This window comes from Marinisporobacter balticus (genome assembly GCF_004345705.1).
In the GTDB taxonomy this organism is placed as follows: Bacteria; Bacillota; Clostridia; order Peptostreptococcales; family Thermotaleaceae; genus Marinisporobacter; species Marinisporobacter balticus.
In genome coordinates this window covers 1-57,671 of record NZ_SLWV01000001.1, presented here as the reverse complement: position 1 = coordinate 57,671, position 57,671 = coordinate 1, and the positions used below count along the sequence as shown (strand labels likewise).

Here is a 57,671-nt window from a genome sequence, read left to right as displayed (position 1 = left end):
AGAAATATGACATATCAAATAAAACTAGAAGCTTTTGAAGGACCATTTGATCTATTGTTTCACTTGATTGAGAAAGCAAAAGTAGATATATACAATATCCCTATTGCAGAGATCGCAGAACAATATGTTCAGTATATTGAAGATATAAAAAAATTTGATTTAGAAATTACGAGTGAATTTTTAGTTATGGCAGCTACACTCATAGAAATTAAATCAAAAATGCTCCTTCCAAATAAAAAAGAAGAACAACTAGAAATGGATATAGTAGAGGAAGATCCTAGAGAAGCTTTAGTAAAGCGGTTGATTGAATATAAAAAATATAAAAATGCAGCAACTGAATTTAAAAATCGTGAAGAAATATATACAAAATTTTTTTATAAGCAACCAGAGCAATTTGACCAATTTGTTAGGAGTGATACACAAGAATTAGGAGAATTAGAAATGAAAGATCTTTTAGATGCTTTCAATCGTATGCTAAAGAAAAGAAAGAAAATAAATCAAAACAGAATCCATATTAAAGAAATAAAAAGAGAAGAGATTACTTTAGAGGACAAAATTAAGCAAGTTAAAAACTTGATTTATCAAAAGAATTCATTAGAATTTGAAAAGTTTTTCATAAATTCTTTTGATAAAAGCGAAATTGTTGTAACCTTTTTAGCAATTTTAGAATTAATGAAATTAAAATTTATTGTTGTAGAACAAAATGGAACATTTGGAAATATGGTGGTGACAAGAAATATTGAAAATGATGAGAGGTAGAAAGAATGGAAGAAAAAGAGGTTAAGTCAATTATAGAAGCGATGTTATTTGTATGGGGAGACCCACTAAATATTAAATCTATTGCGGATATATTAAATTTACCTTCTGCGTTTATTCGAAAGTCTTTAATGGATCTTAAAAAAGAGTATGAAATAGAAGATAGAGGCATTCAAATAATAGAAGTAAACAATAGCTTTCAACTATGTACAAATAATAAGCATTTTGAATATATTCAAAATTTATGTAAACCCGTTCAAAATAAAGGATTAACACAAGCAGCTTTAGAAGTACTTGTAATTATAGCATATAATCAGCCGATTACAAGACCGGGCATTGAATCGATTCGAGGGGTAAAGAGTGATAAAGCAATAAATACGCTTATTGAAAAAGAACTAATCATAGAAAAGGGAAGATTAGAGAGAACAGGTCGACCCATTCTATATGGAACTACGGACACATTCTTAAAATCTTTTGGACTAAACAGTTTAGAGGAATTGCCTAAAATAGAGGATTTTGAAACATTAGATTTCACCGATGAATAATTTATCGGTGTTATTTTTTTTGAAATCATTATATAATGTGTATTTTTTGTATTAAATGGAAAAAATACACTAAGTGTTTGGTAATGAGAGGCGGTGTTCTAAATTTACATATATATTAGTATGATGCTTATTATAGTTTTTAGTATACTATTTTTTGTACCTATAACCATTAGTATAAAAATTTTGAAAGATGGTACGAATGATAAAGTCATTTTAAAGATTAAAACATTATTTGGTTTATTTAACTATAAAATAGAAATCCCTTTTGTAGATTTAGACATGAAAAAGAATGGTATTCCTTTCTTAAAATTAAATACGGAAGTTAAAAAAAATGAAGATGAGCTAATAGAAGAAAATAAGACAATGGTTACCTTTGAAGAAATAAAAAAAATTGTAAAGAAGGCAAAATATTTTTTGAAGTATTATACTAGCCCTATTAAATATGTTCTTGAAAAAATGAAAATTTCTGATTTTTTATGGACAACAGAATTTGGAATAGAAAATGCTGCAGTTACAGGGCTATTATCAGGAATACTATGGGCAGCTAAGAGCCAGCTGATTACAATTATGAGAAATAATATAACATGTAGTAAAGTGACTTTAAAGGTGATTCCTAAGTTTAATAAAGAAAGCTTTAAAACAACTATTCATTGTATAATAAACACTAAAATAGGCTATATTATTATTGCAACAATAAAATTTGGCTATACATTTATAAGAAAAAGGTGGTGAATAGGATGGCAAATCATCCAATAGAAGCACTAATGAAAACCACAATGGAAAGCTTAAAAGATATGATCGATGTAAATACAATTGTAGGAAATCCGGTTGAAGCACCTGATGGAACCGTTATTATTCCTATATCAAAAGTATCTTTTGGTTTTGCTTCTGGTGGCGGAGAATATAAGGCGAAAATGAAATCTGAAGAAGACGATGCAGATACGAGTGAGAAACTTCCATTTGGCGGTGGTACTGGCGCAGGAGTTTCTGTACAACCAGTTGCTTTTATGGTTGTAGGCAATGGAGAAATGAAATTATTATCAGTAGATCAGAATGCAAATATGCTAGATAACATAATCAATTCTATACCTAAACTATTAGATAAAGCGCAAGGAATGTGCAATAAAAATAATAAAAATCAAGGCAAAAAGAACTCTGAAGAAAAGAAAACAGAAGAAGAGTAGGGAGAAATAAATATTTACTCCTTACTTTTATTTCTAGGGAGTTTATTTTGGGGTTTTTAATAGTATTTCTAGCTATATTTACAAAATACTAAAATTAACCATAATTGTAAACGGAGTGATAGCTTTGAAACAAAGAAAAATTTACAGTACGATGATACTGATTGTAGTCGTTCTTTCTTTTAATAGCTTTATATGTTTTAGTGAAACCGCTCAAATTTCTGCGAGTAGTGCAATTGTAATGGATGTAAAAACAGGAAGAGTGCTTTATAAAAAAAATATTAATGAAAAAAAACCTATGGCAAGTACTACGAAGATTATGACAGCTTTATTAGCTTTAGAAAAAATGGATTTAAATAAAATTGTAAAAATCCCAAATAACGCAGTGGGCATAGAAGGATCATCTATTTATTTAAAGAAAGATGAAAAAATGAAAATGAAAGATTTAGTTTATGGGTTAATGTTGCGGTCTGGGAATGATTCAGCCGTTGCCATTGCCACAACAATATCTGGGTCTGTAGAAAACTTTGCACAACTTATGAATAAGCGATCGAAGGAAATTGGTGCTAAAAATACAAACTTTATGAATCCAAATGGACTTCATCACAAAGAACATTATACGACTGCATATGATTTGGCACTCATTACGAGAGAAGCGCTACTGAATAAAAATTTCCATAAAATTGTTAAAACAAAGTTATGGGTTGCTGATCGAGATGGATACAAACATTTTTACAATAAAAATAAAATCCTTACCCAATATGATGGAGGAGACGGTGTTAAGACTGGATATACAAAAGCAGCCGGGAGATGTCTTGTTACATCTGCAACAAGAAATGGTATGCAGTTAATATGTGTTGTACTAAATGCACCGAATTGGTTTAATGATTCTTATGGTTTACTTGATGATGCTTTTGGAAAATATACAGCTTATCATGCAATAAAAAAAGATGATGTAGTCAAGAGGATTCCAATAAAAAACGGAAAAAAAATTAAAACGTGTGTTGTTTCTAAAGAAGATGTGATTGTACCCTTAACCTGTGAAGAAAAGAAACAAGTGCGGACACGATTAAATATAGAGGAATCACTAGAAGCACCTATAAAAAGAGGACAAAAAATAGGAAAAGCAAAAGTTTATCTCAACGGAAATTTATTATATACTACAGATTTAGTTACAAGAGAAGATATCGGTGTAAAAAGTTTTAAAGATAAAGTAGTCGATTTTATTCACAGGAAAAAATGAGTTGTGATAAAATGTTTAAATTTAATAGTGGGCTATGTGTAACATATTTCAAACCTAAAAAATATCCTATAATATAGGATATTTTTTTATGATTGCAAATATGGAGGGATGCATATTGTCAACGGAAAGATTAGAATGTATAGATGCAGGTAGTGAATATTGTCCATGTTATTTAGCACAAACAAATGAATGCATTACATGTTCGCATCTGCAAGGAGAAGACTTTTGTGATTGTAATTGGCGTGGGGTATGTATTTATCAAGAATTTTATTGGTGTAGCAACAAAAAAAAGGATCAGAGAGAAGTAATTAAAGGCAAAATTATTGAAAAAAAAATGGTCCATGAAGAAATCATGATTTTGAAAATTGCAGTTACAAAAACACTTGCACGGCAATTAAAGCATCCAGGTGCATATGTATTTCTTAGAGATTGGCAAAGCCCTCATTTTTTTGATGTGCCAATGTCTATTATGGACGCGGATGAGCAGAAAGGAGAAATTTATATAGCGGTACAAATCATAGGTGCAAAAACAAAAGCACTATTAGCATGTGAGGATAAAATTTTAGTAAAGGGCCCTTACTGGAATGGGGTGTTAGGACTTAAAAACCTTAAATCTACAAAAAAAGAAAAGGTCTTACTTGTTTCAAGGGGAATTGCTTTGGCACCATCAGTTCTTGCACTAAAACATTTATTAAAAAACAAAAATAAAATAACTTTTGTGATAGATCCTGGTAAACTTCACGCAGTTTTTATAAAAAACTATATAAAAGATTTAAATATTGAAACAGTAGAATTAAATCTAAAAGAAGAAAAAGGGCTAAAGCATCTTGAAAAGATCATAAAGACAGGAAATTATGATCTTGTGTATAGTGCAGGTTCAGATAGATTTCATAAAAGAGTTGAAAACCAAATCAATCAATTAGACGAAAAAGTGAAATTTGTCATAACAAATAATAGTAAAATGTGTTGTGGAGAGGGCGTTTGTGGCGCATGCTCTTGCAAAACGAAGAATGGAACGATCGTAAAAATGTGCAAAACCCAATTAGAGGTAAGAGAAGCTTTAGAAGGGGGGAAGGTGAATGGTTAAAGTAGTAGTGATCGGAGGCGGTTGGGCAGGTGTTGCAGCAGCTGTTACTGCAAAAAAAGCAGGTGCCCATGTTACTATATTAGAGAGAATGGATATTCTGCTTGGACTTGGCAATGTAGGGGGTATTATGAGAAATAATGGACGCTACACTGCCGCAGAAGAATGTAGCTTGTTAGGAGCAAAAGAATTGTTTGATATTGCTGATCGCGCATCAAGACATATAAATATTGATTTTCCAGGACATAAACATGCAAGCCTGTATGATGTGTGTAAGATAGAACCTATGACTAGGAAACTTTTAAAAGAAATGAATATAAATATTTTACTGAAAGCGAGAGCTGTAAATGTAAAATTAACAGAGAGAACCCTTACAGGGATTGAATTACAAGATGGACAAATGATTGAGGGGGATGTTTTTATTGAAACTACTGGATCAACAGGGCCTATGGGAAACTGCTTAAAATATGGCAATGGTTGTTCAATGTGTATATTAAGATGCCCTTCCTTTGGCCCTCGGGTAAGCATTAGCAAAAAGGCAGGTGTAGAAGACCTTATAGGAAAAAGGAAAGATGGGTCATATGGAGCCTTTAGTGGCTCATGCAAATTAAATAAAGATTCTTTAAGCCAAGAGCTGATTCATACATTAAATGAAAAGGGTGTCGTCCTATTACCTGTCCCAAAAGAAGAGATCAATACTAAAAAATTAGACATGAAAGTTTGCCAACAATATGCATTGAAGGAATATGCGGAAAATTTAGTCTTACTAGATACAGGCCATGCAAAACTGATGGCTCCGTTCTATCCATTAGATAAACTCAGAAAATTTAAGGGATTAGAAAATGCAAGATATGAAGATCCTTACGCTGGAGGTATTGGCAATTCAATCCGTTACTTATCCATTGCACCTAGAGATAATACCATGAAAGTTGATACCGTAGATAATATGCTGTGTGCAGGTGAAAAAGCAGGACTTTTTGTGGGGCATACAGAAGCTATTATCACGGGAAGTCTAGCAGGACATAATAGTGTTCGATTAGTAAAAGGAATGCCTCTTTTAGAATTACCAGTAAATTTATGTGTTGGGGACTTGATTGCATATGAACATAAGGAATCACAAACAGAAGAAGGTGTAAAAACAAGATATACTTTCGCAGGAGCGGACTATTTTAAAAGAATGAGAGAATTAAATTTATATACTACAGACACAAAGGTATTAAAGAAAAAAATTGAAAGATTAAATTTATTAAATATATTTGAAGAAAAGTTAGTATAAAATAAAGACTCTTTTCTGCAAAGAATTTATAAAAATTCAAACAGAAAGGAGTTTTATTATTTCCTGAAAATTAGGATTATTCCTAGTGTCACCTGAACTTGAAAGAGAGAATAAAGGCGAAGTACTTTAAGTTTATATAAGGGAATAGAGGCAATTAAACCTTGGAAGAGTTTTTTAGGGGATATAAGCAGTAGTGCAAGAGCATGCAGAAAGTAATGGATACTCTGTAGTTAGAGAATTTGGAGGGCATGGAGTTGGAATTGCTATTCATGAAGAACCCTTTGTATATCATTTTGGAAAAAGAGGAACAGGTATGATCTTAGTACCAGGTATGGTATTTACTATTGAACCTATGATCAATGAGGGAAGTCATGAAATATTTATAGATAGAGATAATGGATGGACAGCATTTACAGCTGATGGGTCACTTTCAGCACAATGGGAACATACAATTCTTGTAACTGAAGATGGGATAGAGATCATATTATTTTCAAGCTATTGAGGCTTTTACAAAATAAATACGCTTAAACGATGTAAAAAAATGTAAGATTTTTGTTTTTTTAAAGGTTATTGTAATAACTTCTCATAAAATAGAGATTTACAATAATATAGAATTTATTAATGATGATATTTCGGATCATATATAAAACGTGCAACAAGAAGAATGTAAGGATATATAATATATGGACAAGATTACATAAAATAAAAAAGGAAAAAACATATATAAGAAAATGTTGTGACATATAAATTTTTATTATGATGCATTTTCGAGATTTTTCAGTTATGTTGCATTAAAGAAAACTATATGGTATAATTTTCCCAAAAGGGGAGCTTGTACGGCAGGCTGAGAGGAAGTTTATGCTTCGACCCATAACTTGATTCGGATAATGCCGGTGTAGGAAAATATTTAATTTATACTATTTGCTTATATATTTTATGAGTATAGATGGGATATGCCTTATTCGGTGTAGCCCATTTTTTCTGCATCAAGGAACATATCTTCGATAAGCGAAGGGGGAGCGCCCTGCGCTTATATGGCAAAAGTACAACTAAATAGCGAGGGAACTTGTGTTTCAAGGTGAGAGGAAGCTTTTGAGCTTCGACCGATAAATATGGCTTATGTCATATAGGAAATTGCTATTTAGTTGCGCTAAAATTATACCTCGATAATAGTATTTATTTCCTATTCGACATATTTGGAAATAAATATTATTAGGGAGGTATTTTATTATGGAGAAAAACTCAAAACTATTAAAAAAACTTATGTTGGCAATGATAGTGGCAATGGGAGTTGTAATTTCGCCAATTCTTCGTATTGAAGGAATGTGTCCTATGGCGCATTTTATTAACATCGTATGTGCTGTTATCCTTGGACCTTGGTATTCACTGCTTTGTGCAACACTGATTGGTGTGATAAGAATGCTGTTCATGGGAATTCCACCCTTAGCTGTAACTGGAGCAGTTTTTGGGGCTGTTTTGTCTGGGGTTTTATACCAAGTATCTAAGGGAAAGTTGATTTTTGCGATTATAGGGGAGGTTATAGGAACTGGTATTATAGGAGCGATACTTTCATATCCTATTATGACATTTATTTGGGGAAGAACAGGGCTTACATGGATGTTCTATGTTCCTTCATTTATTATGGGGACACTTATTGGAGGAACAATTGCATTTGTTTTTCTGACAACATTAAGCAGGATAGATATGCTTGCAAAAATTCAGAGACGTTTGGGGGCAAAAGTTTATGACAAATCAAGAGCGGACAATAGACAACCTATTGCAAATAAAACAGAGTATTAAATTCAAAAAAAATCTTATCCACTGCATTACAAATCCAATTTCAATTAATGATTGTGCAAATATGGTTCTTGCTGTTGGTGCAAAACCTATTATGGCTGAACACCCTTTAGAGGTTTCAGAAATTACTGCTGTTTCTAAATCACTTGGGGTTAACCTTGGAAATATAACGGACAACAGAATGAAATCTATGTTGATTTCAGGTAAAATAGCCTTTGAAAAGAAAATTCCACAAGTAATTGACCTTGTAGGTGTGGGGTGCAGTAAACTTCGCCTAGATTATGCAAGGAAATATATTTCAGAGTGTCATCCGAGTGTTATCAAGGGTAATATGTCTGAAATAAAAGCAATATGTGGTATAAAAAGCAATTCAAAAGGCATTGATGTTGGAGCATGTGATATTGTAACAGAGCAAAATTCTAATGAAATTATAGAACTGCTAAAGGCGTTGTCTATACAAACGGATTCTGTTATTGCAGCAACAGGAGCGGTAGATATAATAACAAATGGTACGCATACATATTTAATAACAAATGGTTGTGAAATGCTTTCAATGATAACTGGGACAGGTTGCATGCTTACTGCGCTTATAGCGAGCTATATTTCTTCTGGGAATATACTTGATGCTACTGTTCTTGCGATAACGCTTATGGGAATATGTGGGGAACTTTCTCAGCATGTTAAGGGTACTGGAAGTTTTAGAACTGAACTTATAGATAATATGTTTAGTATTTCTGATGATATGATAATAAAAAAAATAAGATATAAATTAAAATGAAAATTTAGAACATGGAATATAGGAGTATTTATGGGGCTTAATATATTATTGGTATTGGTATTGGTATTGGTATTGAATATAGGACAAATGCCCCCTGAAGACTTTAAAAAAAATAACATCATATATGAAAACTTTACGTACCTTTACTAGTGATGCAAGATAGAGAATAAAAGCAGCCATTGTTGCAAGTATACAAAATTACTATTAAGTCCCAATTCGAAAAAATTGAAGAATTGATGATAAAAATCAATAGGAGCGTGATCAAGTGAAAATACAAATTCCTAAAAAAGTACACACCGTATTAGATGTATTAAATTTTTATAAATATGAAGGATACATTGTAGGTGGTTGTGTTAGAGATAGTATTTTAGGGAGAACGCCTAATGATTGGGATATATGTACCAATTGTATGCCGGAGAAAATGTTAGAAATATTTTACCATTTTAAAGTTATTCCTACAGGATTAAAACATGGTACGGTAACTGTAGTTGTAGATGATAAATCTTTTGAAGTGACTACATATAGAATTGATCAAGAGTATATAGATGGAAGACATCCTGAAAGAGTTGAGTTTACAAATGAATTAAAAGAAGATTTGAAAAGAAGAGATTTTACTGTTAATGCAATGGCATATGGTAGAAAAGAAGGTTTAATCGATTACTATGGTGGGATGGCAGACATATTTAATAAAAAAATTAGATGTGTAGGAGATCCAATGGAAAGATTTAATGAAGACTATTTGCGGATGCTAAGAGGGGTAAGATTTTCAACCCAACTTGGATATGAACTTGATATAGATACAATGCAATCTATAAGGAAATCATCTAGAAACATTGTAAACATTAGCAAAGAAAGAATCAGAGAAGAGATCAATAAAATACTATTGTCTGATAAGCCATCTAAAGGATTTAAATTATTATATGAAACTGAATTGCTACAATATATTATTCCAGAGTTACAAGAATGTATTAAATTTGAACAAAGAAATCCTTACCATGACAAAGATGTATTTGATCATGTTATGAGTGTATTGGATCATACAGAAAAAGACTTGGTATTAAGATTGGCGGCCATGTTACACGATATTGGAAAACCACAATGCTTTTCTGTAGATGAGAGCCAGATTGGACATTTTTACCATCATCATATGAAAGGTATGGACATAACTGAGGAGATACTAAAAAGACTAAAATATGATAATAAAACCATTGAGCTAGTAAAAATTTTAGTAAAAGAACATATGTGTAAATATGATAAAGTTACCCCTAGAGTCGTTAAAGGATTAATCAATAGAATCGGATTAGATAATATAGAAAGATTATTCAAATTACAAATAGCCGACATAAAGGGAAGTAAAGGTCCACATGCGTTTGATAGCATTGAAAAAGTAATAATATTATATAAAAAGATTATTAGTGAACAGCAACCATTAAGTATAAAAGATTTAGACATTAATGGAATGGATTTAATGAAATTAGGAATCCCACAGGGCAAGAAAATAGGGATTATATTGAACTGTTTATTGGATAAAGTTTTAGATGATCCAGAATTAAACACAAAAGAACTACTTATTGATGAAGTAAAAACAATGTAATGTGGGGTGCCAAGAGGGAGGATAAAGTACCTGGCTAAATAACAGGGCGAGAGAAGGTGCAGGTCGTAACATTAAGTGAATTCTGCCGCATCGTCAAAAAGGTCTCTGGGCACAGAGGTAAGAAGGGAAGTCGAGCCTTGCACATATGGGCGAAGACCATGGAAGATGGGAAGAATATCAGAAAGCCATGTGCGGGAAAACCGCATGCACCAAGGCCTTTTGGAAAAAGAACTACAGTAAGTTATGAATATGTCAGAGAGATTATTCTTGACTTTAAATGATAAAACATCTGTTGCTAAAGGAACTAATATAAATTAAAAACTCTTTTTTGCAAAGAATTTATAAAAATTCAAACAGAAAGGAGTTTTTTCTGTATAGATTAATGAGGCGGTTCTTATATGAGTAAGATCAACTATGTAATCAGCTTCAGGAATTAGCATTTGGCGTAAAGCTGTTATTTCATATTTTAATTGTTAACTATTATTAATGAAAAGTTGACAATAGATCTACCATGTAATATGATCATAGTAAGGCAATCCTTAACTACATGATAACAGATTTATTTTTAGCAGTTATGATATTAGCTGTTGTAGAATTAAAAGTTTATGTAGGAATTAGAAAGGAACGAAAGGGGAATGGTGAGATTATGATTTGGTATCCTTATGTACAGATGAAAAGCATGAAAACACCTTATAAAGTCAAAAAGGCTAAAGGCGTATATATATATACAGAAGATAAAAAATTAATTGATTCCGTGTCTTCGTGGTGGAGTGCAATACATGGATATAGCAACGAAGAAATCAATGAAGCGGCAATCGATCAAATAAACAATTTTTCGCATGTTATGTTAGGGGGTCTTAATCACGACCCTGCGTTAGAACTAGCAGAGAAACTAAAAGAAATTCTTCCAGGAGATTTAAACCATGTGTTTTTCTCAGATTCTGGAAGTGTTGCCGTAGAAGTATCTTTAAAGATGGCCATTCAGTATTATAATAATAAAGGAATGTCTAAGAAAAAAGAAATTATAGCTTTAAAGGAAGCCTATCATGGAGATACATTTAAAGCTATGGCAGTTGGAGATGATGCAGATTATCATAAGGCATTTCCAGAAAAAGAAGGTATTTATCATATTTGTCCTAAGATAGAAGAGTTAGAAGCAATCTTAGAGAAAAGACATGACAAAATAGCAGTCTTTATTGTAGAACCTCTTTTACAAGGGGCGGCTGGAATGAAAATGTATGATATTCAATTTTTAGAAGAAGCGAGAAAGCTTTGTGACAGATACGATGTTATATTTATTTTTGATGAAGTGGCAACTGGGTTTGGTAGAACAGGAAATAAGTTTGTAAGTGAGCTAGTCATTCCAGATATTATCGTACTTGGAAAAGCGCTTACAGGTGGATATGTTGGACATGCAGCAACGGTAGCTAATCAGAAGATCTATGAGGGCTTTTATTCAGATGATCCATCTAAAGCATTTATGCATGGGCCTACTTTTATGGGAAATGCGCTTGCATGTAGGATCGCTCTTAAAAGTTTAGACATCTTTTTAAGAGATGATTATATGGATAAGATTAAAAAGATTGAAAGAATTTTGATAGATTCATTAAAGAATTTAAAATCTCACAAAATAAAAGATATTAGAGTCATGGGGGCATGTGCTTGTATTGAGGTTTATGATGCAAAAGATTTACAAGGATTTAGTCAATTTGCTTATACCCATGGGGTTTGGAACAGGACATTTTTAAATTTTATGTATACAATGCCTCCTTATATTATTGAGGAAGAAGAACTTTTAAAGATCGTAAAGGTATTCAAAAAATGGTTTGATAGAGAATAAAAATGTTATATATATTAATCATGTGGAATGTGTGGTAAAGCATCTGACTGAGGTTAGGTGCTTTTTTAGTACTTAATATCTTACCTGAAGAAGTGATAAAGTTTAAGGGTGATTTTAAACTTTAATATGTTTTTTCACCTTATCAAAGGTTTTCCGATCTATCGTATAGATTTCTTTTGCAAAAATGTTGATAGCACTAGAACGAACCTCTAAAATTTTTGCGGCTTATCTCAAGCTTAAATGATGATTTGTTCTCCAGCTTTGATGATCTTTGGATAATCGGATAAAATGTTTATCTATCATTATGATGAAATAAAAAAACAAATAGAAAATATAAAGATTTAATTTTGTAGTTTTGGTAAATATATTAAAGAGACAAATCTGAAAGAAAATACTTTATCTATAGGAGTTCTTTATGAAAATAATCAAAAACCATAATCTGCACTAATCTATGAAGAAAATTTAAGTGTTTCAAAGAATTTTGATGCGCTTATAGTTAGAAAAAATAAAAGAAGGGATGATATAGTGTGAATGATAAATTTCATAATTTTCAAGATAAGAGAATGAAAATTTTTTCGGAAGTGGTTAAGAAGTATTGGAATAAAGAAATAAAAGATATCCATGACTTAAATAATCTAGCAAAGGAGATTAAAAAAAGATACAACTTTAAGGATGAGGACATGCCATTTATTCAGGATCATATTCGGGTAGCTATGGGGTTAGATGCCAAAGGAAATGCTAATTTCGAAGATGAAGTCTATCAGATGAAAAATTTTAAAAAAATTGGACAACCTATAATAGCTAAGATAGATGGGGCTTGTGAATATTGTAATGATGAAGAATGTAAATGCAGTGATGCATGTAAATATGAAGCTAGTATTTATAAAAGAACAAGAGGACCTATAATTGTTAACAATAAGTGTTTAAGTTGTGGCCAATGTGTTACAAAATGTGATTATGGAGCTTTAGCAGACAAAATAGAATTTGTTCCATTAATCGATTTTTTGCAAGATAAAAAAACTATTGTATATGCTACCGTTGCGCCTGCTATTGTGGGTCAATTTGGAGAAAATGTAACCATAGGTCAATTAAGAACAGCCCTTAAACTTATTGGATTTCAAGATTTGATTGAAGTAGCATTATTTGCGGATATACTGACAATAAAAGAAGCTTTTGAATTTAACCATTTGGTAAAAAGTGAAAAAGATTTCTTTTTAACCAGCTGCTGCTGTCCTGTATGGTTTAATTTAGTCAAAAAAAATTATCCAAGTCTTTTTACACATATGCCTCCATCCATTTCTCCAATGATTGCATCTGGAAGAATTTTAAAAAAACTGTACCAAGATGCAAAGGTTGTTTTTATTGGTCCGTGTATAGCGAAAAAAGCTGAGGCAAAAGAAACGGATTTACAAGGTGATATAGATTTTGTTCTGACATTTAGAGAACTAAAAGAAATTTTTTCGGCGCTTAACATCAATCTTTCAGATCTTCCAAGTGAAGATAAAGACCAAGCTTCCTTTGGAGGCAGAGTCTACGCAAGAACTGGAGGGGTTAGTTTTTCTGTTAAAACAGCTGTCAACAGACTTGAGCCTGCTAGATTGATTAAGCTAAAGGCTAAGAGGGTAGATGGAGTGAAAGCTTGTAAGCAAATATTAGATGAATTATCTACCGAAAAAGATATAGATTATAATTTCATAGAAGGAATGGGTTGTAATGGAGGATGTGTAGGAGGCCCTAGAACCAATATTGATGTGGAAAAAGCTACACACAAAGTCAATGAATTTGGGGAAGATTCTTTGATCATGACGCCTTTTGATAATGTAAACGTAATGAAAATACTAAAGCAGCTTGGAATGGATAAAATAGAAGAAATCACAGAAAACGGAGAAGGATCGAAGATTCTAGAGAGGAAATAAATAGGAATGTGAAAAAATAACACAAAAAAAACATATCTAATACAAGAATCAGGGTTACCAGGTAAAAGAGCAAATCTTGAGCTAGCTGAAGCGGTAGCCACTATAGGAGATGAACAAATTTTTCAGCACTACATTTCGTTTGATACAGAAAAAGCACCAACTGACTCACCAGAAGAATTTTTAGCATTATGTGGTGTAATGGGATTAAGCAAGCTATTAAAAGAAGAATGACATGGTGAAGTATTAAAGAAAAAAATTGAAAGATTAAATTTATTAAATTTATTAAATTTATTAAATTTATTAAATATATTTGAAGAAAATTTAGTATAAAATGAAAACTCTTTTCTATAAAGAATTCAAACAGAAAGGAGTTTTTCCTATGCAGATACTTAGGTTTTTTAGTTTTCACTAAAAATTTAAGTAATGGAAATAAATCAATCTATAAATTCTGAAGATTTTGTAAATGTATTGCTCAAGTGTTATAATGTAGATATATGTGGAAAATATATATTAATAAAATATTCTGTGAAAATGCCTCCAAAAAAATGGAGGTATCATATATTTCTAAAATAACGTCAAATAGGCATGGTTGAAAGGAGATTAAAATGTTAAAAAAGGCTATTATTATTTTGATGTGCTTAAGCTTTACTTGTATTACTGCATTTGCAGGTGATATACCCGAAGGAATCATGTCTGGAAATCAAAAAGCTCTATTCATAGGAAAATTAACGAATAAGAATTCTGAAATATACACGATAACCCCGTTAACGATTATGATGGGTAGCATTAAACAGAAAGAAATCAAAGTAAGTAAGTTTGAAAAATATTATGGTACGAGCGATATTCCAAAAAACGGAGATGTTTTGGTAGCAGTCTTACTAGAAGAAGGTAAAATTGATAACCTATGGATTTTTAAAGCAACATCGAGTGATTATAAGACCTTAAAGCTCAAAAGTGAAAAACATAATATGGTTAAACGATATGAGAAGTATATTAACAAGGGTAAATACTTTGAAGCACAAAAAAGGATCAATGAAAAGACAAAGGAACAGATTGCTACAGAATATATAATTGATAAAGGGATAGATGATTACATGAAAGAAGTACATCCTGTATCAAATTTAGAAAAATATCAAGTTTATAGAATGAAAGATGAGATGAATATAGATTATTACTTTAATAAGAACGTAGAGCGTTCAGATATTGCAAATAGTAAGAATGTTACAACAGAATTATTGATTTGGAAGAGAGGAATGGTTATTCATGGACCTTACCCATCAAAATTGTATAGTTTAGATGATTGGGATAAAGTTAACTATAGAGTTTATATAGGAGATAGGAAGATTATTGAACAAAATATCGACAAGAAAAAAAGCCTTATCTTAAAAAAAGAATACTTTGAGGATACAGATATAGAGCTACCTTCAAGGATTATAAATACACCAGAAACAAAGACGTTTGAGAAAAAACTAAAAAGAGAATATTGGTGGAGTATGAAAGATGTTGTTTTTGAAAAGAGTTTTAAGGGGAATGTATTATTTGTAAAACTGAAAACGAAGAGAAAATATAAGGAGCATGAAATACAAGACATAAAGAAATTAATAGAAGAAGATTTAGCTGTAAATTTAGAACAGGCATCTATGAAAATATATGGTATGAATATGGATTATCTTGGCATAGTTCTGCAACTTTATGAGAAGAACTCAAAATACTATGAAGAAACGTATCATAATGGAGAAAACAAAAAGTATTGGTTTAGTGAATATTGGGGGAATTATAAATACTTTGATTATAGTGAAAAGTAGGCTTTAAAATAGTGGCAAAGTAGAAGCCTGTAATATTTCGAGCGTAACTGTATGAAGCCATTGAACCGAACACATATCTACAAGTTTATGAATATTGGAGGGCGAAATATGTGAAAGTTAAAAAAATAGTTGTTTTTATATTAATTATTATCTTATTAGTACCAATTACAGTTTTTGGTAATTCTTCTCCTGTATATTTAGAGAAGTATCCAAGTTTTAATATAGCACCTAGGGAGGATTGTCCTGTTAAAGTTGAAAGTGAAACATTAACATTTAAGATGGATGAAAATGCTTCATATGAAGCGATCGTTACTGCAAAATATACACTAACAAACACATCTAAAGAAAATATAAGTGTACCTATGGTGTTTCCGTATGTTTCAGACGGATATGATCGTTTAGGAGCGGAAATTATATTTAATGGTAAAGAGATTCCTTATGAGATATATAGTGCTGGACATGTAGATAGTAGAGATTATCTAAAAGAGCCTGATGATTTTAGAAAACAAGTTGATATAAATAGAATTATAGAAAACTTAAATAAACCAGTATATGAAGCGAAAAACTTCAATCCTACTTCTGATGCTACCATATATAAAATTATATTAGATACCCCAACAGAAAGACAATGTAACGTTGGTTTTCATATTAACCTCAATAAAACAAAAGTTTTAACAATGAATTTTTCAGGATTTGACATTGATGAAAATGGTAACTGTAATGTTTTTGAATATGTCCAGAACAATGATGTGGGAAAAGCTGCGTATATTTTGGTATTAGGAGAAGATACACTAACCAACATTCATTGTAATTACAGCGATAAAATAGAAAAATCCATTATAAATACAGAAAAATTTATTAGGGAGAATATAATTGAGCGTGAAGATAGCTGGTATAATAAGACACACAGAAACAAGAATGATTTTTATTTTCATTTTATAAGAGAGATTGATCGTTGTTTTCAGAACAATCAATATGCTTTTAGTAGTGATATGATTATAGAAGATATGATGTCTAAAAATAATATATCAACCCTTTTATATGAAATTGTATTTGAAGCAAATAGCACGAACATATTAACGGTAACCTATCCTATGAAAGCAACAATTGACAGAGAAAAAACGAATGACTATATTAATACATTTGCATATATATTAAATCCTGCAAAGAATTTTTCTGAAGTTGGAAAGATAGATATTCAAATAAATCTAAATGAGAAATATCCATATGTCATTGAAAGCAGTATCCCTCTTAATAAAATAAAAAAAGGAGTTTATGCAGTATCACTGGATGGCCTACCAGATGAAGATTTAGTTTTTTCATCGTATATGAAAGAGAAGATAACCTTTATAGATCGTACAACACCCAAAATTTTATCATTAGGATATGTAAGCGTGCTTGTGGCATTTGTATTTGTAGTTTTATATTTAGTAATGAAGAAAATAAAATGATATTATATGAACATATATCACATGTTTGGAATTACTGGTTTGTTAAAATAAATGCATTTTAGTAGGGGAGTGAACAATTTTATGAACATGTAATGATGAATTGTTGCGTGATGGTTATTCCAGTCTATATGGCAAAGGGGTTAGAATTTGACGCTGTACTGGTTTATAATGCATCTAATGAAAATTATTTAAATGAACGAGATAAAAAACTATTATATATTGCTTGTACGAGAGCGCTACATCGGTTAGTGCTCTATTATACTGGCAATATCAGTCCTTTCATATCGTAATAGTTTATTGGTAGGATGAAAAATGATACGTAAAGAAACTGTTTTTATGATATTCTTAATAGAAGAAAGATTTAAATTTAAAAACTAAAGGAGTTCGTATCATGACAACATGGAGAAGTAGAGGGCATCGTGGAGATGCATCCGAAAATGAGATTGATTTAACAAATGATTTGTATAGAAGAAAAAAATTAGCCTATATAAAAAAGAATCCAGTTCCTATAAAAGTAATTGAGATTGATGGGAAAGGTATGATTAGTAAGGCGTATTTTGAACAGAAAGCCCATGTGGATTATAGCGGAATCGCACAAAGAATTTCTATTGCATTTGATGTAAAAGAGACCGAATTAAAAAGTTTACCACTGAGCAATATACATGCGCACCAAATAGAGGATCTTAAGGAACATGAAGAACATGGTGGCGTTAGTTTTATATTAGCACATTTTAAAATGTACAATGAGTACTATATAATTCCTTTAGAAATGCTTGAATACTATTATAAAAAGAGTTTACAGGGTGGTCGTAAATCTATACCTTATTCTGATATGGATAACAAATTTCAAATAGAGCGTGAAAGGAATGGGATTATAAATTATTTGCCTACGATTAATACATATCTTAATTCAAAACGAGCATTGAAAGAATATTATGCTGTGCAAAAAGATATTAAATGATATTACATGAAATAAAACAAGCATTGATCTACATAAATGTTTAGAAAAGAAAAAATGAAATCATAAGACATGATAAGCCTTGCATGTATTTAGGAAATGAACTTTAAGGATATCTTCGAGGAAGGTTTGTCAATATGAGAAAACTATGATAGTATATAAACCTATAAGAAACTTTCTACATGTTTTTTTGTGAATTTTAAGTTCGTAATTGCCATTCTTACGAAGTTGTAAAAAGAGAATTGAAAATAATTTTTATATATTAGAATGAATAATACCGAATGGAGGAAATGAAATTATGGTTGATTTGCCAAATTGCCCAAAATGTAATTCAGAATACACTTACGAAGATGGAAGTCTTTTGATTTGCCCAGAATGTGGCCATGAGTGGACTTTAAAATTAGAAACCCAAAATAGTGAAGATAAAAAGATTATCAAAGATGCAAATGGAAATGTCTTAAATGATGGCGATTCTGTAACAGTAATCAAAGATCTTAAAGTAAAAGGAAGTGCATCAGTTATAAAAATAGGTACAAAAGTAAAAAATATACGTTTGGTTGATGGCGATCATGATATTGATTGCAAAATTGATGGTTTTGGAGCTATGAAATTAAAATCTGAATTTGTTAAAAAGGTATAAATCCAGTTCGGCATTAAGCCGAGCTTTTTTTATTTACTATAACTTTTCTAAATAGAAAGATTTTTGATACATCCCCTGTGACTTGAATAATAAAAACTTCTTTGTAAATAATAGGATTAATAATGTTTAGCTTGTTACCAATATTTAAAATAAAACTAGGAAATGATATTTTGAAGGGATGTTTTAAAAATGAATGTTATTGAAACCAACAATTTAACGAAAAGTTATGGAAAATCAAGAGGGATTGTCGATATAAGCTTTAGTGTTAAGGAGGGAGAGATTTTTGGGTTTATTGGGCCAAATGGTTCTGGTAAATCAACTACGATTAGGATACTGCTATCTCTAATATATCCAACGAGTGGCAGTGCTAATATCTTTGGTAAGGATGTTGTAGCATATGGATCTGAAATAAAAAAAGAAATTGGTTATTTGCCATCGGAAGTTTTTTATTATGCCAATATGAAGGTGATTGAGCTTTTAAAGTATTCAGCTAGTTTTTATAAAAAAGATTGTAGCAAAAGAATCAATTATTTAGCAGAGATAATGCATCTTGACCTAAATAAGAAAATCGATGATTTGTCTTTTGGAAACAAGAAGAAGGTTGGCATCGTTCAGGGCCTACTTCATGAACCTAAATTAATTATTCTGGATGAACCGACTAGTGGACTAGATCCTCTTATGCAACAGAAATTTTTCGATTTATTAAAAGAAGAAAATAAAAAAGGTGCAACTATTTTATTCTCATCCCATATTTTAAGTGAAGTCCAAAAATTGTGTGATCGTGTGGCGATTATCAAAGAGGGTAAAATAATAAAATTAGAGAATATTAGTGCGTTAAAAGAAAATAATTATAAAAGATTCAGAATTGAAACTTTATCAAAGATAGATAAAAATCACTTTAATATTATGGGTGTAAATAAACTAGAAATAAAAGAAAATAGGGTTAAATTCATATTTAAAGGGAATATCAATATAATTATAAAAAAGATTTCATTCATTGAGATCTCTAATATTTGGATAGATGAGCCTGACCTTGAAGAAATATTTATGCATCATTATTCAAAGGAGGCATAGATAAAATGAATATATTCCTACATGAATTAAATGCCTATAGAAAATCAATTATCTTATGGACAATATCCTTGGCTGTGATAGTGATTATATCTTTCTCTCTATTTCCTTCATTTTCAAGGGATATTGACCAGATAAAAAATTTGTTTGAAGCTTTTCCTAAGGCTATAAGAATTGGCATGGGGATTTCTTTGGATCGGTTTGCGAATATATTGGGATATTATTCCTTTCCTTTCTCGTTTGTAGTTTTGTTTGGGGCAATTCAGGCTATGAATTTGGGACTTTCTATTGTATCAAAGGAAGTACGAGAAAAGACAGTAGATTTTCTTTTAACAAAACCTATTAAGAGGACACAAATTTTAACCGCTAAGATACTAGCAGGTATTATATCCTTAGTAATTACAAATGTCATTTATATAGCAGTTACAAGCATAATTGCTTCTGTTGTAAAACGTGATGATTATAGCTTTAAAATATTCTTTATGATTTCTATAACCTTGTTATTTGTACAACTGATATTTATGTCGGTTGGAGTTATTATTTCAGTGATATTACCTAGAATTAAATCCGTTCTACCTATTTCTCTTGCTACTGTATTTATTTTTTATTTTATAAGCTTTTTAAGTTCAATCACTGCTGATGATAGGATTCGATACATAACGCCTTTTAAATATTTTGATGCTGTATATATTATAGAAAATTCTGCTTATGAGATGCCTTTTATCATTATATCCTTAGTAATTCCTGTTGGTGCCATTAGTGCAAGCTATGTTATTTATGATAAAAAGGATATGCATGCTGTTTAATTGATTCGATTCAAAATGAATTGGAGGTTTTTAATCAATGAATATATTTACAAGAGAAATGAAGGCCAATAGAAAACCACTGATCCTATGGGGTATAAGCATAGTAGCAATGATTAGCGGTGGGATGGGTAAATTTGCAGCATATACTAATTCAGGGGAGTCGATTAATGATATGTTGGATATACTCCCTAAATCCTTATTAAACGTATATGGAATAAGTAGTTTTGATTTATCAACTGCCATTGGATTTTATGGTGTTCTTTTCTTATATCTTATATTAATAGCTACAGTTTATGCTGTCATGTTAGGAGCAAATATTATAGCAAAGGAAGAAAAAGATAAAACTACAGAGTTTTTATTTGTAAAACCTGTTTCAAGAAGTAAAGTGATAACTTCAAAACTATTCGCTGTTCTTTTAAACATTATTATTTTAAATATCGTTACATTCATTGCGTCATTCGTTATCGTTAATCATTTTAATGTGGGTAATGCAATATTGACAGATATGATCATGTTGATAATGGGGATGTTTATTACGCAGCTTATATTTATGTGCATAGGTGCATTGGTAGCTTCTGTTAGTAAAAATCCTAAGGCTGCTACTTCTACTGCCATTGGAATACTACTTATTACTTTTATGATATCTATGTTAATCAACATGAACGATAAGCTTGAAAATCTAAAATACATTACTCCTTTCAAGTATTTTGGAGCTGAATCCATAATCTCAGGAAAGGGTATGGATCTTGTTTTTATAACACTATCCATGGTGATTATTGCGATATCATTGGCCGGAACTTATAGGTTTTATAATAAAAGAGATTTAAGGGTATAGGATATTATTGGGTTTGGATTTAATCATAATGTTTTCAAATTTATAGTATTGTAGACATACAATAAAATACCCGTCATTTGTATAATTTAAATTTCTGGGTATTTAATCCAATATCAAGTTCTATAAAATTAGAGTAACTATTTATATTTTGAAATATGACATACTGTTGTCATATTTCTTTGTGTACAATAAACAAAAAGGCATGGGAGATATATTATAAAATATGAAATTGTAAATTCAAATGAAAAGATGGTAGTAGGAATCATGAAGCAAACTACGAATATAGGCAAGCAATCTGTTGAGGATATTGAGAAAGTATGGCAACTGCTTATTGTTACGGGAATTTATGAAAATATTCAGGCGAAAGTAAACCATAAAGCAATAGGATTATATACAGCTTATCAAGGGGATTTTACGAAACTTTTCAAATAGACTTAGATACGGCATATACTTGTGATTTTGAAGAATATCAAAATAACACATAATATACGCGCAATCAAGAGATGTATATATACATCTCTTTAAAAGAATAGGGAGATAATTATGGAGTATATATCAGCAAAAACAATACTATCTGCTTATAATAGCAGTGGAGAGTGGTTTGGATGCAATTACAATATGAATATCTATAAAGGATGTTCTCATGGGTGTATTTATTGTGATAGTAGGAGCGAATGTTATCATATAGAAAATTTTGATAAAGTTAGAGGAAAGAAAAATGCAATCGAGATTTTAAACAGAGAGCTTAGATCAAAACGTAAAAAGGGGATAGTTGGAACGGGTGCAATGTCAGATCCGTACAATCCTTTTGAAGAGAAGTATAAGCTTACTAGAGAGGCATTAGGACTTTTAGATAGATATAACTTTGGGGTAGCGATAGCCACAAAGAGCCATTTGATCACAAGAGACATAGATTTACTTAAAAGAATAAAAAGACATTCTCCCGTTCTTGTGAAAATAACCGTAACGAGTGCGGATGATGGCTTATGTAAAATACTTGAGCCAAATGTAGCTGTAACATCTAAGAGATTTGAAGGCATAAATAAGCTTTCTGCTAATGGTATTTTTACAGGAATACTGCTCATGCCTGTATTACCATTTATTGAAGATAGCAATGAAAATGTATTAGAAATTGTAAGATTAGCAAAGGAAAACGGCGCAAAATTTATCTATCCTGCTTTTGGTGTAACCCTTAGACAAAATCAAAGACTTTATTTCTTTAAGAAGTTAGATGAATATTTTAAAGACGCAAGTCAAAAATACATAAAAGAATATGGATTTTCTTATGAATGCCGTTCAAAGCGTGCAGCTCAGTTATGGCAACTTTTTAAAGAAGCATGTAACAAAGCAAATTTATTATACAAAATGGAAGATATCATTACCATTTATAAAAATGAATATGAGGAAAAACAAATTAGTTTTTTTTAGATAAGCCCTGTATGTAAAAAACTTTTAATAGAACGAAACAGCTTTTTCTCAAATAGTTATATGAATGATAATATATGCCCAGCATGTGGATATGATATAAAAATATTGTTATAAACAATTAAGGAAGGTCTTAGTACTGCCCTGCTTAAATTTTTAACATACTTTATGTTGTCCATGAATTAGATACTAGTTTTGTATCTTTTTAATCCTGCCAATTTCTTCTTTATTGCCAAAGTGTGATTCAGTTCCAGATACTAATAACCCTGAAAATATTGATGGAAATAAGGCAATGAAAATGATTCGTTATGCTATTGATCATGGTGTAAACTATGTAGATACGGCTTATCCATATCATAGAACTGGATTTGGTAAGGCTAGATAAAGTATATCTCTTTTAGAGAAAACATTAAAAGATAGATACTGTGAACGTGTGAAAACTATTGCCCACAAGGGATTGCTATTAGAAAAGAGTTGAAAAAGATAGTAAGATTATTTGAAGATTAAAAGTTAAATGAATATTATTAGAGATATGTTTTTCGTAGATTGACGAATGCATGTAAACTATGTTAGAATACATAAAGTAAGAAATCTAATCATTTCAAAACCCATTATATTTGGGAGGCGATCAAAATTGGAAGATAAATGGGAAAGAATAGGTAAATTCTTTTTTAAAACTATGTCTGATATGCGTAATTATTTATTCATAGATTTTTTTAAAAAAGAGTGTGCTACCTATGGGATCAATAAAAACCAATATAAAACTATACTAATGCTAAAGCATCATGGTTCCAAAAGTATGACAGCGCTTTGCAGTATGCTGCAGTTAGAAAAGGGAAGTTTTACAACAATCATAGATTATCTTACAGAAAAAGGATATGTCATAAGAACGAAGGATGAGAAAGACCGAAGAAAATATCTAATCAAGTTAACAGAAGTAGGAGACCGATTTGCAGAAGTACAAAAGAACAAACTTGATCAACATTTAAGCAATAAACTTGATAATTTGTCAAGAGATGATATGAAAAGATTTGTAGATGCGATTAAAATTTTAGAGGAAATATCAAAAAAATTATAGATTTGGAGGCCGATTTATGGATGAAAAAAAAAGAGATATGATGAGCAATGAGCCAATAAATAAACTGCTTATAAAGTTTTCTCTTCCAGCCATCATTGGGATGTTGGTGAATGCTTTTTATAATATTGCAGATGGTATTTTTATAGGGCATGGAGTAGGGCCTTTAGCATTAGGAGGTACAACGATTGCCATGCCTATTATGATGGTTATGATGGCAATAGCCTTTACTGTAGGGACAGGCGCTGCATCTGCAATTTCAAGAAGAATGGGTGAAAAAAATATAGAAGGTGCAGAAAAAATACTAGGAGAAGCTATTTCGCTAAATTTCATGATCAATGCAATAGTTACCGTTATTGTATTTTTATTTATGGATCAATTATTGATTTTATGTGGTGCGACAGATGCAATGATGCCTTATGCGAAAGAGTATATGCGTATTATTGCGTATGGTATACTTTTAAATAGCTTTGCTATGTCTACGAATAATTATGTAAGAGCTGAAGGAAATGCAAAAGTTGCAATGATTAGTATGATTGTAGGCGCAGGAATAAATATCGTATTAGATGCTATTTTTATATTTGGGTTTGATATGGGTGTAAAAGGAGCTGCACTTGCAACGGTTATATCACAGATATGTAGTGCGATTTGGCTTTTATATTATTATATAAAAGGAGAAAGTATTCTTAAAATTAGAATTTTAAATTTTCATCTTACGAAAAAAAATGTAAAAGAAATTATCGTAATTGGGATGGCTGCGTTTTTTAGACAAATAGCAGGAAGTATATTGATGGTTATTGTAAATAAGAGTATGGTGAAATATGGAAGTGACTACCATCTTGTAGTTTTTGGGATTATTAATAGATTTTTTATGTTTATGTTTATGCCTTTGTTTGGGCTCGCACAAGGATTTCAACCTATTGCAGGATTTAATTATGGGGCTAAAAAATTCGATCGCGTGCAAAAATGCTTTCAATATGCTGCCATTTATGCTAGTATTCAAAGTTCTTTTGCCTTTTTAGTTATGCTCCTGTTTCCTAAAGTGATCATAAGTATATTTACAAAAGATCCCAAAACGATAGCATTAGGTGTTGAGGGACTCAGTATGATGATATGGGGGCTGCCCTTTATAGGATTTCAAATAATAGGTTCCACACTATTTCAAGCTATAGGAAAAGGGTTAGAATCACTGATTCTTACTATGTCAAGACAAATGATCATTTTAATTCCTTTAGTTTTAATACTTCCTTTGTTTATTGGAATTGATGGAATATTTTATTCATACCCTATATCAGATATTATAGCAACAGTAATTACTAGTATAGTACTTGTTAAAGAAAAAAAAATTTTCGATGTAAAAAAAATTCAACAGGAATATTAAAATTGCCAAGGAATCTATGGGGTTGTCTTACACAATAATAAGTGAGACAACCCCTTTTTATAGTGGTATTGCATGCACCTTCTTAATAGAAATTTTTATGTCTTCTTAACACGATTTTTGTGTTTTTAAATGTTCGCTAATTGTATTTGATTCAATATCTTTGTATAATGCTTTATATAAGTATATATTTAAAGAGAAATCTGTATAAAATATATAATAGTGTTAACAAAAGAAAAGGAGTTGTTGGCTTGAGGTTACAAAAATATATTGCATACTCTGGCATTGCATCCAGAAGAAAAGCAGAAGAACTGATAAAATTAGGTAGAGTAAAAGTGAATGGGGAAATTATAAAAGATATGGGCGTAGCGGTAAATCCAGATACTGATATTGTTTCTCTAGACAATCGTTTGATTCAATTAGAAAATAAGAAGGTTTATATTATTCTAAATAAACCAGAAGGGTATGTAACTACATTGTTAGATGAATTTGATAGACCTACTGTTGTTGATTTGATAAAAAATATTTCTGAAAGAATTTATCCTGTAGGTAGATTAGATTATGATACTTCAGGTTTATTGATTATGACAAATGATGGAGAACTCACATATCGACTTACACATCCAAAGCATGAAGTCAAAAAAACATATATTGCGAAAATTAAAGGGGTACTTAACAATAAAGAACTGAATATGTTTAAACGAGGTATTGATATAGGAGGATACACTACTGCGCCTGCACAGATTCAAATATTAAAAGATAACAGAGGATCAAGCAATGTACAGGTCATTATTCATGAAGGAAAAAATAGACAGATACGAAAAATGTTTGATGCCATCCATCATCCTGTTATTCGATTGAAAAGAATAGCTGTTGGTGAAATCAGTATGGATAATTTATTAAAGGGAAAATGGAGATTTTTAACAGATTCGGAGATTAAATACTTAAAATCATGTTAAAATACGTGTGTGCCATAAAGTGGTAAATTTAATTGGATGATGATCTAGAAAAGGGGATAGAGTAATGTTAGAAATTAAAGGTGCCAGTCAAGATGAAATGAATGTTATTAAAGAATTTTTAACAAAGAATGCGTTAAATATAGATTGTATAGAAAATTATATAGGCAATTGTATGGTTGCCTATGATAAGGATATACTTGTTGGTGTTGCAGGATATATTCGTGAGAAGGACATGGCTATAATAAAATTTGCAGTCGTTTCAAAAAATAGGAGAAAAGAATATTTAGGGGATGGTATTGTAAAAGCACTTTTGAATCTCGCGGATCGAAATGGGATAAGAAGGGTATTTGTAAATGGAGACGAAGAAACTTTGTTTTTTAGGAAAATAGGTTTTAAAGAGGTTTCGCTACAAGAAGCAAGAACATATTGTAAAGATATAGATATGCCCCAGTGGTTTATAAAAAACAAGACATTACAGGTCGTGCTACCAGATTATTTTTTAAAAGCATGTAAATCTAATAAATAGGGTTGAGGTGTTTAAATGGAAGTAAAATATTTAACAAGGCCAACAGAAATAGCCCAGTCTATTATGCGGGGGATTTTGAAAAAAGGAGATGTGGCTGTTGATGCTACGATGGGAAATGGCCAGGATACACTTTTTTTAGCAAAAATGGTTAAAAGTGAAGGGAAAATCTTTGCTTTTGATATACAAGATCTTGCCGTTGCGAATACAAAAAAATTACTTGAAAAAAATCATATTTATGATGATGTACATATCATACAAGATAGTCATGAAAATATAGATAGGTATGTTTCAGATGAAATAGCTGGTGTTATGTTTAATCTAGGCTATTTACCAAAAGGAGATCATCAGATTATTACAAAGGCTGAAACTACACTTGTTGCACTTAAGAAAAGTTTAAAGTTATTAAAAAGAAATGGGATCATTACCATGGTTATTTATTATGGTCATTTAGGTGGTGAAACTGAAAAAGAAAAAATTATAGAATATGTAGAAAAGCTTGATCCAAATTTATTTCATGTATTGAAAATAGATTACATAAACCAAACGCAAGAACCACCCATAATAATTGGAATCGTAAAAAAGTAAAGGGGATGCACTTTTATTAGCAGTCTATATGCAGATAGATGATATTGGGTTTATTACTATGATATTTGATAACTTTTACATCACTATTATTTTCAATTTTGTTCCAACACTTTAGACATCTGTATTTTGAATGTTTTAAGTACGTTGTTTCGACGTGTAAATCGAGGTTGCCATATTTCTTCCAACTTTTCCAACCTGTTTTGCAAAGAGAAAATCGATTAGCATAATCCGCATAGATCCATCGAAGTAAGCGATGAAAATGGAAGGGATATTTTGTATAGTTTAAAAAATCGCGCGGTAGTCCTAAAGAAATAGCATATTCTTCAAAAGTCTTTTCGACTTTAGATTGAAGGGGCTCTTCTATTGCAGTGCTCAAGAAATTATATTGATTTTCTTTCAAATATATTCTTAATGCATCAAACATATAGCCTCTACATATTTCAATTTTTTCGTTTTTAGATACATTTAATTTTTTAAGAAGAGAATCGGCTATATGCACTACTTGGTCTAAATAAAGCTTTTTTCCAAATGTATCACAATGATAAAATTCTAAAGGAATGATATCATAAACATATTCTTTTGTTTCTTTGCGCATGGCACCAATACAAGTACCCCCCACTAAACTACCGCTTCCTGAGTCGTCAATTTGAATCAAGTTTATCACTCCCAATAAATAAATCTTGTCATATTATAATAGTAGTATTTGTTTTATAATAAATTACTATGAAAAGAATTTTTAATAGATATAAATGGAGGAGGATATCATTATGAATATATTAATAACGAATGACGATGGTATTTATGCGCAAGGAATTTATAAATTAGCTTGTGCATTAGATAACATTGCGAATATTTATGTTGTAGCACCGGATAGACAAAGAAGTGCTACAGGTCATGCGATAACAATGCATGAACCACTTAGAGCAGAAAAAATCAAATTTTTTGATAAAGATTTTCAGGCATGGGCAATTAGTGGAACCCCAACAGATTGTGTGAAACTTGCTATAGAAGCATTAATCCCTGAAAAAATAAATATTGTTTTTTCAGGGATTAATAAGGGCCCCAATTTGGGAACCGATGTATTATATTCAGGCACTGTTTCTGCTGCTATAGAAGGTGCTATTTTAGGATATCCTGCAGTAGCTGTATCTCTTGCCGATTTTAAAGATGTAGATTATAATTATGCTGCTGAATTTTGCATGTCGTTAGCAAAAAAAATTCTTGACAACCCACTGCCTGAGGATACGTTGTTAAATGTAAATATCCCGAATTGCAAAAAAGAAACATTAAAGGGTGTAAATATTACTACATTAGGTGTTCGGAAATATAAAAATTCGTTTATTGAGAGAATTGATCCAAGAGGACAAAGCTATTATTGGTTAGGTGGAGAAATCATGGATGAAAAAAACCATGAAGGAACAGACATTCATAGTATCAAAAATGACGCTATATCCATTACACCAATACATTTTGATTTGACAAAATTCGATTTAATTGAACAAGTAAAGAAATGGAATATTGAAATAAATTAGAGATATTCCAAAAAAATCTAGTTTAAAGTAAAACGACCAGGATTAATCCTGGTCGTAAAAGACAGCGCTGTGAGGTTTTAAATTTTTTCATTAATATCTTCCATAGCCACAGAAATTACAGAATATAACTACTAATAGCAAGAAAAAGAATAATAATTCGTCACGGCTATTAAATAATCCACATCCAGGCATATATTTACCTCCTTTCCAATAGCTTGTATTTTTAGATTGTATCTTTTCAATCTTTCTTAATACAAGATATGTAGGTGGAAGGATATGTGTTACATGATTATTAGATAAAGCGTTATATTAGATAACAAATTGTGAAAAATTTATGTAAAAAGAATTGGGAGAAATCTCCCAAATTCTTATCTTTGATTAACAACCATAACCACCATATAAATATGGATAGCAGAATAAAATTACTAATAACAAGAAGAAAAATAGTAATTCGCTATTACAACCGCCAAATATACCACCAATTCCACCACATTGTGCATCAGCCATTAGAATGTGCCTCCTTTATGATTTAATTGGATTATTTATCTTAATCCTACTTTAAAGTATGCAGATTATAGCCTGTGTGTTACATTATTTTTTACTTAGTAGTAAATTATAGTTTCCTTATAATATGAATAACTAGGGGGAGTGAATATTTTTTAAGAAATTAAAATAACTGCATGCAATAATAATCGTAAACTTGTATTAATAAATTCGTGTGCACGATTTGAAGGAAAAATTGCATTATTGTATATCTTTTTAAAAATATGAAATTTAAATTGCATTCTAACTTTTTTTTTGTTATCATTAATTTGTGGAAAACATTAACTTTGGAATGGAGTTGAATAGAATGGCAAACCAGAATGAAAAAAAATTAATCGTAAAGAAAAGCTGGTGTAAGGGATGCGGAATTTGTGTAGAGTTCTGTCCTAAAAACGTACTTGCTTTGAATCATGAAAAAGTTGAAATTATTGATATTGAAAAATGTATAAAATGTGGTTTATGTGAATTACGCTGTCCGGATTTTGCAATTTATCTAGGAGGTATGGAAGATGAAGAAAAATAATATAAAATTAATGCAAGGAAATGAGGCCTGTGTTGAAGGAGCTCTTGCTGCAGGAATGCGTTTTTATGGAGGATATCCTATTACACCATCAACTGAAATAGCAGAAGGTTCAGCACAGAAGCTACCAAAAGTAGGTGGAAAATTTATACAAATGGAAGATGAAATTGCAGGTATGGCTGCTACAATCGGTGCTGCTCTTACAGGAGTAAAAGCTATGACAGCAACAAGTGGACCTGGATTTTCTCTAAAACAAGAAAACATTGGCTATGCAGCTATTGCTGAAATACCATGTGTAATTGTAAATGTACAAAGACACGGTCCAAGTACAGGGCTTCCTACTTCTCCATCTCAAGGGGATGTAATGCAAGCTAAATGGGGTACACATGGAGATCATCCTGTTATCGCAATATCTCCATCATCAGTAAAAGAAGCTTTTGACCTAACTGTTAGATGTTTTAATCTCGCTGAAAAATATAGAACACCTGTAATTCTTTTATTAGATGAAATTGTAGGCCATATGAGAGAGGGAATTGCAATTCCTGACCCTAGTGAATTAGAAATTATAGATCGTAAAAAACCTTCAAAAGATGATAAAAACTACTTAGCCTATAAAGTGGAAGAAGGCGAAATTGTACCAGCTATGGCAGGATTTGGGGATGGTCATAGATATCATGTTACAGGACTTGTTCATGATGAATCAGGATTCCCAACAAATAGCAATGAAATTGCAGATGTTCTTTGTACAAGAATTATGAAAAAAGTTGAAGATCATGTTGATGATATCGTAGCTTATGAAGAATTTCATATGGAAGATGCAGAAGTTGTAGTATTATCATACGGTGGAACTGCAAGAAGTGCGAAGAGTGCAGTGAAAAAAGCGAGAGAAAAAGGTTTAAAAGTAGGTATGTTTAGACCCATTACAATCTGGCCTTTCCCTGAAAAACAAGTAAAAGAATTCGCTAAAAATGTAAAAGGCATCATTGTTGCAGAGCTTAACTATGGACAATTAGTTTTAGAAGTAGAAAGAGTAGTAAAGGGTTCAGCAGATATTTTCCATATTGGAAAAGTTGATGGTGAGATTATTACTCCTAACGAAATATTATCTAAAATTGAGGAGGTAATTTAAAGTGACGAATGCATTGGTTGAAAATTATTTCAGAGTGGATAAATTACCACATATATGGTGTCCTGGATGTGGACATGGAATATTAATGAGAAGTATCGCAAAAGCAATAGAAAATTTAGGTTTAGACAAAGATAAGGTATGTATCGTATCTGGTATTGGCTGTTCTTCAAGAGCGCCTGGTTATATGGATTTTAATACATTGCATACAACACATGGTCGCGCGTTAGCTTTTGCAACAGGTGTAAAAATGGCTAGACCAGAACTTGAAGTAATTGTTATTACAGGTGACGGGGATGCATCAGCAATCGGTGGAAATCATTTAATTCATGCTGCAAGAAGAAACATTAACATCACAACAATCGTTTTCAATAATAATATCTATGGAATGACAGGTGGACAATATTCTCCAGCAACACCTACAGGAGATCTAGGTACTACAGCACCTTATGGTAATATCGATAGACCTTTTGATATTCCAAAGTTAGCAGCAGCTGCAGGTGCAACATATGTGGGGAGAGCTACTGCTTATCATGCAAACCTACTAACTAAATTAGTTGAAAATGGTATTCAAAACAAAGGATTTTCGCTTATTGAAGGATTAAGTGTATGCCCTACTTACTATGGTAGAAAAAACAAAAAAGGAACTGTTGTTGATATCATGAAATGGCAAAAAGAAACAGCTGTTGATACAAAGGTTGCAGCAAAACTTTCACCAGAACAACTTGAAGGTAAATTCTTAATTGGTGAATTAAAAAATGAAGCAGAGCCAGAATATACTGAAGAGTATCAAAAAATAATTGATAGATTTGTAAAGGAGAGATAATATGTCTAAGCAAATGGAATTAAGATTAACTGGTTCAGGCGGACAAGGACTTATTTTAGGTGGGATTATCCTAGCTGAGGCAGCAATAATGGATGGTAAAAATGCTATTCAATCACAATCCTATGGACCAGAGGCGCGTGGAGGTGCTAGTAAGGCAGAAGTAATTATTAGCAATGAAGAAATTGATTTTCCTAAGGTTCAAACAGCTGATCTTCTATTATCTCTAACACAAGTAGCTTGTGACAAATATGTTGACTTAATTGGGCAAGAAGGACTATTGTTAGTGGATTCATCCGTAACAGTTCCTGAAAATACAAATGCTGGAGAAGTTATTCAAATTCCAATACTTGAAACAGCTAGTGAAGTAATCGGAAAACCAATGGTAGCAAACATTATTGCAATTGGTGCGATTAATGCATTATTAAATATTGTATCTAAAGAATCACTTGAGGCTGCAGTATTAAATAGAGTACCAAAAGGTACAGAAGAACTAAATAAAAGTGCATTAGCGGAAGGGTATAAGCTTGGAGTTAGAAGATAAATCTGATTAGAAGAGGAAAACTTCCATGAGAGATAATAATGTAGATTTAATAAAAAACATTCAAAAAAGTTTTTCTAGATTAAGCAAAGGACAGAAATTAATTGCTCAATTTATTATAAATAATTATGATAAGGCAGCTTTTATGACTGCTTCAAAATTAGGAGATAAAGTGGGTGTGAGTGAATCTACTGTCGTAAGGTTTGCGAATGCCTTAGGGTATGATGGCTATCCAAATCTACAAAAAGAGTTGCAAGAGTTAATTAAAACAAAATTGACAACTGTACAAAGATTGGAAATGTCACAAGATTACACCAATGAAGGTGCGGTTCTTAAAAAAGTATTAAAAGCAGATATGGATAATATTAAAGCAACCATCGAAGAATTAGATGACCAGATTTTTGAGAGTGTTGTAGATCATATATTTAAAGCAAAGAGAATCTATATTATAGGATTAAGGAGTTCAAGTACATTAGCTGAATATCTCGGATTTTATTTAAATTTAATTCGAGATAATGTGAAAATTGTCACACCAGGAGTGAGTGATGTTTTTGAACAAATGCTAAGAGTAGGTAAGGATGACTTAGTTATTGGTATAAGTTTTCCAAGATATTCTACAAATACATTAAGTGCATTAAACTATACAAAAGAACAAGGTGCTTTAGTTGTAGGTATTACAGATAGCAAAGTTTCTCCAATTGCTACTATTTCTGATTATACACTCGTTGCTAGAAGTAATATGGCTTCTTTTGTTGATTCATTGGTTGCACCTTTGAGTTTAATTAATGCATTAACAGTTGCTGTAGGAATGAGAGAAAAATCTAATATATCCACCACTTTTGATAAACTAGAAAAAATATGGTATAAACATAATGTTTATGACAATAAAAATACAATATAAAAAATATAAAAAGCTACGGAAAATCCGTAGTTTTTTATATGCTTATATTGAGGTAAAGATGGAGAAAATAATCATAAAGATATGGAATAGATAAAATTAATGATATAATAGGTTTGATATTTCGAAAGGGGGAAAAGTAGTATGACAAGATTATATATAATAAGACATGGACAAACAAAATGGAATATTGAATCAAGAGCACAAGGATCAAAAAATATTGAGTTGACTAAAAAGGGACGGGATCAAGCGAATCTTTTAGCAGAAAGAATGAAAAAGTATAAAATAGATTGTATTTATAGTAGTGATTTGGATAGGGCGCATGAAACTGCAGTGATGATTGGAAAGAAAAAAAATTTACAGGTAAATACCATAAACGAATTGAGAGAGATGTGCTTTGGTGAATGGGAAGGATTAACGAACGAAAAAATAATAGAGGATTATAAAGAACACTACACAGTTTGGAGAAATAAACCTCATGAAGCAGATATTCCAGGTGGAGAAAAGTTATTAGCAGTCCAAAAAAGAGGATTAAAAGCCATTCATGAGATTATAAAAAAGAATAAAAATAAGAATATCCTTATTGTATCTCATGGTATTACAATAAAGACCATACTACTTGGCATTATGGATATGGATCTTTCAAATCTTTATAAGATAAGACAAGATAATACCTGTATGAATATCATTGAATATAAAGACTATGGACCAGTACTTGTTTCATTAAACGATACGGCTCATTTAGAAAATATTTAGGTAGAGGGTGATAAATAAGTGGAGCATATAGTAGTTATTGGAGGTGGCGCTGCTGGAATGGTCGCAGCAGGAACTGCAGCAAAAAGAGGAGAACACGTAATTCTTTTAGAAAAAAATGATACACTTGGTAAGAAGATATATATCACAGGAAAAGGGCGATGTAATCTTACAAACAATAAAGATATTGAAGAGTTATTGAATCATGTAACAAGAAATAAAAATTTCTTATATAGTGCTTTTTATTCTTTTACAAATGATGATGTAATCAATTTAATGCATGAATATGGAACACCTACAAAGGTTGAGCGAGGAGATCGGGTATTTCCGCAATCAGATAAATCGAGTGATGTGATCAAAGCTCTTAAAAAATTCATGTTATCCCATGGTGTAGATATAAAATTAAATGCTGAAGTAAAAGAAATTTTAATCCAAAATAATGAGATAAAAGGTGTTAGCCTGTCTGATCAGACTATTATTTCCTGCAAAAAAGTGATTATTGCAACTGGAGGCATGTCTTACTATACAACTGGATCAACAGGAGATGGGTATAAATTTGCAAAAAAATTAGGACATAGTATTATACCATTGCGCCCAGGGCTGGTTCCGCTTGAGACTGAAGAAGCGTGGGTAAAGGAATTACAAGGTTTATCGTTAAGAAATATTTCATTGAAAGCAATCTACAAAAACAAAGAAATCCATACAGAATTTGGTGAGATGATTTTTACCCACTATGGCGTTTCAGGCCCTGTTGTATTAAGTATGAGCAATTATATTAATGATTATCTAAAAAAGGGTAAGATTCGTGTGCTATTAAACCTTAAGCCTGCGTTAGACGAAGATAAGCTAGATCAAAGAATTATCAGAGATTTTGAAAAATATTCTAAAAAGCAGTTTAAAAATTCACTACAAGATCTACTTCCCTCCAAATTAATTCCTGTAATTATTGGACTATCAGGTATACCAGAAAATAAATATGTTAACCAAATAACAAAAGATGAAAGAAAAAAATTGATTAATCTATTGACTAATTTGCCTATGACCATTTCAAAGATGAGGCCTATTAATGAAGCAATTATAACATCTGGAGGAATCAACGTAAAAGAAATAAATCCATCAACAATGGAATCCAAAAAAATAAATGGAATATACTTTGCAGGAGAAGTAGTAGATATAGATGCTTTAACAGGAGGATATAATCTTCAAATTGCTTTTTCAACTGGATATTTGGCAGGCATGAATGTATAGCTATAATTAACGAAAGAAGCGAGGGGTAGGATGATGAAAAACATAAGCATTGCATTAGATGGCCCTGCAGGGGCTGGGAAAAGCACCATTGCAAAAATAATTGCAAATATAAAAAATCTAACCTATATTGATACTGGTGCTATGTATAGGGCTATCGCATTTAAAATATTAGAGAGAGGAATACATATAGAAGAAGAAAAAAAAATTCAAGAGATTTTATCACGATGTAAGATAGATATGGATGAGAATGATATTTTTTTAGATGGAAAAAACATTACAGAAGATATTCGAAGTCCTAAAGTAAATAATTTTGTTTCACATATAGCTAAAATTCCTCATGTGAGAATGAAAATGGTAGAACTACAGAGAAATATAGCATCGAATAAGCATGTTATAATGGATGGAAGAGATATAGGAACATATGTAATGCCCAATGCTACGTATAAATTTTACTTAACTGCATCCATTGAAGAAAGAGCCACCAGAAGATTCACTGAACTCAAGGAAAAAGGTATAGAAATTACACAAAAAGAAGTAAAAGATGAAATTGGAAATAGAGATAAAATAGATATGGAAAGAGAATTTGCACCTTTAAGAAAAGCAGAAGATGCTATTGAAATAGATACAACCGGAAAATCTATTCAAAAAGTAGTTGATGAAATATTGTATTATTTGAAATAATAGTATAGAATTCTTATAGTATTTATCTTTTTTAAAGAAGGAGTTTTGTAATAATATGTAGAATTTAAATAAAAGTAAATTTAGGAGGGATAATAAACTTGAAAATAGTTGTTGCCGATAATGCTGGTTTTTGCTTTGGTGTAAAACAAGCTATGAATAAAACACTTAATGCTATTGGTAATAATAATGATAAGAAGATCTATACCTATGGTCCTTTGATCCATAATAATCAAGTGATTGAAAGACTAGAATCTCAAGGTGTTTCATCAGTAGAAAATATTCAAGATGCCAAAGATAGTACAGTAATTATTCGTTCTCATGGTGTACCACTAAAAATTTATGATTTAGCCCATGGTTATAATATTGATGTAATAGATGCGACTTGTCCTTTTGTTAGGAAAGTGCAAAAAATCGCAAAAGAATATTATGATAGAGGATATACAATTGTTATTATTGGAAATCCAAAGCATCCAGAAGTAATGGGTATTAATGGATGGTGTAATCATAGTGCTTCTATCGTTCAAGGACCAGAAGATGTGAATGATATCAGTAAATTTGATAAAATATGTGTTGTAGCACAGACAACGATTACAATGGATTTATGGACTGATGTCATTGGAAAATTGCAAGAAAGAGCAAACATTTTAGAAACATTTAATACAATTTGTACTGCAACAAAAGAAAGACAAACATCTTGCGCTGATGTTTCAAAACAAGTAGATGCAATGATAATCATTGGTGGATATCATAGTTCAAATACACAAAAACTATTACAGATAAGTAAAAAATACTGCAAAAATACTTATCATATAGAAACTGCTGAAGAAGTACCAATAGCAGATATAAGCGGTTTTAAAAAAATTGGAGTAACCGCCGGTGCTTCTACACCGGACTGGATTATTAAGGAGGCTATTAAGAGAATGGACAATATGGAACAAGAACAAAATGAAATGATGAATATGATGGAGGAAATTGAAAACAGCTTGAGAGCACCGAGGAGAGGAACTTCTGTTAAAGGTACAGTCATTCTTGTAACGGATAATGAAATCATGGTAAACATTGGATATAAAGCAGATGGGATTATTCCTAAAAAAGAAATGTCTAATGACCCTCTTGTGAATCCCCATGAAATTGCTAAAGAAGGGGATCCCATTGAAGCATATGTGCTAAAAACGGATGATGGAGAAGGTAATCTTCTTTTATCTAAAATAAGAGTAGATGCTGAAAAAAATTGGGAACATCTAGAAAAAGCAACAGATGAGAACCATACACTACAGGTAAGGGTGGTTCAAGTTGTTAAAGGTGGTGTGATTGCAGTATATAAAGGAACTAGAGGATTTATACCAGCATCACAGTTATCAACAAATTTTATTAGCGATTTACAAGAATTTGTAGACAAAGAACTAGCTGTAAAGATCATTGACTTAAATATTGAGAAAAAGAAAGTAGTATTTTCACATAAAGTGATTATGAAAGAAGAAAATGAAGCAAAAAGACAGAAACTATGGGAAAATATAGAAAAAGGAAGTATTATTGAAGGCGAAGTAAAAAGACTTGTAAAATTTGGCGCATTTGTGGATATTGGTGGTATGGATGGATTAATTCATATATCAGACCTTTCTTGGAGCCGCGTAAATAATCCAAATGAAGTTGTGAGTATAGGAGACAAGGTAAAAGTTGTTATATTAGATTTTGATAAAGAAAATAATCGAATTTCATTAGGATTAAAACAAACAACACTTGAGCCATGGGCAAATATTGAAAGTAAATATAGTATTGGAGATATTGTTAAAGGAAAAGTTGTAAAGTTAGCAGATTTTGGCGCTTTTGTTGAATTTGAGCCAGGGGTAGATGGTTTGGTGCATATATCAGAAATTAGCGAAAAACACATTTCAAAGCCATCTGAAGAAGTTCATGTTGGTCAAAAAGTAAAAGTGAAGATACTTAATTTAGATAAAGAAAATAAAAGAATCAGCTTAAGTATGAAAGAAACAGCAGAAAGAACAGATCTTGCTGATTTAGAAATCGTTAATAATGACGAACCGACTACAATTGGTGAAATTTTAGCATCAAAAGAATAGGGAAGATCATTCTTCCTTATTTATTTTTTCTTTCTTGAAATTCATATGCCTTTATAAGAAAATAGAAGTAGAATAAACAAGGATATTTTTTATACGAATAGAAAATAAAGGGGACTAAATATGAATAATTATGAAAACTTCAAAGAAAAGATTTATAAAAAAACCAGAATCAATTTATCTTTTTATAAAGAAAGACAAATGAAAAGAAGAATCGATTCTCTTATTAAAAGAAATAATTTTACCAGTTATGAAGAATATTATAATGCAATGAATACAGACAAAAAACTCTTTGATGAATTTATTAATTACTTAACCATAAATGTTTCAGAATTTTTTAGGAACCCAAGTCAGTGGACCTTATTGCAAGAAGAAATTTTTCCTATGTTACTTAAAAATAACAAAAGATTAAAACTTTGGAGTTCTGCTTGTTCAACTGGTGAAGAACCTTATTCTCTTGTTATGGCACTAAGCGAACATTTACCTTTAAGTGCTATAAAAATACTTGCAACCGACATTGATAAAGAAGCCATCAATAAAGCGAAAAATGGTATCTATTCTAAAAAAAGTATTGAAAATGTTCCAACACATTTAGCAAATAAATATTTTGAAACGGTTGGAGAGTCTTATAGAATTAGCGAAAATATTAAAAAATGTGTTCAATTCAAGCAGCATAATTTATTAGATGATGCTTATCCAGATCAATGTGATTTAATTGTATGTAGGAATGTAATGATCTATTTTACAGAAGAATCGAAAGAAATTATGTATAAGAAATTTCATAAAGCATTAAATGATAAAGGAATATTATTTGTGGGGAGTACAGAACAAATTATTTTACCTACAAGGTATGAACTAGATTCTTTCAGAACTTTTTTCTATAAGAAAATTTAAATAACATATAAATTCTCAAAAAATACTATGTATTTGTTTAGTTTTTCAAATATATGGTATTTTTTTATTTGAATAGCCGAATTTATGTAAAAGAATGACCAAATTTGCTATGAAAAACTGCTTATAAAATGGAGGATTCGGAGGATACATCAAGAATAGTTTAAGTAGGTAGGAGGGATATAAATGATTGATAAAGAGAAAAATTATTCTATTTCAGAAGTAAGTAAAATAACTGGTTATGAGACCCATGTACTTCGATATTATGAAAGTGATTTTGATTTAGAAATTCCAAGGACAACTTCAAATCGCAGATATTATACATACAAGGAAATTGATCAATTTTTTTATATAAAACAACTACAAGAAAAGGGACTGACCAATAAACAGATCAAGCTTATCTTAGAATCACCGGAACTCGTTGTACCTGCAAATAATGAAGTTGCGATTACTGCGTCTGAACAATTAAGCATTTTAGAGGAAAATACTGATTCGGATGTGATTAAGACGCTTTGCATGAATATAAACGATACAGTAAATGCAAATGTGAATTATAAATTGGAAGAAACAAAGAATGAAATTATAGCGTGTGTTACATCTATATTAAAAGAAAAAGAAAATCTTGAAACGGGTGATGCAATGAAAAAAGAAAAAGATATACTTCTATGTGAAAATGCAAGATTGAAGATGAAAGTAAAAGAAAAAGCCTATGAGCTAGCGGAATTAAAAGAGAAGATGAATCGACTAGATCATAAAAAAAAGGGTGTTTTCGAAAGAATTTTTTCAATAAAGAAATAGAAATCGTTAAAATGAGCATATATACTATCAAGTAAGGTGCTTGTATTGAAAGAATAAATTTTATAATGCAATTATAGCGTAGAAAGAGCATATTCTTTAAAAAGTAGATGGGACAAGTCTTCTTTTTTTTTTATACTTTTGATATAATAAGGTTTAGATTGTGAAAGAATATACATGATAATGGTTATTATAGATTTAGGAGGAATGATTTTGAGTAAAAGAGAAGATGTACAAATTTCTATGGAAGAAATCGCGTTACAAAATGAATATATAGAAATAATTAAAATACAAAATGAAGCAGATTTAAAAGAAACAGGGGAAATTAGAAAAGTTATGATTACTACATATGGTTGTCAAATGAATGAACATGATTCTGAGAAGCTATTAGGTATGCTTGATCACATGGGATATATAGAAACAATAGACATGCATGAAGCAGATCTAATTATTTATAATACTTGCTGTGTTAGAGAAAATGCGGAGCTAAAAGTTTATGGGAATTTAGGTCATCTAAAACCGCTTAAGAACAAAAAGAAAGATATGATGATTGCTGTATGTGGTTGTATGATGCAGCAACCTCATGTAGTAGAACAAATCAAAAAGAAATATGCACATGTAGATTTAGTTTTTGGAACCCATAATCTCCATAAATTCCCTCAATTATTGGTAGAATCTAAAAAATCAGAAAAAATACTTATAGATGTTTGGGATGAAGAAGGTAGAATTATTGAAGGTTTACCGGCTATAAGAAAATTTAACTTAAAAGCATTTGTTACAATTATGTATGGATGTAATAACTTTTGTACTTACTGCATTGTACCCTACACACGTGGAAGAGAAAGAAGTAGAACTTCTGACGAGATTGTAAATGAAATTAAACAATTGGCTTTAAATGGTACAAAGGAAGTTACACTTTTAGGACAAAATGTTAACTCTTATGGAAAAACCTTAGATGAAGATATTGACTTTGCAGGTCTTTTATATAAAATAAATGAAATTGAAGGGTTAGAAAGAATTCGGTTTATGACCTCACATCCAAAAGATTTATCCTTTAGATTAATAGAAGCGATGAGAGATTGTGATAAAGTATGTGAGCATGCACATTTACCCGTCCAAGCAGGAAGTTCAAGAATCCTAAAAAAAATGAATAGACACTATTCTAAGGAAACCTACTTAGAATTAGTACAATCTCTAAAAAAAGAGATCCCAAACGTAGCGATTACAACAGATTTTATTGTTGGATTTCCAGGAGAGACAGAAGAAGATTTTGAAGAAACACTAGATTTGGTAAAAAAGGTTGAGTATGATACTGCCTATACTTTTCTTTATTCAATTAGACAAGGAACACCGGCAGCAAAATATACAGAGCAAGTGCCTGAAAATGTAAAACATGAACGCTTTGATAGACTATTAGATGCGCTAAATGATATTATTGCTGAAAAAAACAAGAAGTTAGAAGGTAGTGTTTTAGAGGTGCTTGTAGAAGGTAGTAGTAAGACAGATCCAAATAAATTTATGGGGCGTACAAGAACAAGTAAGCTTGTGAATTTTGAGGGCCCTAAAGATTGTATCGGAAAACTTGTAAAGGTGAAAATTACCCAAGCGAGAACATTTAGTTTAAATGGTGAATTTGTTGAAGAAGTGTAGTGGTCATAAAACCAGGGATATCCCTGGTTTTATACAGTTTTGAATTAAATTAAGAGCGATTTTTGTGATATAATAGATACGATATTTTGATTATCCTTGATAATAGGAGGCATTTTATGACCAAGTTAACACCCATGATGAAACAATATATGGACTTAAAAGAAAAATATAAAGATTGTATTTTATTCTTTCGACTAGGTGATTTTTATGAAATGTTTTTTGAGGATGCTATTTTAGCATCAAAGGAATTAGAAATTACATTGACTGGTAAAAATTGTGGTATGGAAGAAAGAGCACCTATGTGTGGGGTGCCGCATCATTCTGCTGAGAATTATATTTCAAAACTAGTGGAACGAGGGTATAAGATTGCAATTTGTGAACAGGTAGAAGATGTTTCGGTTTCAAAAGGGATTGTAAAACGAGATGTGGTTCGGATTATTACCCCCGGTACCGTAATAGATGCCCATATGCTAGATGAAAAAGAAAATAATTATATCATGTCTATATACATTGATGAAAGCGGTATAGGCATAGCCTTTGCTGATATTTCAACAGGTGAATTAAAGACAACGGAATTTACCCAAAACAAATGTATGATAAATTTACTGGATGAAATTGCCAAAATTAATCCAAAAGAAATTATTATTAATACACTAACTTATGATGAATACAATTTAAAGGCAGAAATAGCTGCAATCTCTACTCCGTATATAGATGTTTTTGATAGCTGGGCTTTTGAAAAAGCTTATGCGATTAAGAAAATAAAAAATTATTTTAATATATTAGCCATTGAAGGCTTTGGAATAGATGATAAAAATCACAGTATTGCTGCTATAGGAGCCTTACTTGAATATTTGCAGAAAACACAAAAAAATTCTTTGTCTCATATTAATAATATAAGCTTTTATGCATCAGATGCATTTATGATTTTAGATAAAGCCACAAGAAGGAATCTAGAATTAACAGAAACCATGCGAGATAAAAAAAGAAAAGGTTCTTTATTATGGGTTTTAGATAAAACCAATACGGCAATGGGTACAAGAACCTTAAAAAAATGGGTTGAAGAACCCCTAAAGGATATTCATGCAATAAATACAAGATTAGATGCTGTGGGAGAATTAAAAGAAAATATATTTGCGCGAGAAGATTTAAAGGAATTGCTAAAAAATATTTATGATCTAGAACGTTTGGTGGTAAGAATATCTTATGGCAATGCCAATGGACGGGATTTAATTGCACTAAAAAATTCATTAGAAGTTTTACCAAAAGTAAAATCAATTTTAAGTGGATTAAACACATCTAAGTTAAAAGAACTACTGTCTACGATAGATGTCGTACACGAAGTAAAAGATTTAATAGAACAGTCTATTAAAGAGGAACCTCCGGTTACTATTAAAGAGGGAGGCATTATTGAAGCATGTTATAATGAAGAATTAGATGAATTAAGATCTATTGTGACAAACAGTAAAGTGTGGATTGCAAATTTAGAAAATAACGAAAAAACGAAGACAGGAATAAAATCACTAAAAATAGGATTTAATAAGGTCTTTGGCTATTATTTAGAGGTTACAAAATCTAATTTGAATTTGGTGCCACAAACTTATATTAGAAAACAAACCCTTTCAAATGCTGAGAGATATATTACACCAGACCTGAAGGAAGCAGAAGCTAAAATACTTGGAGCAGAGGACAAAATTATAGAATTAGAGTATCAAATTTTTATAAAAGTTCGGGAGGAAATCAAACAATTTACACAAACTATTCAAAGTACAGCGAGCGCGATTGCCTCTTTAGATGCATTGATATCTTTTGCTGAAATAAGTGATCGTTTTGGTTACATAAAACCAACTGTAAATAATAATGCAATCATAGAGATTTGTAATGGGAGACATCCTGTTGTAGAAAGAACCATGCATTCAGATATGTTCGTGGGCAATGATACGTTCCTCGATGGCGAAGAAAATAGATTTTCAATCATCACAGGACCCAATATGGCAGGTAAATCCACCTATATGAGACAAGTGGCATTAATTTCACTTATGGCACAAATCGGCTGCTTTGTACCCGCAGAAAAAGCTTCTATTGGTATCGTGGATAGAATTTTTACAAGAGTAGGTGCATCCGATGATTTAGCCCAAGGGCAGAGTACATTTATGGTTGAAATGAGTGAACTTGCCAATATCTTAAATAATGCAACAAAAAAGAGTTTGATTATTTTGGATGAGATCGGACGTGGGACAAGTACTTATGATGGCTTAAGTATTGCTTGGGCAGTGGTTGAATATATCAGTTCAAACAATTTAGCGGCACGAACATTGTTTGCAACCCACTATCATGAATTAACAGAGTTAGAAGGAATGCTAGAAGGTGTAAAGAACTATTGTATCGCTGTAAAAGAAAGTAATGATGACATCATCTTTTTAAGAAAGATCATTAGAGGAAGTGCTGATCAAAGTTATGGTATTCAAGTGGCTAAGTTAGCAGGAGTTACAGATGCTGTAATAGAAAGAGCTAAAAAGATTTTGATACAATTAGAAGAGAGTGATATTAACAACAAAGATTTTGTAATAGAGCCACAGGATATAGAAGAGAAAGAAGGCAATAATGTTGTATGTGAAGAACAAATAAGTTTTTTGAGTAATCAAAATGAAAACATTGTAAAAGAATTACAAAAGATTAACATCTTAGATATAACCCCTATGGATGCTATGAATCATTTATATAAACTCGTAAAGATAGCCCAAAATAAGGGAGCGTAAAATGATGATAAAAAGAATTCATAAATTAGAAAAATTTATTGCAAATAAAATAGCTGCGGGAGAAGTTGTGGACAGACCTGCATCTGTTGTGAAAGAATTAGTCGAAAATGCAATCGATGCAAAATCTTCTAAAATTATCGTTGAAATTAAAGAGGGTGGAAAAACCTATATAAGAATAACTGATAACGGGGTAGGAATCCACGAATCAGATGTAGAAATAGCCTTTGAAAGACATGCTACAAGTAAAATAAGGAATGTTTCAGATTTAGATTCTATTTTATCATTAGGATTTAGAGGAGAAGCATTAGCAAGTATTGCATCTGTATCTATTCTTGAATTAATCACGAAAACAAGAAGCTCAGATGCAGCTACTTATTTAGAATTGCATGGGGGTGTAGTTCGAGAACGTAAAGAGGTTGGAAGCCCTAGCGGGACTAGTTTTGTAGTGAAAAACTTATTTTATAATGTACCCGTAAGGCTTCAGTTTATGAAATCTAATGTAACAGAAACCAGTTATATAAGTGATTTGATTAGTAAATTTGCGTTGGCGTATCCTGATATGTCTTTTCGGTTTATAAGTAATGGAACCATTATATTTTCAACTTCTGGTTCGAGTAGTGTTATTACAAATATTGCAAATATTTATGGAAAAGAAATGGCGAGAAATATGATATATGTTTCAAAGATAAGAGAAGGCATGGCATTACAAGCCTATATTTCAAAACCAACATTATCAAGAGGGAATAAACAATTACAAGTATTTTTTGTCAATGGTAGGTATGTTAAAAATAAAATAATTAGTGAGGCTATTGAAGAAGCCTATAAAACGTTGGTGACAATTAATAAATTTCCCATTTGTTTTATTTATTTGAACATTCCGCCGAATCATATTGATGTAAATATACACCCTACAAAAACAGAGATTCGTTTTAACAATGCTTCAGCTATTAAAGAACTTATTGTAACCACATTAAAAAATAAATTATTAGAAGAAAATCTAGTACCAAATGTAAATTTTGAAAAACAGAAAAAAGTAGTTGAAGGATATCAAGAAAGGATTATAGACTTGCCAGCGTTTACAAATAATGAACAGCAAATGGGTCAAATGATTTGTGCAACAAAGGAAATAGAAAAAGCAGATCCATTAGATAAAAAGGATAAAACCATAAAGAAAGAACATATACAAAATTTGGTTTTAGAGAATAAATCGACCTATGTTGCAAATAATAAAATAATTCATGATTCTACGAAACCCTTATTTAAAAAAGCAGAAAATACAATAAAAGATATAGATGAAGCCGTTAATAAACAAGTAAAAACAAAAGAAGAAAAAATGATGAATGATGCAATAGTAACAAAAGAAGAAAAAATAATAAACCAAGCAATAAATAAGAATGAAGAAAAAACAACACAAACAACAAATACTACTAAATACAACAATAAAAATAGAGAAATGATTATGAATATTAAGATATTAGGACAAATTTTTAATACCTATTTAATCGGGCAGGATGGCGAAAACATGTATCTGATTGACCAGCATGCAGCGCATGAGCGGATTTTATATGATACATTATTAAAAAATTATAAAACGCAGATCGCAGTGAGTCAAAAACTATTGGTCCCTATCGTAGTAGAATTATCTTTTGGTGAGTTTGAAATTGTAAAGAAACATATTGATTTATTTATTCATTTAGGTTTTGAAATAGAAGAATTTGGAATGAATGCATTTATTTTAAGGTCTGTCCCTATAGTATTTGGAAAACCTGAAGTGAAAAGATTTTTTATAGAAATTGTAGATGGGCTTCAAAAAGAAGTACACAATAGCTATGATTTGAAAGTGGAAAAAATCATTTCAATGTCCTGTAAACAAGCGATAAAAGCAAATGATCGGCTAGAACAAATAGAGATTGATGCACTAATGAAACAACTAGCAGAACTTGAAAATCCTTTTACCTGCCCCCATGGAAGACCTATTATTGTTTCTATGACCAAATATGAGATTGAAAAAAAATTTAAAAGAGTATAGAGGAGGATGCGTATGAAAAAGCCTCTTTTAATTATTGTAGGCCCTACTGCTGTTGGAAAGACAGAAACATCTATTCATATTGCAAAGAGATTAAATGGTGAGATTATCTCGGCTGATTCCATGCAGGTTTATAAATATATGGATATTGGAAGTGCAAAACCAAGTATAGATGAAAGAAAAGGAATTCCTCATTATTTGATGGATGAAATTGATCCAAGAGAAGATTTTTCTGCGGCCCAGTTTCAAAAAAAGGGGAAGGCGTATATTGATTGGATCACAAACAAAAATAAGTTGCCTATGATTGTAGGTGGAACAGGACTATATGTAAATTCTATTATCTATGATATCGATTTTACTCAGACGGTTTCTAATTTGGAATTTAGAAAAGAATTAGAAACGCAAGCGCAAACTTATGGAAATGAATATCTACATGCTAAATTAGCAGAGAAAGACCCAGAAGCTGCAGAAAGGATTCATCCCAATAATGTAAAAAGAGTGATTAGAGCTTTAGAAGTCATTGAAAATGGAGAAACAGTAAAAGATTTCAAAAGCGCTTTGGTTGAAAACGAAGCATACAACTATGTTTTGATTGGACTTACGCGAGATCGAGAAGCACTTTATGAAAGAATTAATAAAAGGGTGGACTTGTTAATTGAAGCAGGACTTATTGAAGAAGTAAAGCAATTGATTGACTTAGGCTTAGATGATGCAGATATATCTATGAAAGGGCTAGGATATAAGGAGATCATTAGATATTTAAAAGGGGAATATGATCTTGAAGAAGCTATTCGTGTTTTAAAGAGGGACACACGGCACTACGCTAAAAGACAAATCACATGGTTTAAAGGATATGACAAAATTAAATGGTTTGATTTTGACCATTACCCCTCAAAAAAACAACTAGAAGAAGATATTATAAAATATGTTGAAGGAAAAATAAAATTTTTATAGAATATTTTAAATAATGACTTTTATAGGAGGGGTAGTATGAAAAACACAATGAATTTACAAGATGTATTTTTAAATCAAGTAAGAAAAGAACGTATGCCGATAACCATATTTTTAGTGAATGGCTTTCAAATAAAAGGCACTGTAAAAGGGTTTGATAGTTACACAATTGTATTAGAAGGTGATGGTAAACAAAACATGATTTATAAGCATGCCATTTCAACCATAACGCCTTTGAAACCCGTTAATTTTATGCAAGCCAACAAAAAACAAGAAAATGAATAAATACTAAAGATAAGGGCAACATTTTTGTTGCCCTTATTTTTTTTTTGAAACAATTCAAAGACTTATCGCATATAGTATTATAGCAACTATTTTGAGGTGATAAAAAATGGGATATAAAAACGAATCAAAAGTCTATGAAGATATTTTAAATCTGTTAGAACGGGGTAAAGTCTCTACTGAATATGCAGTTGGAAAAATGATAAAACAGAAACAAATGAATGACAATAAAAGAAACCCAAATCAAGAAGATGTAAATGCCATGATGGTGGAATTAGATACTTTGATTGGTTTAGAGCGTGTTAAAAAATTGGCACGAGAAATTCAAGCGTATATATTGATTCAAAATAAACGTAGAGAGGAACATTTAGCTGCGGATTCTTTAGTACTGCACATGATTTTCAAAGGAAATCCAGGAACTGGTAAAACGACAGTGGCAAGACTATTAGGAAAAATACTCTGTGCAATGGGCGTCCTAGAAAAAGGGCATGTAGTAGAAGTTGAAAGAGCTGATCTTGTAGGCGGTTATATTGGTCATACCGCTGCAAAGGTGAGAGAACAGATCAAAGAATCATTAGGAGGTATTATGTTTATTGATGAAGCATATTCTTTAGCAAGAGGGGGAGAAAAGGACTTTGGAAAGGAAGCCATAGATGCAATGGTAAAAGGAATGGAAGACTATAAAGACAACCTCATACTTATATTGGCAGGATATAAAGAGGAGATGGAGAACTTTCTAAAAACAAATCCTGGATTAAAATCTCGTTTTCCTATTCATATAGAGTTTACTGATTATACTTTAGATGAATTAATCAAGATTGCTGAAGATATGGTTAAAAAAAGACAGTATATCCTCTCACTTTCAGCGAAAGCAAAAATATTAAGGATTTTATCACAAAAAAGAATAGAAGATCGAATTACTAGTGGCAATGCAAGGCTTGTTCGAAATATTATTGAAAGGGCTATCAGAAAACAAGCTATACGGCTTAAAGATTCAGGAAGTTTTTCAAGGGAGGATTTAATCACACTAAAAAGAGACGATATTACAGAGGAGGATCATTAATGAAAAAGTGTCTTATTATCGGAAAGCCCAATGCTGGAAAGACACTATTTATGCTAAATTTTGCAGAGTACATAGGCTTAACGGATGTAGAAATTAAGTTTATTCAAAATAAAAGGAATGTAGACATAAAAAAACTATCTATAGAAGAAGCAAAACAACTACTATCTTCAAATAAGCCTTATAAAACAACTTGTTTACAATCTATGACATTAGAAATTCCTGTTTTGAAAGGAAAAAAAGAGATAGGAATCATGGATAGCAGTGGTTTGATTGATGGGATACATCAAGATGTTCAAGTAAGAAGAGCAATGGCACAAACACTAGGGGCTATTGAGGAAAGTGACATCATTTTACATATGATTGATCTTTCGAAGATCAATCCGGATAATATTATTGGGAGCCTTGGAGAAGTAGATTATCAATTATCAAAATATGGATTTACTAAAGAAGGATATGTTATTTTAGGAAACAAAATAGATCTACTTGAAAGAAAAACGCCCCTTATTTATCTTCAAAAAGAATTTCAAGAACACTACATCATTCCCATATCTGCGTTAAATAAGAACGGATTTAGTGAGGTGAAAAGTTTTGTATGCCGTAGATTATAGCATCATTCAAAAACTGCTTGCAAGTATTATGGTAGGATTTGTGATAAAGCTACTAGATGACTATATTGATGGAGATAGTCATTTCATATATAATCATCATTTAGTAGAGAACTTAGGAAAAGCGATCTTACCTTATAGCATGATTGCCTTTGCGATAGGAGCAGGATTTCATGTAACCTATTGTGTGACGTTGATGAGTGCTTGTTATATGGTGGGGATGTTTCATGATCTAAATATGAAGTTGCCTACAGGACTTAGAGGATATCAAGAAAGTACACTGCTGCTTTTGATAAATATGTATTTATTTTCTTTTGAATCTGTGATGACATCTATACTAATTATACTGCTCATACAATTTATAGATGATTTAGTAGATCAGCAGTGGGATAAAAAATATGGATACAAAAATTTTGCCAACCGTTTTGGAAAAGTAGAAATGATCATTACAAGTCTGATCATCATTATATTACTGATGTTATTTGACTTTCCAAAATTAATGATTGTGATTTTTGCATATTTTATGGTTCAAATACTTTATAAAAAAATGTTTTTAAAAAAATATATTAAATGAATACTTCTGGAGGTTTGCTATGAAATATGGAATGGTTTCTATTATTCTATTACTTATTTTTTTAATAGGCTATGCTTTTGGACGGAGGATAGGCATAAAAGAAGGATATGAAAGAGGAATGGCGTATATACCTCTAAAATCAAAAGAAAAAGTTTATGAGGATTATAGTTGTCCATTAGGAATAGATGAAATTGAATGTTAGAAAATAATATGTTACAATACAAAAGAACTAAATAGTGGATGGTGATAAAATGAGAAAACATATAGAAAAATTTTTAAAGGAACAAATGAATATAAGTAGTGAGATATTGAACTTGGCATTAGAAATAGAAAAAGAGATTCAAGAAACATTTGAAAAAATAAATGATATCAAAGAATATAATCAATACAAAGTACTTAAAGTGATGCAAGATGAACGGGTTAGTGATATTCATTTTAATTGGAATACAGGCTATGGATACAATGATATTGGAAGAGAGACCATAGAAAAAGTTTATGCTAATCTTTTTAAAACAGAAGATGCCATTGTACGCCCTACTATTGTTAACGGTACGCATGCGTTGACATTATGTCTTACAGGGATATTAAGACCGGGAGATGAAATAATATCAGCTACCGCTAAACCCTATGACACACTCGAGGAAGTAATCGGAATCCGTGGAGAAGGAAAAGGATCTTTGATGGAGTTCGGGGTCAGTTACAAGCAAATTGATTTTTTAAATAATGGAGCAGTTGACATTGATTCATTAAGGAAATCTATTTCTGAAAAAACAAAGATGGTATATATTCAAAGGTCAACAGGATATGCTTGGAGAAAATCATTGACCATAGACGACATCAAAGAAGTGGTAGATACAGCTAAAGACATAAATCCAAATGTGGTATGTATGGTTGATAACTGCTATGGAGAGTTTTTAGATATCATAGAACCTACTGAGGTAGGGGTAGATATTATGGCAGGGTCATTGATTAAAAATCCTGGTGGCGGATTGGCGCTTACAGGAGGATATATCGTTGGAAGAAATGATCTTATTGAATTAATTTCCTATAGAATGACATCTCCTGGAATCGGAAAAGAATGTGGTTTAACCTTTGGCATGACAAGAAACATGTTTCAAGGACTTTTTATGGCACCTCATGTAGTGAGTGAAGCAATAAAAGGCGCCATTTTTTGTGCAAAATTATTTGGAAAATTAGGCTATGAAGTATCTCCTAAATTTAATGAAAATAGAAGTGACATTATCCAATCGATAAAACTAGGAACTCCAGAAGCAATCATTGCCTTTTGTCAAGGAATACAAGCTGCTGCGCCAGTAGATGCTTTTGTTACACCTCTCCCTTGGGAGATGCCTGGATATGAAAGTCCAGTGATTATGGCAGCAGGCGCTTTTGTACAAGGTTCCTCTATTGAACTCAGTGCAGATGCCCCTATAAAAGAGCCATATATCGTATATTTCCAAGGTGGATTGACTTATGAGCATGCAAAGTTTGGGGTTATGAAGGGTTTGCAGGCAATGGTGGATGAAGGGTGCTTGGAAGTGTTATAATGTTATGGTCAAATAAAGTCGTTAACAGTTAAATAAAGTTGTTAACTGTCAAATAAAGTTGTTAACTGGACTTGCAAAACAAAAATACGTTTTGCAAGTTTTCTTTCGTTTTTGAGGAGATATTTTTCTACAAAATTGTATTTATATATAATAGTATACCCCATTATTTAGGCAAAGTAAAATTATAAATTTGGAAATACGTTCGTGTATGAAACACAAAAATAGATAGCTTTTCGGTACTTGTTCCGTACTTTTCTTTATTTGTGAAAATCATAACCTAAATAATCTTTGTTTTGTGATATGAAACTTGACTTTAAAACCTCGCAATGAATCAAGGAGAAATCCTGACTTTCTGCGAGGTGTACTTTTTATTAGGGAATATTTTTTATATTTTGCATTATCTCAAATTGGAACTTACGTTAATATTTTTACAAGCTAAAAAAAGCAAAAGTACTTAAGTGGATTTATTGACATTGTTTGACAAAATTTTCGCTTGAATTGTTGTATGATATTTGTAGTAATTATATTTTCTTAGTAGAGTAGGAAAACGATAATATTTCATAATTTTGAAAGAAACTCTAAAATTTCAGATGAATTTCAATACGACATCTAAATTAATACACCCCCCATATTCAAAAATTATAATTTTGATAATGATAATAGTAGTTTTAAAGGATTTGATCATTTAATTCTTCGTGCCTACGGTATCAGATGGAATATCTAAGTAATATTTTACTAACATAAATTCCTTTTGGGTTTAATAACATTAATGGTTTGGAAATATTTTTGAATTTGCAAGAAATAAACCATGGATATGTGAGATTTTCATGGTTTTGTTTAGAAAAAAAGTGTATATACCTATCGTTATGTGGTCCTTTTTTATATTCAAAACATCATATGTTATGTTACAATTATTATTATAAAACTGGACCACGGAGGTGCACTGAATTATGGACTATAAATCTACGATTAAATCTAGACCCTATTTATATAAAGAAACTAAAAAGGCTGCAATACTTATAAAACAAGGGTTTACAGTAGATGAAATAAAAAATAAATCAATAGAAGATAATATTTTTCAATTTGAAAGTGAAAGCAGAAAGAAGGAAGTTGCATCAATTATTAGTACAAGACTTAAAAATTTAGATGAATTTATAATAGATAAGATAGTAGAAGGGAATGTAGAAACATCAAAGATCCTTGTCTTATACTCTATCATAAAAACAGATAGATTATTTTTTGAATTCATGAATGAAGTTTATAAGGAAAAATTTTTATTAAAAGATTTCTTTTTAAGAGATAAGGATTTTAATGTATTTTTCCAAAGCAAAAGAGAGCAGAGTGAAAAAGTAGCCTCTTGGACAGAATACACATTTAAAAAATTAAAACAGGTTTATGTAAGAATTCTTTTTGAGTGCGGACTTATTGAAAATCAAAAAGGTGATAGAAAGATAAAGACTCCTATCTTAGAAAGTGAAGCTAAAGAGTACCTATATAAAATAGGAGATAAAATATATATAAATGCAATATTAGGAGACAGGGAGTAGAGGAAATATGAAAGATATATATCAGAGAATTGACGAAATATTACCGAAAATAACTGAGCCAGCATTTAGACAAAATAAAGGCTTAGGTAATGAAATTGGATTTTATGTTTTTGATTATGATCCAGAGTATGAACTTTTAGTTAGAGATAGAATTGAATTTATAAAAGAAAAGGCTAAGGGTGCATATGGATTAAATATAGTAGAGTTTGATCTTTATGATATGATATTAGAAATTTTAGAGTCAAAGGGATATCTTAAGAAAAATCTTGAAATGGAAGAAAAAAAAGGTAGCGAGTATGTATTAAATGCAACTAAGAAGACATTAAGGTTGACATTAGAAAATGACTTAGTAGTTCAATATATATCAGAACGATTAGATGATAATGACATAGTATTCTTAACTGGAGTAGGAAAAGCATGGCCCATAATTAGATCACATACTATTTTAAATAATCTTCATAGAATAGTAGAAAAACAACCATTAGTAATGTTCTTTCCGGGAACTTATGACGGTGGAACGCTTATGTTATTTAACAATCTAAAAGATGATAATTATTATAGAGCATTTCCATTAGTAGATAAATATTAAAATCGCAGGGGGAAGGTTATATGGAATTTAAGTTAAAAGAAATGTTTCATAAGGAAATAGATAGAGATATAAAAGGGGTTATAAAAGTTGGACAGGCAGATGATGAAAATATAAAACAAGAATTAGATGAGTATGTTATAACAGGTGAGTTAAACAAACATATCGATAGATGTTTTGAAGCTTATAAAACAGGTATTATCGGAAATACAGATAAAAATGGCGTTTGGATTTCAGGCTTCTTTGGTAGTGGTAAGTCTCACTTTTTAAAGATACTTTCTTATCTTTTAGAGAATAGAGAAATTGAAGGAAAAAATGCCATAAATTATTTTGATGATAAAGGCTTAGATAACTTCATATTAGCCAATATGAAACAAGCGGGAGATGTATCAACGGATGTTATTCTTTTTAACATAGACTCAAAGTCTGATTCGAATTCTAAATCTAATAAGGATGCTATCGTTAATGTTTTTAATAAAGTATTTAACGAGATGCAAGGCTTTTGTGGTTCTATGCCATGGATAGCAGATTTAGAAAGACAAATGGTTAAGGATGGTGTTTATGAAGACTTTAAAAAAGTCTTTGAACAAATATCAGGTAACGCATGGATAGAGGCAAGAGAGGATTTTTATTATGAAGAAGATTCAATTATAGAAGCCTTGTCAAAGACTACTAAAATGAGTGAGGAAGCAGCAAGAAACTGGTACACTAAATGCGAAGAAAATTACTCGTTAAGTATAGATAAGTTTGCTAGTAAGATTAAAGAATATAGTGAGTCTAAAGGAAAGAATCATCATATCGTCTTCTTAGTTGATGAAATTGGTCAGTATATAGGTGATAGCAGAGATCTTATGCTAAATTTACAAACAGTAGTAGAAGATCTAGGGACTAAGTGTGGTGGTAAGTGCTGGGTTATAGTAACATCTCAAGAAGGGCTAGATGAATTTGAAGTTGTAAAAGGAACGGATTTTTCAAAAATACAAGGAAGATTTGATACTAGATTATCTTTATCATCTGCAAATGTTGATGAGGTAATTAAGAAACGTATACTCAGAAAAAAAGATGGAGCAACAAGCCATTTAAAAGCATTATATGAGCACAAGGAATCTATAATTAAGAACCTTTTAACATTTACATCAGATACTGCTGAAATGAAACTATATAAAAATGGAGAGGAATTTGCAGAGGTTTATCCATTTATACCTTATCAGTTTAATTTACTACAAGCAGCTTTTAATGGGGTTAGAGAGCATGGCGCATCTGGTAAGAGTTTATCTAAGGGAGAGAGAAGTTTACTTGGAGCATATCAACAAGTTGCTGTAGATCATATGGATAAGGATACTAATATACTTATACCTTTTTCAGCCTTCTATAAGACTATAGAAACTTTCTTAGATTCATCTATTAGATCTGTTATTATGCATGCAGAAAAGAATGATAACTTAAATGACTTTGATGTTGAGGTTTTAAAACTATTATTCTTAGTTAAGTATGTAAAAGAAATTAAGGCTAATATAGAAAATCTATCTACATTATTAATAAGTGAGATAGATGCAGATAAATTAGAAATCAAGAAAAAGGTTCAAGAGTCTTTGAATAAACTAATAAGAGAAACATTAGTTCAAAAAAATGGTGATGAATATATATTCCTAACGAATGATGAACAGGATGTAAATAAAGAGATTAAGAACATGTTAGTTGATAATGGAGAGGTCATTCAAAAGGTTGGAGAGATCATCTTTGATGATATATATGTAGATACTAAATTCTCATATTCAAGAAAATATCCATTTACATTTAATAAGATTGTAGATGACAGAACAAGAGGACCGCAAACAAATGAAATAGGAGTTAAAATCATAACTGCAAACTTTGATTTAGTTGGTGGCACTAGCGAAAGCGAATTAAAATTATTATCTACGAGAGAAAATAATGTAATAATAAATATCTCAAAGGATGTTAACTATCTAGACGAAATAGAAAATATATTAAAGATTGATGCTTACCTAAGAGTCAAAGGTGGCTCAAAATCTAGTGTCTCTATAGAAGATATTAAATCAAAGAAAAGTAGAGAAAGAGAAGAAAGAGCAAAGAGAGCGAAATACTTGATAGAAGACGCTTTAAGAACTGCTGGGGTGTATGCAAATGGTAATCTTTTAGATATAAAAGAAAAAGGTGGAATAGATAAGATAAATGAAGGGTTAAGAGCCTTAATAGATTCTAAATATAATAAGATAAATTATGTGAAAGAGTTCAAAGAGAATGCAAAAGGCCTTTATGACATAATGGATGCTAAGTTAAATCAAATGCAGTTAGTTGATAGAGATCCAAATAGATTAGCGGTAGATGAAGTTAACACACATATACAAACTAGTACAGCAAGAAATCTTCAAGTAACAGTTAAGAGTATATTAACTAAGTTTTGTAAGGCTCCTTATGGATGGAAGGAGATAGACATACAGGCTGTCATTGTGATTCTATTTAAGAAACAAGAGACGAAAGTCATATTAAATGGAGAAGTTTTAAGTCCCAACAATAGAGAAATCGTAAATTATGTAACTAAAAGAGATTATCTTGAAAGAGTCATACTAAAGACAAGAGAAAAGGTAAGCCAAAAATATATAGATGTAGTTAAAGACTTAAATAAAGATTTATTTGGGTTCTCATCATTACCAACAGACGAAGATGGAATAATGAGCATATTTAAAGATCAGTGCAAGAAGGAACTTTCAAAAATTAACGAAATGCTTGTCAATTTTTCACTGAGAACATCTTATCCGGGAGAAAAAACGTTAAAAGATGGTAAGCAGTTATTTACAGAAATACTAGAGGTTACGGACACAATAGAATTCTTTAAGAAAGTATATGATCTAGAAGATGATTTCTTAGATTATACAGACAATATTGATGATATAAAAGGATTTTTTTATAAGAAAGAGAATGGAAGAATAGAGTTCTCATCTAAAGGTGAGCAACGGATCATATTTGATAATGCTTTAGATAAGTTAAATAACTATGAGGATAACAAAGAGTATATAGTAAATGATGATATAAAAGCAATTATAGAAGATATAAAAGCAATAATAAGAATGGCTAAGCCGTACTCTGAAATCCCTACAATACCTCTTTTGATAGAAAAATATAATGATAAGATATTGTCACTATTAGAAGAAGAAAGTGTTCCTATAAAGGGCTTTATAGAAATGTGTAGAAAAGAAGTCTTTGATACTTTAGAAGGATACGAATTTAAGGCTAAATTTGAAAGCCGGGTAATAGAGGAGTTTAATAATCTTTGCAATAGACTTGAAAGTGCAAGCAGTTTTGCTGTGCTTTCATCCATGTCAGATCTTGCAGAAAAAGTTAAATTAAAGTGGATTAAGGAAATAGTGACAGAAGATGAAAGACAAAAGAGAACAAAGCTTAAGGAAATAGGACAGGCAAATAGAGTAGCAGAGAAATCAGGAAATGGAGAAATAAAAGACACTACATCATCATATAAGATAGAGCCTATACCAGAGGTGGTTATTAAGACGAAGACTTTAAGCATGAGAGAGTTGGTTAAAGGTCAAAAAACGATAAAGAACAAGGATGATATAGATGAAGTTGTAGAGGCATTAAGAAAAAGATTAAGAGAAGAATTAGATAAGGATACAATAATAAGTTTAGTATAAAAGTTGTGGGACGATGACTTTCCTAATGGTTTTGAGGATGGAGGAATAGAAATGGATAAGAATAAAATAAAATCCTTTGCTATATGGGCAAGAGATAATTTAATAGATGTGGTCAAAAATAGAGCGAGGTATATAGGGATTTTTATAGATTATGATGGAAAATACAATGAATTAAAAGCACAAGAGGTTCAAGGTGGATTTAAATTAGAAGGAAAAGACGGGGTTTTCAATTTATCTTATGAAGATAGAGTCGTTTTAGTTGATAGAATAAATGCTTATGAGGATAAGAAAAAAGGCTTCGAACAAGTAATAGAAGAAGTAGCCTATACTTGGTTCAATAGATTTATGGGGCTTAGATACATTGTAGATTCTCAAATTATCCTTCTTCAATACAGCATAATTTTCTCAGATTATATAATTCGATAAGATTCTTTTACTGAAATAATTCTTTCATTAT

Annotated in this window: 57 protein-coding genes; 55 read left to right on the top strand and 2 right to left on the bottom strand. The window is 31.0% G+C overall.

Annotated elements, in window-relative coordinates:
- Window positions 1-6: 6 nt before the first annotated feature.
- The 29 genes from EV214_RS00280 to EV214_RS00140 all read left to right on the top strand — a co-directional run bounded on the left by EV214_RS00280 (window position 7) and on the right by EV214_RS00140 (window position 27,524).
- Complete coding sequence (locus EV214_RS00280; protein WP_132241523.1) at window positions 7-759, top strand: segregation/condensation protein A; 753 nt, start codon at window positions 7-9, stop codon at window positions 757-759.
- A 5-nt stretch (window positions 760-764) separates the two neighbouring features.
- The gene (gene scpB / locus EV214_RS00275; protein WP_132241521.1) at window positions 765-1,301 is read left to right on the top strand and encodes an SMC-Scp complex subunit ScpB; all 537 of its coding nucleotides are present in this window, start codon (window positions 765-767) and stop codon (window positions 1,299-1,301) included.
- A gap of 123 nt (window positions 1,302-1,424) precedes the next feature.
- Window positions 1,425-2,033, top strand: a complete 609-nt coding sequence (locus tag EV214_RS00270; protein WP_165916148.1) for a DUF2953 domain-containing protein — start codon at window positions 1,425-1,427, stop codon at window positions 2,031-2,033.
- A gap of 5 nt (window positions 2,034-2,038) precedes the next feature.
- Window positions 2,039-2,485, top strand: coding sequence for a GerW family sporulation protein (ytfJ, locus tag EV214_RS00265; protein ID WP_132241517.1), 447 nt, complete (start codon window positions 2,039-2,041; stop codon window positions 2,483-2,485).
- Window positions 2,486-2,609: 124 nt separating this feature from the next.
- Complete coding sequence (locus EV214_RS00260; protein WP_243116513.1) at window positions 2,610-3,725, top strand: D-alanyl-D-alanine carboxypeptidase family protein; 1,116 nt, start codon at window positions 2,610-2,612, stop codon at window positions 3,723-3,725.
- A gap of 115 nt (window positions 3,726-3,840) precedes the next feature.
- On the top strand, window positions 3,841-4,812 hold the full coding sequence (locus EV214_RS00255) for a sulfide/dihydroorotate dehydrogenase-like FAD/NAD-binding protein (protein ID WP_132241515.1): 972 nt from the start codon (window positions 3,841-3,843) through the stop codon (window positions 4,810-4,812).
- Complete coding sequence (locus EV214_RS00250) at window positions 4,805-6,085, top strand: FAD-dependent oxidoreductase (RefSeq protein WP_132241513.1); 1,281 nt, start codon at window positions 4,805-4,807, stop codon at window positions 6,083-6,085. Before EV214_RS00255 ends, EV214_RS00250 begins: the two co-directional genes overlap by 8 nt.
- 193 nt (window positions 6,086-6,278) lie before the next feature.
- Window positions 6,279-6,587 (top strand): M24 family metallopeptidase, encoded by a 309-nt coding sequence (locus tag EV214_RS00245; protein WP_330571206.1) that lies wholly within the window; start codon window positions 6,279-6,281, stop codon window positions 6,585-6,587.
- 728 nt (window positions 6,588-7,315) lie between these two features.
- Window positions 7,316-7,885, top strand: coding sequence for an energy coupling factor transporter S component ThiW (gene thiW / locus EV214_RS00240; RefSeq protein WP_132241511.1), 570 nt, complete (start codon window positions 7,316-7,318; stop codon window positions 7,883-7,885).
- Window positions 7,830-8,660: a hydroxyethylthiazole kinase gene (gene thiM, locus EV214_RS00235; RefSeq protein ID WP_330571205.1), complete on the top strand. Its 831-nt coding sequence runs from the start codon at window positions 7,830-7,832 to the stop codon at window positions 8,658-8,660. The genes thiW and thiM overlap by 56 nt, the downstream gene beginning before the upstream one ends.
- 265 nt (window positions 8,661-8,925) lie before the next feature.
- Window positions 8,926-10,254, top strand: a complete 1,329-nt coding sequence (locus EV214_RS00230; protein ID WP_132241509.1) for a CCA tRNA nucleotidyltransferase — start codon at window positions 8,926-8,928, stop codon at window positions 10,252-10,254.
- 137 nt (window positions 10,255-10,391) lie between these two features.
- On the top strand, window positions 10,392-10,535 hold the full coding sequence (locus EV214_RS18565) for a hypothetical protein (RefSeq protein WP_165916147.1): 144 nt from the start codon (window positions 10,392-10,394) through the stop codon (window positions 10,533-10,535).
- 266 nt (window positions 10,536-10,801) lie between these two features.
- The gene (gene bioA, locus EV214_RS00225) at window positions 10,802-12,094 is read left to right on the top strand and encodes an adenosylmethionine--8-amino-7-oxononanoate transaminase (protein ID WP_330571204.1); all 1,293 of its coding nucleotides are present in this window, start codon (window positions 10,802-10,804) and stop codon (window positions 12,092-12,094) included.
- A gap of 527 nt (window positions 12,095-12,621) precedes the next feature.
- On the top strand, window positions 12,622-14,010 hold the full coding sequence (locus tag EV214_RS00220) for a [Fe-Fe] hydrogenase large subunit C-terminal domain-containing protein (RefSeq protein ID WP_132241507.1): 1,389 nt from the start codon (window positions 12,622-12,624) through the stop codon (window positions 14,008-14,010).
- 605 nt (window positions 14,011-14,615) lie between these two features.
- Complete coding sequence (locus EV214_RS00215) at window positions 14,616-15,815, top strand: hypothetical protein (protein WP_132241505.1); 1,200 nt, start codon at window positions 14,616-14,618, stop codon at window positions 15,813-15,815.
- Window positions 15,816-15,925: 110 nt separating this feature from the next.
- Window positions 15,926-17,266: a hypothetical protein gene (locus tag EV214_RS00210; RefSeq protein ID WP_132241503.1), complete on the top strand. Its 1,341-nt coding sequence runs from the start codon at window positions 15,926-15,928 to the stop codon at window positions 17,264-17,266.
- Between the two features lie 92 nt (window positions 17,267-17,358).
- Window positions 17,359-17,556, top strand: a complete 198-nt coding sequence (locus EV214_RS00205) for an ATP-binding domain-containing protein (protein ID WP_132241501.1) — start codon at window positions 17,359-17,361, stop codon at window positions 17,554-17,556.
- A 101-nt stretch (window positions 17,557-17,657) separates the two neighbouring features.
- Complete coding sequence (locus tag EV214_RS00200) at window positions 17,658-18,227, top strand: Holliday junction resolvase RecU (RefSeq protein ID WP_132241499.1); 570 nt, start codon at window positions 17,658-17,660, stop codon at window positions 18,225-18,227.
- A gap of 295 nt (window positions 18,228-18,522) precedes the next feature.
- Window positions 18,523-18,864 (top strand): zinc ribbon domain-containing protein YjdM, encoded by a 342-nt coding sequence (locus EV214_RS00195; RefSeq protein ID WP_132241497.1) that lies wholly within the window; start codon window positions 18,523-18,525, stop codon window positions 18,862-18,864.
- A gap of 189 nt (window positions 18,865-19,053) precedes the next feature.
- Window positions 19,054-19,938 (top strand): ABC transporter ATP-binding protein, encoded by an 885-nt coding sequence (locus EV214_RS00190; RefSeq protein ID WP_132241495.1) that lies wholly within the window; start codon window positions 19,054-19,056, stop codon window positions 19,936-19,938.
- A gap of 5 nt (window positions 19,939-19,943) precedes the next feature.
- Window positions 19,944-20,741, top strand: coding sequence for an ABC transporter permease subunit (locus EV214_RS00185; RefSeq protein WP_132241493.1), 798 nt, complete (start codon window positions 19,944-19,946; stop codon window positions 20,739-20,741).
- Between the two features lie 37 nt (window positions 20,742-20,778).
- Window positions 20,779-21,576, top strand: a complete 798-nt coding sequence (locus EV214_RS00180) for an ABC transporter permease subunit (RefSeq protein ID WP_132241491.1) — start codon at window positions 20,779-20,781, stop codon at window positions 21,574-21,576.
- A gap of 264 nt (window positions 21,577-21,840) precedes the next feature.
- The gene (locus tag EV214_RS19015; protein ID WP_243116512.1) at window positions 21,841-22,008 is read left to right on the top strand and encodes a hypothetical protein; all 168 of its coding nucleotides are present in this window, start codon (window positions 21,841-21,843) and stop codon (window positions 22,006-22,008) included.
- Window positions 22,009-22,119: 111 nt separating this feature from the next.
- Window positions 22,120-23,004: an SPL family radical SAM protein gene (locus EV214_RS00170; RefSeq protein WP_132241489.1), complete on the top strand. Its 885-nt coding sequence runs from the start codon at window positions 22,120-22,122 to the stop codon at window positions 23,002-23,004.
- Between the two features lie 631 nt (window positions 23,005-23,635).
- A complete protein-coding gene (locus EV214_RS00160; protein ID WP_165916146.1) occupies window positions 23,636-24,079 on the top strand; it encodes a MarR family winged helix-turn-helix transcriptional regulator in 444 nt (147 codons plus the stop codon).
- 16 nt (window positions 24,080-24,095) lie between these two features.
- Window positions 24,096-25,457: an MATE family efflux transporter gene (locus EV214_RS00155; RefSeq protein ID WP_132241483.1), complete on the top strand. Its 1,362-nt coding sequence runs from the start codon at window positions 24,096-24,098 to the stop codon at window positions 25,455-25,457.
- Window positions 25,458-25,705: 248 nt separating this feature from the next.
- Window positions 25,706-26,413 carry a pseudouridine synthase gene (locus tag EV214_RS00150; protein ID WP_207669590.1) on the top strand — a complete coding sequence of 236 codons (708 nt, stop codon included), beginning with the start codon at window positions 25,706-25,708 and terminating at the stop codon, window positions 26,411-26,413.
- Between the two features lie 64 nt (window positions 26,414-26,477).
- Window positions 26,478-26,939, top strand: coding sequence for a GNAT family N-acetyltransferase (locus EV214_RS00145; protein WP_132241479.1), 462 nt, complete (start codon window positions 26,478-26,480; stop codon window positions 26,937-26,939).
- Window positions 26,940-26,954: 15 nt separating this feature from the next.
- Window positions 26,955-27,524 (top strand): class I SAM-dependent methyltransferase, encoded by a 570-nt coding sequence (locus EV214_RS00140; RefSeq protein WP_132241477.1) that lies wholly within the window; start codon window positions 26,955-26,957, stop codon window positions 27,522-27,524.
- A 16-nt stretch (window positions 27,525-27,540) separates the two neighbouring features.
- Here the strand turns inward: EV214_RS00140 and EV214_RS00135 are convergent, their stop codons facing one another.
- The gene (locus tag EV214_RS00135; RefSeq protein WP_132241475.1) at window positions 27,541-28,179 is read right to left on the bottom strand and encodes a hypothetical protein; all 639 of its coding nucleotides are present in this window, start codon (window positions 28,177-28,179) and stop codon (window positions 27,541-27,543) included.
- 112 nt (window positions 28,180-28,291) lie between these two features.
- Between EV214_RS00135 and surE the strand changes: the two genes are divergently transcribed.
- Window positions 28,292-29,056, top strand: a complete 765-nt coding sequence (surE, locus tag EV214_RS00130; protein ID WP_132241473.1) for a 5'/3'-nucleotidase SurE — start codon at window positions 28,292-28,294, stop codon at window positions 29,054-29,056.
- Window positions 29,057-29,434: 378 nt separating this feature from the next.
- On the opposite strand, the gene EV214_RS19280 is transcribed toward surE, so the two are convergent.
- A complete protein-coding gene (locus EV214_RS19280; RefSeq protein WP_279233090.1) occupies window positions 29,435-29,563 on the bottom strand; it encodes a hypothetical protein in 129 nt (42 codons plus the stop codon).
- A gap of 343 nt (window positions 29,564-29,906) precedes the next feature.
- Between EV214_RS19280 and EV214_RS00125 the strand changes: the two genes are divergently transcribed.
- From EV214_RS00125 to EV214_RS00005, 25 genes are all read left to right on the top strand, one after another.
- Window positions 29,907-30,122 carry a 4Fe-4S dicluster domain-containing protein gene (locus tag EV214_RS00125; RefSeq protein WP_132241471.1) on the top strand — a complete coding sequence of 72 codons (216 nt, stop codon included), beginning with the start codon at window positions 29,907-29,909 and terminating at the stop codon, window positions 30,120-30,122.
- Window positions 30,109-31,248 (top strand): 2-oxoacid:acceptor oxidoreductase subunit alpha, encoded by a 1,140-nt coding sequence (locus EV214_RS00120; protein WP_132241469.1) that lies wholly within the window; start codon window positions 30,109-30,111, stop codon window positions 31,246-31,248. The genes EV214_RS00125 and EV214_RS00120 overlap by 14 nt, the downstream gene beginning before the upstream one ends.
- 1 nt (window position 31,249) lies before the next feature.
- Window positions 31,250-32,071, top strand: a complete 822-nt coding sequence (locus EV214_RS00115; protein WP_132241467.1) for a 2-oxoacid:ferredoxin oxidoreductase subunit beta — start codon at window positions 31,250-31,252, stop codon at window positions 32,069-32,071.
- A gap of 1 nt (window position 32,072) precedes the next feature.
- Entirely contained in the window at window positions 32,073-32,612 is a 540-nt protein-coding gene (locus EV214_RS00110; protein WP_132241465.1) for a 2-oxoacid:acceptor oxidoreductase family protein, read from the top strand.
- 25 nt (window positions 32,613-32,637) lie between these two features.
- Window positions 32,638-33,510: a MurR/RpiR family transcriptional regulator gene (locus EV214_RS00105; RefSeq protein ID WP_132241463.1), complete on the top strand. Its 873-nt coding sequence runs from the start codon at window positions 32,638-32,640 to the stop codon at window positions 33,508-33,510.
- Window positions 33,511-33,651: 141 nt separating this feature from the next.
- The gene (locus EV214_RS00100) at window positions 33,652-34,263 is read left to right on the top strand and encodes a histidine phosphatase family protein (RefSeq protein WP_132241461.1); all 612 of its coding nucleotides are present in this window, start codon (window positions 33,652-33,654) and stop codon (window positions 34,261-34,263) included.
- 18 nt (window positions 34,264-34,281) lie between these two features.
- Window positions 34,282-35,508 carry a BaiN/RdsA family NAD(P)/FAD-dependent oxidoreductase gene (locus tag EV214_RS00095; protein ID WP_132241459.1) on the top strand — a complete coding sequence of 409 codons (1,227 nt, stop codon included), beginning with the start codon at window positions 34,282-34,284 and terminating at the stop codon, window positions 35,506-35,508.
- 33 nt (window positions 35,509-35,541) lie between these two features.
- Window positions 35,542-36,189 (top strand): (d)CMP kinase, encoded by a 648-nt coding sequence (gene cmk, locus EV214_RS00090; protein ID WP_132241457.1) that lies wholly within the window; start codon window positions 35,542-35,544, stop codon window positions 36,187-36,189.
- A gap of 98 nt (window positions 36,190-36,287) precedes the next feature.
- On the top strand, window positions 36,288-38,270 hold the full coding sequence (locus EV214_RS00085) for a bifunctional 4-hydroxy-3-methylbut-2-enyl diphosphate reductase/30S ribosomal protein S1 (RefSeq protein WP_132241455.1): 1,983 nt from the start codon (window positions 36,288-36,290) through the stop codon (window positions 38,268-38,270).
- A gap of 120 nt (window positions 38,271-38,390) precedes the next feature.
- Window positions 38,391-39,161 carry a CheR family methyltransferase gene (locus EV214_RS00080; RefSeq protein WP_132241453.1) on the top strand — a complete coding sequence of 257 codons (771 nt, stop codon included), beginning with the start codon at window positions 38,391-38,393 and terminating at the stop codon, window positions 39,159-39,161.
- A 183-nt stretch (window positions 39,162-39,344) separates the two neighbouring features.
- A complete protein-coding gene (locus tag EV214_RS00075) occupies window positions 39,345-39,956 on the top strand; it encodes a MerR family transcriptional regulator (protein ID WP_132241451.1) in 612 nt (203 codons plus the stop codon).
- Between the two features lie 210 nt (window positions 39,957-40,166).
- Entirely contained in the window at window positions 40,167-41,603 is a 1,437-nt protein-coding gene (gene miaB, locus EV214_RS00070) for a tRNA (N6-isopentenyl adenosine(37)-C2)-methylthiotransferase MiaB (RefSeq protein ID WP_132241449.1), read from the top strand.
- A gap of 116 nt (window positions 41,604-41,719) precedes the next feature.
- On the top strand, window positions 41,720-44,362 hold the full coding sequence (gene mutS, locus EV214_RS00065; RefSeq protein WP_132241447.1) for a DNA mismatch repair protein MutS: 2,643 nt from the start codon (window positions 41,720-41,722) through the stop codon (window positions 44,360-44,362).
- Window positions 44,363-44,366: 4 nt separating this feature from the next.
- Window positions 44,367-46,391, top strand: a complete 2,025-nt coding sequence (mutL, locus tag EV214_RS00060) for a DNA mismatch repair endonuclease MutL (RefSeq protein WP_165916145.1) — start codon at window positions 44,367-44,369, stop codon at window positions 46,389-46,391.
- 12 nt (window positions 46,392-46,403) lie between these two features.
- On the top strand, window positions 46,404-47,342 hold the full coding sequence (gene miaA / locus EV214_RS00055) for a tRNA (adenosine(37)-N6)-dimethylallyltransferase MiaA (RefSeq protein WP_132241443.1): 939 nt from the start codon (window positions 46,404-46,406) through the stop codon (window positions 47,340-47,342).
- Between the two features lie 36 nt (window positions 47,343-47,378).
- Window positions 47,379-47,624 (top strand): RNA chaperone Hfq, encoded by a 246-nt coding sequence (gene hfq / locus EV214_RS00050; protein WP_132241441.1) that lies wholly within the window; start codon window positions 47,379-47,381, stop codon window positions 47,622-47,624.
- 106 nt (window positions 47,625-47,730) lie between these two features.
- A complete protein-coding gene (locus EV214_RS00045) occupies window positions 47,731-48,684 on the top strand; it encodes an AAA family ATPase (protein WP_132241439.1) in 954 nt (317 codons plus the stop codon).
- Window positions 48,684-49,292: a GTPase gene (locus EV214_RS00040; RefSeq protein ID WP_132241437.1), complete on the top strand. Its 609-nt coding sequence runs from the start codon at window positions 48,684-48,686 to the stop codon at window positions 49,290-49,292. Before EV214_RS00045 ends, EV214_RS00040 begins: the two co-directional genes overlap by 1 nt.
- Window positions 49,273-49,863, top strand: coding sequence for a hypothetical protein (locus EV214_RS00035; protein WP_132241435.1), 591 nt, complete (start codon window positions 49,273-49,275; stop codon window positions 49,861-49,863). The genes EV214_RS00040 and EV214_RS00035 overlap by 20 nt, the downstream gene beginning before the upstream one ends.
- Before the next feature lie 19 nt (window positions 49,864-49,882).
- Window positions 49,883-50,065 carry a hypothetical protein gene (locus EV214_RS00030; protein ID WP_132241433.1) on the top strand — a complete coding sequence of 61 codons (183 nt, stop codon included), beginning with the start codon at window positions 49,883-49,885 and terminating at the stop codon, window positions 50,063-50,065.
- Window positions 50,066-50,114: 49 nt separating this feature from the next.
- Entirely contained in the window at window positions 50,115-51,410 is a 1,296-nt protein-coding gene (locus EV214_RS00025) for a methionine gamma-lyase family protein (protein WP_132241431.1), read from the top strand.
- Between the two features lie 950 nt (window positions 51,411-52,360).
- Complete coding sequence (locus EV214_RS00020) at window positions 52,361-52,957, top strand: DUF1819 family protein (protein ID WP_132241429.1); 597 nt, start codon at window positions 52,361-52,363, stop codon at window positions 52,955-52,957.
- A gap of 7 nt (window positions 52,958-52,964) precedes the next feature.
- The gene (locus EV214_RS00015; RefSeq protein ID WP_132241427.1) at window positions 52,965-53,546 is read left to right on the top strand and encodes a DUF1788 domain-containing protein; all 582 of its coding nucleotides are present in this window, start codon (window positions 52,965-52,967) and stop codon (window positions 53,544-53,546) included.
- 20 nt (window positions 53,547-53,566) lie between these two features.
- Window positions 53,567-57,214 carry a BREX system P-loop protein BrxC gene (gene brxC, locus EV214_RS00010; protein WP_132241425.1) on the top strand — a complete coding sequence of 1,216 codons (3,648 nt, stop codon included), beginning with the start codon at window positions 53,567-53,569 and terminating at the stop codon, window positions 57,212-57,214.
- Window positions 57,215-57,265: 51 nt separating this feature from the next.
- The gene (locus EV214_RS00005; RefSeq protein WP_132241423.1) at window positions 57,266-57,640 is read left to right on the top strand and encodes a hypothetical protein; all 375 of its coding nucleotides are present in this window, start codon (window positions 57,266-57,268) and stop codon (window positions 57,638-57,640) included.
- Window positions 57,641-57,671 lie beyond the last annotated feature (31 nt).

Coding starts and splice junctions, on each gene's coding strand:
- EV214_RS00280 (WP_132241523.1), top strand. CDS start 7: ATGACATATCAAATAAAACTAGAAGCTTTTGAAGGACCATTTGATCTA.
- scpB (WP_132241521.1), top strand. CDS start 765: ATGGAAGAAAAAGAGGTTAAGTCAATTATAGAAGCGATGTTATTTGTA.
- EV214_RS00270 (WP_165916148.1), top strand. CDS start 1,425: ATGCTTATTATAGTTTTTAGTATACTATTTTTTGTACCTATAACCATT.
- ytfJ (WP_132241517.1), top strand. CDS start 2,039: ATGGCAAATCATCCAATAGAAGCACTAATGAAAACCACAATGGAAAGC.
- EV214_RS00250 (WP_132241513.1), top strand. CDS start 4,805: ATGGTTAAAGTAGTAGTGATCGGAGGCGGTTGGGCAGGTGTTGCAGCA.
- thiW (WP_132241511.1), top strand. CDS start 7,316: ATGGAGAAAAACTCAAAACTATTAAAAAAACTTATGTTGGCAATGATA.
- thiM (WP_330571205.1), top strand. CDS start 7,830: ATGACAAATCAAGAGCGGACAATAGACAACCTATTGCAAATAAAACAG.
- bioA (WP_330571204.1), top strand. CDS start 10,802: ATGATAACAGATTTATTTTTAGCAGTTATGATATTAGCTGTTGTAGAA.
- EV214_RS00215 (WP_132241505.1), top strand. CDS start 14,616: ATGTTAAAAAAGGCTATTATTATTTTGATGTGCTTAAGCTTTACTTGT.
- EV214_RS00205 (WP_132241501.1), top strand. CDS start 17,359: ATGATGAATTGTTGCGTGATGGTTATTCCAGTCTATATGGCAAAGGGG.
- EV214_RS00200 (WP_132241499.1), top strand. CDS start 17,658: ATGACAACATGGAGAAGTAGAGGGCATCGTGGAGATGCATCCGAAAAT.
- EV214_RS00195 (WP_132241497.1), top strand. CDS start 18,523: ATGGTTGATTTGCCAAATTGCCCAAAATGTAATTCAGAATACACTTAC.
- EV214_RS00190 (WP_132241495.1), top strand. CDS start 19,054: ATGAATGTTATTGAAACCAACAATTTAACGAAAAGTTATGGAAAATCA.
- EV214_RS00185 (WP_132241493.1), top strand. CDS start 19,944: ATGAATATATTCCTACATGAATTAAATGCCTATAGAAAATCAATTATC.
- EV214_RS00180 (WP_132241491.1), top strand. CDS start 20,779: ATGAATATATTTACAAGAGAAATGAAGGCCAATAGAAAACCACTGATC.
- EV214_RS19015 (WP_243116512.1), top strand. CDS start 21,841: ATGAAGCAAACTACGAATATAGGCAAGCAATCTGTTGAGGATATTGAG.
- EV214_RS00170 (WP_132241489.1), top strand. CDS start 22,120: ATGGAGTATATATCAGCAAAAACAATACTATCTGCTTATAATAGCAGT.
- EV214_RS00155 (WP_132241483.1), top strand. CDS start 24,096: ATGGATGAAAAAAAAAGAGATATGATGAGCAATGAGCCAATAAATAAA.
- EV214_RS00145 (WP_132241479.1), top strand. CDS start 26,478: ATGTTAGAAATTAAAGGTGCCAGTCAAGATGAAATGAATGTTATTAAA.
- EV214_RS00140 (WP_132241477.1), top strand. CDS start 26,955: ATGGAAGTAAAATATTTAACAAGGCCAACAGAAATAGCCCAGTCTATT.
- surE (WP_132241473.1), top strand. CDS start 28,292: ATGAATATATTAATAACGAATGACGATGGTATTTATGCGCAAGGAATT.
- EV214_RS19280 (WP_279233090.1), bottom strand. CDS start 29,563: ATGGCTGATGCACAATGTGGTGGAATTGGTGGTATATTTGGCGGTTGT.
- EV214_RS00125 (WP_132241471.1), top strand. CDS start 29,907: ATGGCAAACCAGAATGAAAAAAAATTAATCGTAAAGAAAAGCTGGTGT.
- EV214_RS00120 (WP_132241469.1), top strand. CDS start 30,109: ATGAAGAAAAATAATATAAAATTAATGCAAGGAAATGAGGCCTGTGTT.
- EV214_RS00110 (WP_132241465.1), top strand. CDS start 32,073: ATGTCTAAGCAAATGGAATTAAGATTAACTGGTTCAGGCGGACAAGGA.
- EV214_RS00105 (WP_132241463.1), top strand. CDS start 32,638: ATGAGAGATAATAATGTAGATTTAATAAAAAACATTCAAAAAAGTTTT.
- EV214_RS00100 (WP_132241461.1), top strand. CDS start 33,652: ATGACAAGATTATATATAATAAGACATGGACAAACAAAATGGAATATT.
- cmk (WP_132241457.1), top strand. CDS start 35,542: ATGAAAAACATAAGCATTGCATTAGATGGCCCTGCAGGGGCTGGGAAA.
- EV214_RS00080 (WP_132241453.1), top strand. CDS start 38,391: ATGAATAATTATGAAAACTTCAAAGAAAAGATTTATAAAAAAACCAGA.
- EV214_RS00075 (WP_132241451.1), top strand. CDS start 39,345: ATGATTGATAAAGAGAAAAATTATTCTATTTCAGAAGTAAGTAAAATA.
- mutS (WP_132241447.1), top strand. CDS start 41,720: ATGACCAAGTTAACACCCATGATGAAACAATATATGGACTTAAAAGAA.
- mutL (WP_165916145.1), top strand. CDS start 44,367: ATGATAAAAAGAATTCATAAATTAGAAAAATTTATTGCAAATAAAATA.
- miaA (WP_132241443.1), top strand. CDS start 46,404: ATGAAAAAGCCTCTTTTAATTATTGTAGGCCCTACTGCTGTTGGAAAG.
- hfq (WP_132241441.1), top strand. CDS start 47,379: ATGAAAAACACAATGAATTTACAAGATGTATTTTTAAATCAAGTAAGA.
- EV214_RS00045 (WP_132241439.1), top strand. CDS start 47,731: ATGGGATATAAAAACGAATCAAAAGTCTATGAAGATATTTTAAATCTG.
- EV214_RS00040 (WP_132241437.1), top strand. CDS start 48,684: ATGAAAAAGTGTCTTATTATCGGAAAGCCCAATGCTGGAAAGACACTA.
- EV214_RS00030 (WP_132241433.1), top strand. CDS start 49,883: ATGAAATATGGAATGGTTTCTATTATTCTATTACTTATTTTTTTAATA.
- EV214_RS00025 (WP_132241431.1), top strand. CDS start 50,115: ATGAGAAAACATATAGAAAAATTTTTAAAGGAACAAATGAATATAAGT.
- EV214_RS00020 (WP_132241429.1), top strand. CDS start 52,361: ATGGACTATAAATCTACGATTAAATCTAGACCCTATTTATATAAAGAA.
- EV214_RS00015 (WP_132241427.1), top strand. CDS start 52,965: ATGAAAGATATATATCAGAGAATTGACGAAATATTACCGAAAATAACT.
- brxC (WP_132241425.1), top strand. CDS start 53,567: ATGGAATTTAAGTTAAAAGAAATGTTTCATAAGGAAATAGATAGAGAT.
- EV214_RS00005 (WP_132241423.1), top strand. CDS start 57,266: ATGGATAAGAATAAAATAAAATCCTTTGCTATATGGGCAAGAGATAAT.